The sequence below is a fragment of the Ancalomicrobiaceae bacterium S20 genome (assembly GCA_040269895.1).
GTDB classification, from domain to species: domain Bacteria; phylum Pseudomonadota; class Alphaproteobacteria; order Rhizobiales; family Ancalomicrobiaceae; genus Methyloraptor; species Methyloraptor flagellatus.
Genome location: CP158568.1, coordinates 1 through 57,325 on the forward strand (window position 1 = coordinate 1; position 57,325 = coordinate 57,325).

General features: G+C 68.7%; 47 protein-coding genes and 6 pseudogenes. 10 read left to right on the forward strand and 43 right to left on the reverse strand.

What is annotated here, in order from left to right; genetic code table 11:
- The first annotated feature begins 90 nt into the window (after positions 1-90).
- Together istA and istB are read left to right on the forward strand one after the other, a co-directional pair.
- On the forward strand, positions 91-1,590 hold the full coding sequence (gene istA, locus ABS361_00005) for an IS21 family transposase (GenBank protein ID XBY44740.1): 1,500 nt from the start codon (positions 91-93) through the stop codon (positions 1,588-1,590).
- A complete protein-coding gene (gene istB, locus ABS361_00010; GenBank protein ID XBY44741.1) occupies positions 1,590-2,318 on the forward strand; it encodes an IS21-like element helper ATPase IstB in 729 nt (242 codons plus the stop codon). The genes istA and istB overlap by 1 nt, the downstream gene beginning before the upstream one ends.
- 175 nt (positions 2,319-2,493) lie before the next feature.
- Here the strand turns inward: istB and ABS361_00015 are convergent.
- The 10 genes and pseudogenes from ABS361_00015 to ABS361_00060 all read right to left on the reverse strand — a co-directional run bounded on the left by ABS361_00015 (position 2,494) and on the right by ABS361_00060 (position 10,049).
- Positions 2,494-2,760, reverse strand: a pseudogene (locus ABS361_00015) (plasmid pRiA4b ORF-3 family protein).
- Positions 2,757-4,424, reverse strand: coding sequence for an IS66 family transposase (locus ABS361_00020; protein XBY44742.1), 1,668 nt, complete (start codon positions 4,422-4,424; stop codon positions 2,757-2,759). Before ABS361_00020 ends, ABS361_00015 begins: the two are co-directional and overlap by 4 nt.
- A gap of 58 nt (positions 4,425-4,482) precedes the next feature.
- Positions 4,483-4,833 (reverse strand): IS66 family insertion sequence element accessory protein TnpB, encoded by a 351-nt coding sequence (tnpB, locus tag ABS361_00025; protein ID XBY44743.1) that lies wholly within the window; start codon positions 4,831-4,833, stop codon positions 4,483-4,485.
- Complete coding sequence (locus tag ABS361_00030; protein ID XBY44744.1) at positions 4,830-5,261, reverse strand: transposase; 432 nt, start codon at positions 5,259-5,261, stop codon at positions 4,830-4,832. Before ABS361_00030 ends, tnpB begins: the two co-directional genes overlap by 4 nt.
- Before the next feature lie 365 nt (positions 5,262-5,626).
- Entirely contained in the window at positions 5,627-6,430 is an 804-nt protein-coding gene (locus ABS361_00035; GenBank protein ID XBY44745.1) for an IclR family transcriptional regulator, read from the reverse strand.
- Positions 6,431-6,576: 146 nt separating this feature from the next.
- Positions 6,577-6,966, reverse strand: a complete 390-nt coding sequence (locus ABS361_00040) for a RidA family protein (protein XBY44746.1) — start codon at positions 6,964-6,966, stop codon at positions 6,577-6,579.
- A gap of 12 nt (positions 6,967-6,978) precedes the next feature.
- Positions 6,979-7,746, reverse strand: a complete 768-nt coding sequence (locus tag ABS361_00045) for an amino acid ABC transporter ATP-binding protein (protein XBY44747.1) — start codon at positions 7,744-7,746, stop codon at positions 6,979-6,981.
- A gap of 13 nt (positions 7,747-7,759) precedes the next feature.
- Positions 7,760-8,425 (reverse strand): amino acid ABC transporter permease, encoded by a 666-nt coding sequence (locus ABS361_00050; GenBank protein ID XBY44748.1) that lies wholly within the window; start codon positions 8,423-8,425, stop codon positions 7,760-7,762.
- A gap of 5 nt (positions 8,426-8,430) precedes the next feature.
- Entirely contained in the window at positions 8,431-9,093 is a 663-nt protein-coding gene (locus tag ABS361_00055) for an amino acid ABC transporter permease (GenBank protein ID XBY44749.1), read from the reverse strand.
- Positions 9,094-9,200: 107 nt separating this feature from the next.
- Positions 9,201-10,049 carry a transporter substrate-binding domain-containing protein gene (locus ABS361_00060; protein ID XBY46993.1) on the reverse strand — a complete coding sequence of 283 codons (849 nt, stop codon included), beginning with the start codon at positions 10,047-10,049 and terminating at the stop codon, positions 9,201-9,203.
- Between the two features lie 184 nt (positions 10,050-10,233).
- Here ABS361_00060 and ABS361_00065 point away from each other — a divergent pair, with 184 nt between their 5' ends.
- Entirely contained in the window at positions 10,234-11,310 is a 1,077-nt protein-coding gene (locus ABS361_00065; GenBank protein XBY44750.1) for a D-TA family PLP-dependent enzyme, read from the forward strand.
- A gap of 27 nt (positions 11,311-11,337) precedes the next feature.
- On the opposite strand, the gene ABS361_00070 is transcribed toward ABS361_00065, so the two are convergent.
- The 17 genes and pseudogenes from ABS361_00070 to ABS361_00150 form a co-directional block, all read right to left on the reverse strand.
- Positions 11,338-12,348 carry a zinc-binding alcohol dehydrogenase family protein gene (locus tag ABS361_00070; GenBank protein XBY44751.1) on the reverse strand — a complete coding sequence of 337 codons (1,011 nt, stop codon included), beginning with the start codon at positions 12,346-12,348 and terminating at the stop codon, positions 11,338-11,340.
- Between the two features lie 79 nt (positions 12,349-12,427).
- A pseudogene (locus ABS361_00075) lies at positions 12,428-14,343 on the reverse strand (VWA domain-containing protein).
- A 59-nt stretch (positions 14,344-14,402) separates the two neighbouring features.
- Positions 14,403-15,209, reverse strand: coding sequence for a CbbQ/NirQ/NorQ/GpvN family protein (locus ABS361_00080; GenBank protein ID XBY44752.1), 807 nt, complete (start codon positions 15,207-15,209; stop codon positions 14,403-14,405).
- Between the two features lie 132 nt (positions 15,210-15,341).
- The gene (locus tag ABS361_00085; protein ID XBY46994.1) at positions 15,342-16,685 is read right to left on the reverse strand and encodes a cbb3-type cytochrome c oxidase subunit I; all 1,344 of its coding nucleotides are present in this window, start codon (positions 16,683-16,685) and stop codon (positions 15,342-15,344) included.
- A 104-nt stretch (positions 16,686-16,789) separates the two neighbouring features.
- Positions 16,790-17,242 carry a cytochrome c gene (locus ABS361_00090; GenBank protein XBY44753.1) on the reverse strand — a complete coding sequence of 151 codons (453 nt, stop codon included), beginning with the start codon at positions 17,240-17,242 and terminating at the stop codon, positions 16,790-16,792.
- A gap of 145 nt (positions 17,243-17,387) precedes the next feature.
- The gene (locus ABS361_00095) at positions 17,388-17,693 is read right to left on the reverse strand and encodes a hypothetical protein (GenBank protein ID XBY44754.1); all 306 of its coding nucleotides are present in this window, start codon (positions 17,691-17,693) and stop codon (positions 17,388-17,390) included.
- 1 nt (position 17,694) lies between these two features.
- Entirely contained in the window at positions 17,695-18,312 is a 618-nt protein-coding gene (locus ABS361_00100) for a cytochrome c oxidase subunit 3 family protein (GenBank protein XBY46995.1), read from the reverse strand.
- Positions 18,313-18,735: 423 nt separating this feature from the next.
- Positions 18,736-20,712 (reverse strand): annotated as a pseudogene (locus tag ABS361_00105) (EAL domain-containing protein).
- A complete protein-coding gene (locus ABS361_00110; protein XBY44755.1) occupies positions 20,636-21,127 on the reverse strand; it encodes a molybdopterin-dependent oxidoreductase in 492 nt (163 codons plus the stop codon). Before ABS361_00110 ends, ABS361_00105 begins: the two are co-directional and overlap by 77 nt.
- A gap of 129 nt (positions 21,128-21,256) precedes the next feature.
- Positions 21,257-21,934, reverse strand: a complete 678-nt coding sequence (locus tag ABS361_00115; GenBank protein XBY46996.1) for a GMC family oxidoreductase — start codon at positions 21,932-21,934, stop codon at positions 21,257-21,259.
- A 1-nt stretch (position 21,935) separates the two neighbouring features.
- On the reverse strand, positions 21,936-22,961 hold the full coding sequence (locus ABS361_00120; GenBank protein ID XBY44756.1) for a GMC family oxidoreductase N-terminal domain-containing protein: 1,026 nt from the start codon (positions 22,959-22,961) through the stop codon (positions 21,936-21,938).
- On the reverse strand, positions 22,958-23,749 hold the full coding sequence (locus ABS361_00125; protein ID XBY44757.1) for an ABC transporter permease: 792 nt from the start codon (positions 23,747-23,749) through the stop codon (positions 22,958-22,960). The genes ABS361_00120 and ABS361_00125 overlap by 4 nt, the downstream gene beginning before the upstream one ends.
- A gap of 2 nt (positions 23,750-23,751) precedes the next feature.
- Positions 23,752-24,624, reverse strand: coding sequence for an ABC transporter permease (locus tag ABS361_00130; GenBank protein XBY44758.1), 873 nt, complete (start codon positions 24,622-24,624; stop codon positions 23,752-23,754).
- Between the two features lie 166 nt (positions 24,625-24,790).
- Positions 24,791-25,843: an ABC transporter substrate-binding protein gene (locus tag ABS361_00135; protein XBY44759.1), complete on the reverse strand. Its 1,053-nt coding sequence runs from the start codon at positions 25,841-25,843 to the stop codon at positions 24,791-24,793.
- Between the two features lie 78 nt (positions 25,844-25,921).
- The gene (locus tag ABS361_00140; GenBank protein ID XBY44760.1) at positions 25,922-27,271 is read right to left on the reverse strand and encodes an FAD-binding oxidoreductase; all 1,350 of its coding nucleotides are present in this window, start codon (positions 27,269-27,271) and stop codon (positions 25,922-25,924) included.
- Positions 27,272-27,288: 17 nt separating this feature from the next.
- Positions 27,289-28,011 carry an HAD-IA family hydrolase gene (locus ABS361_00145; protein XBY44761.1) on the reverse strand — a complete coding sequence of 241 codons (723 nt, stop codon included), beginning with the start codon at positions 28,009-28,011 and terminating at the stop codon, positions 27,289-27,291.
- A 95-nt stretch (positions 28,012-28,106) separates the two neighbouring features.
- Positions 28,107-29,198 (reverse strand): ABC transporter ATP-binding protein, encoded by a 1,092-nt coding sequence (locus ABS361_00150; GenBank protein XBY44762.1) that lies wholly within the window; start codon positions 29,196-29,198, stop codon positions 28,107-28,109.
- Between the two features lie 216 nt (positions 29,199-29,414).
- On the opposite strand from ABS361_00150, the gene ABS361_00155 reads away from it, so the two are divergent.
- Positions 29,415-30,356 carry a LysR family transcriptional regulator gene (locus tag ABS361_00155; GenBank protein XBY44763.1) on the forward strand — a complete coding sequence of 314 codons (942 nt, stop codon included), beginning with the start codon at positions 29,415-29,417 and terminating at the stop codon, positions 30,354-30,356.
- 19 nt (positions 30,357-30,375) lie between these two features.
- Here ABS361_00155 and ABS361_00160 read toward each other — a convergent pair.
- From ABS361_00160 to ABS361_00175, 4 genes and pseudogenes are all read right to left on the reverse strand, one after another.
- A pseudogene (locus ABS361_00160) lies at positions 30,376-31,076 on the reverse strand (ABC transporter ATP-binding protein).
- Positions 31,077-31,172: 96 nt separating this feature from the next.
- Positions 31,173-31,913: pseudogene (locus ABS361_00165) on the reverse strand (ABC transporter ATP-binding protein).
- A complete protein-coding gene (locus ABS361_00170) occupies positions 31,910-33,784 on the reverse strand; it encodes an ABC transporter permease (protein ID XBY44764.1) in 1,875 nt (624 codons plus the stop codon). Before ABS361_00170 ends, ABS361_00165 begins: the two are co-directional and overlap by 4 nt.
- Before the next feature lie 63 nt (positions 33,785-33,847).
- Positions 33,848-35,098: an ABC transporter substrate-binding protein gene (locus ABS361_00175; protein XBY44765.1), complete on the reverse strand. Its 1,251-nt coding sequence runs from the start codon at positions 35,096-35,098 to the stop codon at positions 33,848-33,850.
- A 375-nt stretch (positions 35,099-35,473) separates the two neighbouring features.
- On the opposite strand from ABS361_00175, the gene ABS361_00180 reads away from it, so the two are divergent.
- Positions 35,474-36,955, forward strand: a complete 1,482-nt coding sequence (locus ABS361_00180) for a GGDEF domain-containing protein (GenBank protein XBY44766.1) — start codon at positions 35,474-35,476, stop codon at positions 36,953-36,955.
- A 43-nt stretch (positions 36,956-36,998) separates the two neighbouring features.
- Here the strand turns inward: ABS361_00180 and rocF are convergent, their stop codons facing one another.
- Positions 36,999-37,925, reverse strand: a complete 927-nt coding sequence (gene rocF / locus ABS361_00185) for an arginase (GenBank protein ID XBY44767.1) — start codon at positions 37,923-37,925, stop codon at positions 36,999-37,001.
- Positions 37,926-38,142: 217 nt separating this feature from the next.
- Here rocF and ABS361_00190 point away from each other — a divergent pair, with 217 nt between their 5' ends.
- Positions 38,143-39,210: a DUF2336 domain-containing protein gene (locus tag ABS361_00190; GenBank protein XBY44768.1), complete on the forward strand. Its 1,068-nt coding sequence runs from the start codon at positions 38,143-38,145 to the stop codon at positions 39,208-39,210.
- Positions 39,211-39,219: 9 nt separating this feature from the next.
- Here the strand turns inward: ABS361_00190 and ABS361_00195 are convergent, their stop codons facing one another.
- From ABS361_00195 to ABS361_00225, 7 genes and pseudogenes are all read right to left on the reverse strand, one after another.
- Positions 39,220-40,578: a TolC family protein gene (locus tag ABS361_00195; GenBank protein XBY44769.1), complete on the reverse strand. Its 1,359-nt coding sequence runs from the start codon at positions 40,576-40,578 to the stop codon at positions 39,220-39,222.
- 356 nt (positions 40,579-40,934) lie between these two features.
- On the reverse strand, positions 40,935-42,290 hold the full coding sequence (locus tag ABS361_00200) for an HlyD family type I secretion periplasmic adaptor subunit (GenBank protein ID XBY44770.1): 1,356 nt from the start codon (positions 42,288-42,290) through the stop codon (positions 40,935-40,937).
- 30 nt (positions 42,291-42,320) lie between these two features.
- Positions 42,321-44,537, reverse strand: coding sequence for an ATP-binding cassette domain-containing protein (locus tag ABS361_00205; protein XBY44771.1), 2,217 nt, complete (start codon positions 44,535-44,537; stop codon positions 42,321-42,323).
- Positions 44,534-46,366 (reverse strand): ABC transporter transmembrane domain-containing protein, encoded by a 1,833-nt coding sequence (locus ABS361_00210; protein ID XBY44772.1) that lies wholly within the window; start codon positions 46,364-46,366, stop codon positions 44,534-44,536. The genes ABS361_00205 and ABS361_00210 overlap by 4 nt, the downstream gene beginning before the upstream one ends.
- A gap of 216 nt (positions 46,367-46,582) precedes the next feature.
- Positions 46,583-47,206 carry a hypothetical protein gene (locus tag ABS361_00215; GenBank protein XBY44773.1) on the reverse strand — a complete coding sequence of 208 codons (624 nt, stop codon included), beginning with the start codon at positions 47,204-47,206 and terminating at the stop codon, positions 46,583-46,585.
- Positions 47,207-47,739: 533 nt separating this feature from the next.
- Positions 47,740-48,369, reverse strand: a pseudogene (locus ABS361_00220) (DUF882 domain-containing protein).
- Between the two features lie 425 nt (positions 48,370-48,794).
- The gene (locus tag ABS361_00225; GenBank protein XBY44774.1) at positions 48,795-49,397 is read right to left on the reverse strand and encodes a TetR/AcrR family transcriptional regulator; all 603 of its coding nucleotides are present in this window, start codon (positions 49,395-49,397) and stop codon (positions 48,795-48,797) included.
- Between the two features lie 117 nt (positions 49,398-49,514).
- Between ABS361_00225 and ABS361_00230 the strand changes: the two genes are divergently transcribed.
- Positions 49,515-49,835, forward strand: coding sequence for an MFS transporter (locus ABS361_00230; protein XBY44775.1), 321 nt, complete (start codon positions 49,515-49,517; stop codon positions 49,833-49,835).
- Complete coding sequence (locus ABS361_00235; GenBank protein ID XBY44776.1) at positions 49,814-50,656, forward strand: MFS transporter; 843 nt, start codon at positions 49,814-49,816, stop codon at positions 50,654-50,656. The genes ABS361_00230 and ABS361_00235 overlap by 22 nt, the downstream gene beginning before the upstream one ends.
- A 77-nt stretch (positions 50,657-50,733) precedes the next feature.
- On the opposite strand, the gene ABS361_00240 is transcribed toward ABS361_00235, so the two are convergent.
- Positions 50,734-52,650 carry a propionyl-CoA synthetase gene (locus tag ABS361_00240; GenBank protein ID XBY44777.1) on the reverse strand — a complete coding sequence of 639 codons (1,917 nt, stop codon included), beginning with the start codon at positions 52,648-52,650 and terminating at the stop codon, positions 50,734-50,736.
- 226 nt (positions 52,651-52,876) lie between these two features.
- Here ABS361_00240 and ABS361_00245 point away from each other — a divergent pair, with 226 nt between their 5' ends.
- Positions 52,877-53,632 (forward strand): sulfite exporter TauE/SafE family protein, encoded by a 756-nt coding sequence (locus tag ABS361_00245; protein ID XBY44778.1) that lies wholly within the window; start codon positions 52,877-52,879, stop codon positions 53,630-53,632.
- Positions 53,633-53,652: 20 nt separating this feature from the next.
- Here the strand turns inward: ABS361_00245 and ABS361_00250 are convergent, their stop codons facing one another.
- Both ABS361_00250 and ABS361_00255 read right to left on the reverse strand, forming a co-directional pair.
- Positions 53,653-54,549 carry a hypothetical protein gene (locus ABS361_00250; protein XBY44779.1) on the reverse strand — a complete coding sequence of 299 codons (897 nt, stop codon included), beginning with the start codon at positions 54,547-54,549 and terminating at the stop codon, positions 53,653-53,655.
- A gap of 47 nt (positions 54,550-54,596) precedes the next feature.
- Positions 54,597-54,911 (reverse strand): hypothetical protein, encoded by a 315-nt coding sequence (locus tag ABS361_00255; protein ID XBY44780.1) that lies wholly within the window; start codon positions 54,909-54,911, stop codon positions 54,597-54,599.
- Positions 54,912-55,075: 164 nt separating this feature from the next.
- Between ABS361_00255 and ABS361_00260 the strand changes: the two genes are divergently transcribed.
- Entirely contained in the window at positions 55,076-56,728 is a 1,653-nt protein-coding gene (locus ABS361_00260; protein ID XBY44781.1) for an acyl-CoA synthetase, read from the forward strand.
- A 224-nt stretch (positions 56,729-56,952) separates the two neighbouring features.
- Here ABS361_00260 and ABS361_00265 read toward each other — a convergent pair whose 3' ends face one another.
- A complete protein-coding gene (locus ABS361_00265; GenBank protein XBY44782.1) occupies positions 56,953-57,129 on the reverse strand; it encodes a DUF465 domain-containing protein in 177 nt (58 codons plus the stop codon).
- Positions 57,130-57,325 lie beyond the last annotated feature (196 nt).

Below are 57,325 nucleotides of genomic sequence, written 5' to 3' on the forward strand. Positions count from 1 at the left end.
CCCTACGAGGGGTGATCGGCGTCCAATTTTGACCCCTTACCGCCACCGCGAGCAGACTGCCGTTCCTTTCGTGGAGGGCGGCGGTCGGGGATGAAGTCAGTGGATACGATTGCGCGGATACGCCGCGAGTTCTTCGTTCGAGGTCGTTCGATCAAGGAGATCGCCCGCGAACTGCATGTTGCCCGGAACACGGTCCGGAAGGTGCTGCGTTCCGGTGAAACGATCTTCTCCTACAGTCGCGGGAACCAGCCGCTACCGAAGCTCGGACCGTGGAAGACCGAGTTGGACGGGCTGCTCGCGGCGAACGCGGCAGCATCTGCGCGTGAGCGGCTGACGCTGGTTCGACTGTTCGAGGAGTTGCGCGGCCGGGGTTACGAAGGCGGCTACGACGCCGTTCGTCGCTACGCGCGGGCCTGGGCGTTGGAGACGTCGGCGGCGAAGGTCGACGCCTACGTGCCGCTCTCCTTCGCGCCGGGCGAGGCGTACCAGTTCGACTGGAGCCACGAGGTCGTCCTGATGAACGGCCTGCCGATGACGGTGAAGGTGGCGCACGTCCGGCTCTGCCACAGCCGAATGATGTTCGTCCGTGCCTATCCGCGCGAGAGCCAGGAGATGGTGTTCGATGCCCACGACCGGGCCTTCGCCTTCTTCCGGGGCACCTGCACGCGCGGCATCTACGACAACATGAAGACCGCGGTGGAGACGATCTTCGTCGGCAAGGAGCGGGCCTACAATCGGCGCTTCCTGCAGATGGCGGGGCATTACCTCGTCGAGCCGGTCGCCTGCACGCCGGCTTCGGGCTGGGAGAAGGGGCAGGTCGAGAACCAGGTCGGGCTGGTCCGCGAGCGGTTCTTCACCCCGCGCCTGCGGGTTCGGTCCTTCGACGAGTTGAACACCCTGCTGCTCGACCGGTGCATCGCCTACGCCAAGGCGCATCGGAACCCGGAGTTCCCCGACCGGACGATATGGGAAGCGTTCGAAGCCGAGCGGGCGTCGCTGGTGCCGTATCGCGGCCCCTTCGACGGGTTCCACGCGGTGACGGCGTCGGTATCGAAGACCTGCCTCGTGCGGTTCGACAACAACAAATACTCCGTATCGGCGAGCGCGGTCGGCCGGCCGGTGGAGATCCGGGCCTATGCCGATCGGATCGTCGTTCGTCAGGACGGCCGAGTGGTCGCCGAGCATCCTCGCTCCTTCGGTCGCGGCGAGACGATCTACGATCCCTGGCACTACGTGCCGGTGCTCGCCCGCAAGCCGGGAGCCCTGCGCAACGGCGCCCCGTTCAAGGACTGGGTTCTGCCGGGCGCGATGGATCGGGTGCGCCGCAAGCTCGCCGGCTCCAACGACGGCGACCGGCAGATGGTGGAGATCCTCGCCGCGGTGCTCGACGACGGACTGGGTGCGGTCGAGGCGGCCTGCGCCGAGGCGCTCGGCGAAGGCGTGCACTCCGCCGACGTGGTGCTGAACATCCTGGCGCGACGGCGGCCCGCGCCGATCCCGGTCGGCATCCTGACCCCGGATGCGTTGAAGCTGCGGTTCGAGCCGATTGCCGACTGCGCGCGGTACGACGACCTGCGGAGGGCCGGCTGATGGACCGCACCAAGATCCTGAGCACGATGACCGAGCTGAAGCTGTTCGGCATGAAGGCGGCCTACGACGAGATCGTAGCGGCGGCCCTGAAGCGCAACCACGACCCACAGCGCATCGTCGCGGCGATGCTCACCGCCGAGATCGCCGAGAAGCAGGCCCGCTCCATCCGTTACCAGATGGGCGTGGCCAAGCTGCCGCTCGCCAAGGACATCGACGAGTTCGCCTTCGACGGCACGCCGATCAACGAGAACCTGGTCAGAGACCTCGCCGCCGGCGGCTTCATCGGCCAGCAGCGCAACGTCGTGCTGATCGGCGGTACCGGCACGGGCAAGACCCACCTGGCCATCGCCATCGCACGGGCCTGCATCCGAGCCGGCATGCGGGGGCGGTACTTCAACGTCGTCGACCTCGTGAACAAGCTCGAGGCCGAGACCCGTGCCGGCCGACAGGGGCGAATGGCCGACTGGCTCTGCCGCCTCGGCTTCGTCGTCCTCGACGAGTTGGGCTACCTGCCCTTCGCCCAATCCGGCGGTCAGTTGCTGTTCCACCTGATCAGCCGGCTCTACGAGCGCACCTCGATCGTGGTCACGACCAACCTCGCCTTCGGCGAATGGCCGTCGGTGTTCGGCGACGCCAAGATGACTACGGCGCTGCTCGACCGCCTCACCCATCACTGCGACATCGTCGAGACCGGCAACGACAGCTGGCGCTTCAAACACCGGGCCTGAGATCGGCGCCGTCGTCGGTATAGTGCCTCCGGTCGGGCTACGCCCTCCCTCCGTCACGACACCGACGACATGCTCACAGCGAAGCTTCGACATTCGATCGGAAGCGCCCAACTGCGCGAAACCAGGGGGTCAAAGTTCGACGCCGATCCGGGGTCAAGATTGCTCGCCGATTGACACCAGTGTCCTGGATCGCGTCGAGGAGCGTGGTCTTGCGGGCGTCGATCGGTCCGCTACCGAAGCCCCAGTCGGGATCGGGGATGCCGAATCCGATCCCGCGGATACGGAACTCGTAGAGGTGGCTGTCGGTCCAGCCGACGACGATCTGCAGGACGTGGTGCAGGCGGTCGAGCCGAAGGGCGAGCGGCACTTCGATGCGCGGCAAGACGACCGGCTTCACGTCGTCGAGGGTGATCTTCAGCCGGACGACGGCGTCGACGGTCATGTAGCAACCACCTGGCCGGGAGGTGATGGAGAGACCACTGCGTGGCGGGCCCGCTCGGCCGCCCAGTTCCACGGCAACAGCTCCGGCAGGCGCGAGACGGGGAGGCCGGGCATGCGGGCGAGGACGTCGGCGAGCCAGGCTCGCGGGTCGATGTCGTTCAGCTTGGCCGTGACGATCAGGCTGTACATGAAGGCCGCGCGCTCGCCGCCGCGCTCCGATCCGGCGAACAGCCAGGCCTTGCGCCCGAGGGCGATGCCGCGCAACGCCCGCTCGGCGGCGTTGTTGGTCAGGCAGATCCGCCCGTCATCGAGGAACCGGGTGAAGGTGCCCCAGCGGCCTTGCCTGTCGATCATGTAGTCGATCGCCTTGACCACCGGATTGTGCCGGGACATCTGCGCGCGCTCCGCGGGAAACCAGGTGTGCAGATCCGCCACGAGCGGGCGCGACAGCCGCTGCCGCGCCTCACGCCGCGCTTCAGCGACAAGACCCGCTATGTCACGCTCGACGGCGAACAGCGCGTCTATGCGTTCCACCGCCTTCAGGGCCATGGGCGAGATCGCGTGGGCTGGCTTGCCCTTGCGCACCGCGCCGGCGATGTCGGCGAGTTCGAAGAACTTGCGCCGGGCGTGGCTCCAGCAGAGCGCACCGGTCACCGGAGCGGGCTTGCGGTCCGGTCGGTAGAGGTCGTTGTAGCCGCCGTAGGCATCGGCCTGGAGGATGCCGGTCCACCCGGCGAGATGCCGGTTCGGATGGATCTTCTCCCGGTCGGTGGAGAAGTGGAACACTGCGGCGGGTGGTGCGCCGCCGGCGAAGGGCCGGTCGTCGCGGACGTAGGTGCAGAGCCGCGCCTGCCGGGTGCCGCCACGCGCCAGCAGCGGCACCGTGGTGTCGTCGCCGTGCAGCCGCTCGGCCGCCAGCACGTGCGCTCTGATCAGGTCATGGATCGGCTCCAGCGCCGCGGAGCATGCGCCGACCTGATCGGCCAGGGTCGAGAGGCTGAGGTCGACGCCCTTGCGGGCATAGCGCTCGGCCTGCCGGTTCAGCGGCTGGTGCTGTCCGAACTTCTCGAACAGGATGGTCGCCAGGAGATTGGGGCCTGCCCATCCCCGCGGTGTGGCATGATACGGCGACGGCGGCTGGCTGATCCTCTCACAGTCCCGGCAGGTGAACTTCTCCCGGACGGTCTGGATCACCTTCCACGTCCGCGGCACCTCCTCCAGCGTCTCCGTGACGTCCTCCCCCATCTTCACCAGCCGCGCCGAGCCGCAGCACAGGCAGGCCGTCGGCGGCTCGATCATCACCCGCTCGCGCGGCAGATGTTCGGGGAACGGTTTGCGGACCGGGCGACGGCGCTCGAAGGCCGTCACGGCGGTGGTGCGGGCGGAGGCGTGTGTCGCGGCGATCTCGTCCTCGGTGGCGCTCGCCTCGAGTTCCTCGAGTTGCAGCTCCATCTGCTCGATCAGCTGCGCCCGCCGCTCGGAACTGCGGCCGTACTGCTCGCGGCGCAGCCTTGCGACCTCCAGCCGGAGGTGAGCGATCATCGCCTCGGAGGTCGAGACCACTGCCCGCGCCTCGGCGAGTTCCGCCTCCGCCGTCCGGGCACGAACCTCGGAAGCGGCCAATCGGGCGCGAAGAGAAGCGATCTCGGCGGCGGCATCGGACATGTCCGAAGCTACCATGTCCGGCCAGCAAAACCCAGCAAGAACAGCCAAGTAGCGGCACTTATCCGGCCTTCGCCGGCCGCTGCGTCCAGCGCGGATTGCGCCAGTCGATGCCGTCTAGGAGATAGCCGAGCTGTGCCGCCGAGATCGCCACCGCACCCCCGCCGGCACCCGATGGCCAGACGAACTTGCCGGCCTCGAGCCGCTTCAGATAGAGCGACATCCCGACCCCGTCGTGCCACAGGATCTTGACGAGGTCGCCCCGCCGGCCGCGGAAGCAAAAGACCTCCCCGCCGTGCGGGTCACGCCCCAGCCCCTGTTGAACCCGTAGCGCCAGGCTGTTCATGCCGCAGCGCATGTCGGTGACGCCGCCTGCGATCCACACCTTCGCGCCGGCCGGGAAGGCGATCATGGCGCGTCCACAGCCATCACCAGGCGCGACAGCACGGCCGGATCGACCGTGACCGGCACTATCATCCGCCGCCCGTTGCATAACACGATCTCGACCGTCGTCTCAGCCATCGGCGGCGCCACGGCCTGCGGTGTCGGGCGTTCCTGAACCGGAAGGGGCGCCAAAACCGAAGCCGCTGCCTCGGCCGTCGTCACTGCCATGAACGTCGGCACCAGGGGACCGAGCCGACCAGCCCGATAGTCCGCCCGCCACCGCGTGAGCAGCGATCGAGAGATCCCGAGCCGCCGCGCCGTCGCCGATCCCTGCCGCCAACCGGCCAGGCTCTCCTCGACGATCCGGACCTTATCCTCGGCAGTCCACACGCGCCGGCGCCCGACGTCGGCAGCCGACAGAACCTCAAACTCCGAAATGACCTTAGCACTTGCCATAAGGCAGGCTCTTACCCGCCATCAGTCAGCCTCGCGAGACGGCCTCCGCCGGAGGCTTACGCGTCGTCGTTGCGACGAAATGACAATGCGGATTGCAAGCGATTGAAATTAAACGCGGATGCCGACCGCGTCGTTTCGCGCTGACAAACTATCTGCTTCCCGCTGACAAATCCAAATGACTATGAAGTGAAAAAACGCAATCATTTCAGTAAATACACTGACAGACTATGCGAAACGATCAGCGGTGACGACGACGAGTGATCGCTCGTTCGCGTTCACGTCTGTCGTATTGACGATCGAAAGCAGGACGCGGGACGGTTCGTCGCCGCGTCTTGCCATTGAGGCCGTTGGCCGTGCGTTTGAGTTCAGGCCGTCGGTCGTCGGCGCGCGCCGGCCTCGAATCCGACGCGCTCGGAGAGTTCGCGGGCGGCGCTCATCAGCTTGTCCAGATAGGCCGCGTGGTTGCGCAGGCCGTCTTCCTTCGGCGTCACGAGGCAGAGCGTCGCGACGTTGATGCCGTCGGCCTGGCGCACGGGCACGGCGAAACAGTGCGTGAAGGTCTCGACCGCGCTGTTGAAGGTGAAGTAGCCGTCGATCGCGGCCTGCCGTACCTCGGCGATGAAGGCCGCCTCGTCGAGCCGGCTGCCGTTCGGCAGCACGAAGTCCTCCGGCGGGATGAAGGCGCGGATCTCGGCATCGGACATGTGCGCGATGAGCAGGCGCCCGGAGGCCGTCCACGGGATCGGCACCAGTTCGCCGACATTGGACGAGATCCGGAACGGCCTCACCCCCTCGCGCATCATCGCGACCGTGTATTTGTCGCCGTCGAGCAGGCAGAGCTGCGCGGTCTCGCGCGTCTCCTCGGAGAGGTGGGTCAGCACCGCCTCGGCCTCGCGCATGAGGTCGAACTGGTCGGCGTAGGCCATGCCGAGAAAATAGAGCCGGCGGCCGAGGAACAGCCGGCCGTCGCCGCCCTGATAGTCGAGCATGCCGTGGCGCAGCAGCAGGTTGGTGAGCTCGTAGACCGACGAGCGCGGCGCGCCGATCGCGGTCGCGATCTCGTTCGGCCGCATCGGCTGGCGCCGCGTGCGCAGGAATTCGAGGATCTCGAACGCCCGATCCAGGCCTCGCGTCCGCCGTGAGGCCAACTCGGTTGCGTTGTCGGTCATTCGCTGCCCTCGTGCGACATCATTCACAACGACCAGTATAGCAGGATGTACCGGTGGTTCGATCGAAACGGATGGGTCCCATCACGTTTCGCGGAGCCGAACCACCGGCTTATCGACAGCCGCAATGCCGAGCGGCGGCGTTCGTGTCAGGCGCGGTCGGCGCGGTAGGCGACGCAGTCGACCTCGACCTTGCAATCGACCATCATGCTCGACTGCACGCAGGCGCGTGCCGGCGGGTGGGCGCCGAAATACTCGGCATAGACGCCGTTGAAGCTCCAGAAGTCGCGCGGATCGTCGAGCCAGACGCCGACGCGGACGACGTCTTCGAGGCCGTAGCCGGCCTCCTTCAGGATCGCGATCATGTTCTCGATCGCCTTGCGGCTCTCCGCGACGATGCCGCCGCCGATGATCTCGCCCTTGTCCATGGCGACCTGGCCGGAAACGTAGAGCCAGCCGGCGGCCTCGACCGCGCGGGCGAAGGGAAGCGGCTGTCCGCCGGCGCCCTTTTCACCGGCACCGTAACGCTTGATCGTCATGTTGGATCTCTTTCAGTTGAAACTGGAGGTCTTGAGGAATTCGGCCAGCCGCTCGGTGCGGGGCTGGCGGAACATGTCCCTGGGGTCGCCCTGCTCGCCGATCACCCCCTGGTTCATGAAGATGACCCGGGTCGAGACCTCGTAGGCGAAGCGCATCTCGTGGGTGACCAGGATCATGGTCATGCCGTCCTGGGCGAGGCCCTTGATCACCTGCAGCACCTCGCCGACCAGTTCGGGGTCGAGCGCGGAGGTGACCTCGTCGAACAGCATGAGCTTCGGCGTCATGGCGATCGCGCGGGCGATCGCGACGCGCTGCTGCTGGCCGCCGGAGAGCTGGCCGGGGTAATGCTCCGCGCGGGCGGAGAGGCCGACGCGGTCGAGCCAGCCGAGCGCCAACGCGCGCGCCTCGTCCGTGCCCATCTTCTTGACCTTGATCAGGCCGAGCATGACGTTGCCGAGCGCGGTCAGGTGCGGGAACAGGTTGAACTGCTGGAAGGCCATGCCGGTCAGCGCGCGCTGGCGGGCGATCTCGCGCTCGGCCTTGCGCCGGCGCTTGTCGCCGACCAGCTCGTAGCCGATCTCCTCGCCATCGAGACGGATGCTGCCGGCCTGGAAATCCTCCAGCATGTTGATGCAGCGCAAGAGCGTCGTCTTGCCCGAGCCGGACGAGCCGATGATCGACACGACCTCGCCCTCGCCGACGGTGCAGTCGACGCCCTTCAGGACCTCGACGGGGCCGAACTGCTTGCGCAGTCCCTGAATTTCCAGAAGCGTCCGCATGGGGGCACGATCCTCAGCGCGGCACGGCGACCTTGCGCTCGACGTATTTGCCGAAGCGCTCGATGCCGAAATTGATGACGAAGTAGAGGAGCCCGGCGAAGAAATAGAACTCCAGGCTCAGGAACGAGCGGGAGATCACCTCCTGCGTCCGGAGCAGCAGTTCGGCGACGCCGATCACCGAGAGAAGCGTCGAGGCCTTGACCATCTCGGCCGCCGTGTTGACCCAGGTCGGCAGGATCTGGCGCAGGGCCTGCGGCAGCAGCACCGAAACGAAGGTCTGGCCGAAGGTGAGACCGATCGCCTTGGCGGCTTCCGTCTGGCCGTGCGGGATCGCCTGCAGCGCACCGCGCACCAGCTCGCCGACATGCGACGAGCAGAACACCGACAGCGCCAGCACGCCGGCCTGGAACGGCCCGAGATTGATGCCGATCGTCGACAGCACGTAGTAGCTGGCGAGTACCAGCACGAGCACCGGCGTGCCGCGGACGAGATCGGTATAGGCGCGGGCGACCAGCCGGATCGCGCGGCCGCCATAGGCGAGCGCGAGGCCGACGACGACGCCGAGCACCGAGCCGGCGACGATCGCCATGAGCGAGATCGCGACCGTGATGCCGAGACCCTGCAGCAGCACGAAACGTGCGGTCCAGAGCTCGTCGAGGAAGGCGCTGAAATCGAACATGGCCATCACCTCGGCAGGGCGAGCCGCCGCTCGACCTTGCGCAGCAGCGCGGCGATCAGCGAGCAGGTCGCGACATAGAGGGCGGAGGCGACGATCCAGGTCTCGATGACCCGGAACGTTTCGACGTTGATCTTGCGCGCCTCGAAGGTCAGCTCCGGCACGGCGATGGCGGCGGCGAGCGAGGTGTCCTTGAAGAGCGAGATCAACGTCGAGGATAGCGACGGCAGCGCGTTGCGGATCATCAGGGGCAGGATGATCGAACGGCGGATCTGGCCATGGGTCAGGCCGATCGCGAGCCCGGCCTCGGTCAGGCCGTGCGGGATGATCGCGAGGCTCGCGCGGAACACCTCGGCGAGATAGGCGGCGGAATAGATCGCCAGCGTCGCGACGAAGCTCTCGATCTTGCCGAGCCGGACGCCCATCTGCGGCAGCGCGAAATAGGAGAACAGCACCAGGACCAGGATCGGCAGGTTGCGGATCACCGTCACGTACCAGGTCGCCGGCCAGCGCACCCAGCGCGAGGGCGAGCGCAACGCGAAGGCGATCGGCAGGCCGAGCGCCGCGCCGATCAGGATGGCGGCGATCGCCAAGCCGAGGCTCAGCGCGAGCCCGGTCAGCAGCAGGTCGAGGCTGCGCCAGACCGCGGCGAAATTGAGGGTGTAGCCCATGGATACCGGTCAGTTGGGAGTGTCGGCCGCTCGGGTCGTCGAGCGGGCGTCGGGCGCGCGGGGAGCGCCGCCCGTGGCTGGATGGCGGCCCCGCGCGTTTCGCGACCTTATTCGAACTCGACCGGGAAGCCGATCTTCGGCGGCGCCAGATCCTTGCCGAACCAGGTCTTGAACGACTTGGCGTAGAAGTCGAATTCGACGCCGGTCATGGCTTCGTGCAGCGAGGTGTTGACGAAATTCAGCCAGTCCTGATCGCCGCGCTTGACGCCGCAGGCGTAGGTCTGCGGGTTCCAGCCGTAGCCGGCGTCCTTGTAGCGGCCCGGCTTCTGCGTCATGTACCAGGCGATCGACGACTGGTCGGTGGCGACGGCGTCGGCGCGGCCGGACTCGAGCGCCTGATAGATCAGGTCGACCGATTCATACTGGTCGACGCCGGCGTCCGGCAGCGCGGCCTTGACCATCGCCTCGGCGTAGACGTTCTGCAGCACGGCGACCTTGACGGCCTTGCCGGCGCTCTTCAACGCGGCGTAGTCGCCGTACTTGCCGTTTGCCTTCAGCATCAGGCCGACACCCTCGCGGTAGTAGGGGATCGTGAAGGCGATCTGCTGGGCGCGGGCGCCCGTCACCGTCATGAACTGGCAGGTGATGTCGACCTTGTTGGTCGTGATGTTCGGGATGCGGGCGTCGGAGGCCTGGTTCACGAACTGGATCTTGTCCGGATCGTTGAACAGCGCCTTGGCGACGATGCGGCCCATGTCGATGTCGAAGCCCTGCAGCTTGTCGTCGGCGCTCTTGAAGTGCCACGGCGCATTGGTCGAGCCCGTGCCCATGATCAGGTAGCCGCGTTGCAGCACCTCATCGAGCTTGCTGGCGGTCTGCTGGGCCGACGCCGGCGCGGCGGTGAGGGCGAGAAGCGCGGAAACGGCAAGGGTGCTGCTCAGTCGTGAAAAGATCATCGTATCCCCCACTCCGGTCATGCGACGGGCGTTGATCGATAGGCTCTGCTGGATGTCCGTTATACTGGACATATGTCCATATCTCCGGATTGACACATTGAGGATGACGCCCCATACCTTGTCAAGCCGCTCAGCGAGTGGCCTTGCCTCATTTTTGCCCGCCCTCGTCTCGATCGAGCCCTGCATGACCGTGTCAGCCCCTGATATCGCCGCCCTCAGCACGCCCGCCGTCGTGGTCGACCTCGCGGTCGCCAAGCGAAACGTCGAGCGTTTTCAGGAATTTGCCGATCGCCTGGGCCTGCGGGTGCGGCCGCATATCAAGACGCACAAGCTGCCGCTGATGGCGCGTCTGCAGCTCGAGGCCGGGGCGATCGGCATCACCTGCCAGAAGGTGTCCGAGGCCGAGGCGATGCTCGACGGCTGTCCGGAGATCGGCGACGTGCTGATCACCTACAACATCCTCGGCGCCGACAAGCTCGACCATCTGGCGGCGCTCGCGCGTCGGGTCCGGCTTTCGGTGGTCGCCGACAGCGCGACCGTGATCGAGGGGCTCGCCACCCGATTCGCCAGTGAGCCGGCACCGCTCACGGTGCTGGTCGAGTGCAACACCGGCGCCGACCGCTGCGGCGTCGGCACGCCGGCGGCGGCGCGCGATCTGGCCCGTCTGATCGCGGCGCGGCCGGGGCTCGTGTTCGGCGGCCTGATGACCTATCCGCCGGCCGGCGGCGAGGCGGCGGTGCAGGCTTTCATGACGACCGCCAAGGCGCTGATCGAGGCGGAGGGCATGGCCGTGCCGACCATCAGTTCCGGCGGCACGCCGTCAATGATGGCGGCGGCGGCCGCGCCGATCGTGAGCGAATATCGGCCGGGAACCTACATCTACAACGATCGCTCGCTGGTGGCGCGCGGCGCCTGCGGCTGGGACGACTGCGCGCTCCATGTGCTGGCGACCGTCGTCTCGGTGCCGGCGCCGAACCGGGCCATCATCGATGCCGGCTCGAAGGTGCTGACGTCGGATCTGCTCGGGTTGACCGGCTACGGCCATGTGCTCGGCCGGCCGGACATCGCGATCGACCAGCTGTCGGAGGAGCATGGCCGGCTCACCTCGACCGGACCGATCGAGCTCGCGGTCGGCGACCGGCTGCACATCGTGCCGAACCACGCCTGCGTGGTCACCAACATGATGGACGCGGTCCATCTCATTGGTGAGGACGGCGCGATCACGGCCGTTCCGGTCGCCGCGCGCGGCCGGGTCGTCTGACCGCGGCCTGCACGCCGGGTAACCGCCTCAGACCTCGAGGATCGCCTTGATCACGCCGGCCTCGGGCTTCATCCAGGCCGGGAACAGCGCCGGCGCCTCGGCGAGTGCGCCGCGATGGGTGTTCAGCGCCTGCGACGGCACGCGGCCGGCCTGCATCTGGCGGATCACCTCGGCGAAGTCGTCGGGCTGCGCGTTGCGGCTGGCGAGCAGCGTCGTTTCGCGCTTGTGGAACTCGGGATCCGAGAAGGTGATCTCGGTCCGGACCACGCTCAGGAGCACATAGCGGCCACCATGGCCGACGAGGCCGAAGCCACGGTGCATCGCGCCCGCGTTGCCGGTCGCATCGATCACCACGTCGTAGAACTCACCGTCGGTCAGTCGTCCCGCTTCCGCTTCGGCGTCCGCATCGGCGCGCAGGGCGCGGTCGGCGCCGAGCGAGTCGACGGTGAAGGCGAGGCGGTCCTCGCGCAGGTCCATGACGGTGACGTCGGCGCCGCGCGCCTTGGCGAAGATGATCGCCGACATGCCGATCGGTCCGGAGCCGACCACCAGCACGCGATCGCGCGCGGCGACGTCGCCGCGCTTCACGCCATGGGCGCCGATCGCCAGGAACTCGATCATCGCGGCCTCGTCGAGCGAGGCGGTGCCGATCGGCACGGCGTTCTGCTCGGGTACGCAGAGGAATTCCGCCATGCCGCCGTCGCGGTGGACGCCGAGCACGGCGATGTTGCGGCAGGCGTTGGTGACGCCGCGCCGGCACGCCCGGCAGTGGCCGCAGGAGAGATAGGGCACGATGTAGACGTCGTCGCCGGCCTTGAGCGTTGTCGAACCGTTTGCGTCGGCAATCGTGCCGGACAACTCGTGACCCATCACGCGCGGGTATTCCAGGAACGGATGCTTGCCCTGGAAGATGTGGTAGTCGGTGCCGCAGATCCCGACGCGGCGGATCCGGACCAGCACTTCGCCCGGCGCCGGCTTCGGCACGTCGCGTTCGATGACGGTGAGGCGTCCGGGTTCGTCGCAGATGAGAGCGCGCATGGGATCCATGACGGGGTTTCGAATGGGCCTGAGCCGCATCTAGGCACCACCCCGCCGTGAATGCAATGAACTTGTCCTGTTAGCATGTTACTTGTCGGTAGATCGCCGGCAACGCCGCCGGCAGTCGGTCGAGCCGACCGACGATCGCGTAGCCGCCGCGCCCGAACAGGGTCGGGAAATAGGATCGCGCCCCGGCGTCGATCGTCACGCCGAAGACGCCGAGGCCGAGGCGGCGCGCCTCGGTGACCGCCTTGCGGGTGTCCTCGATGCCGAAGCGGCCTTCGTAGTGGTCGACGTCGTTCGGCTTGCCGTCGGTCAGCACGATCATGAGCTTGCGCAGGTTCGGCCGGGTGGCGAGTTCGGCCGCGGCGTGGCGCACCGCGGCGCCCATGCGGGTGTAGAAGCCGGGCTTCAGCGCGCCGATGCGGCGTTCGATGCGCGGCCCCATCGGCTCGTCGAAGCCCTTCACCGTCTCGACGCGGACCCAGGAACGCCGGCGTGAGGTGAAGGTCAGGATCGCGTGGTCGTCGCCGGCGGCGGCGAGGCCGTGGGCGAACACCAGCGTCGCCTCCTTGGCGACGTCGAGCACGCGGCGTTCCGCCGCCCAGGCGTCGGTCGACAGCGAGACGTCGACGAGCAGCGTCACGGCGAGATCGCGGGCGTGCGGACGGCTCGCCAGATGGATGCGATCGGTGCCGCCGTTGCCGGCGGCGAGATCGGTACGGGCGCGGACGAGGGCGTCGAGATCGAGCTCGGTGCCGTCCTGCTGGGCGCGCAGCAGCTCGTGGCGAGGCCGCAGTGCTTCGAACTGGCGGCGTACCTGACGGATGCGTCGGCGCGCGGTGTCGTCCGGCTGCCAGTCCTCGCCGGTCTCGGAGGCGGTGGCGGCGCGCACGCTGGTGTGTTTCGGAAGGTAGACGCCGCGGCGCCAGTCCCATTCCGGATAGGTGCGTTCGGCGACGAGGGCCGTGGTGTCGACCGCCTCGGGCGGCAGGTCGAGATCGAACTTCAGCCGGCTCGCCGGTTTGCCGGTGCGCTGACCGACGGTCAGTTCCTCCAGATCGTCGGCCGCCTTGTCGGCGTCCTCGTCCTCCTCCTCGTCGGACGGCCGATCGACCGAGACCATCTCGGCCATGGCGAGGATCTTCTCGAAGCGGTTCAGGATCAGCGGACCGCGATCGTCCGGGCGGGCCTCCTCGGGCTCGCGGACGGCGAAGCGCTTGCGCTTTTCCGAGGTTTCGTGGGCACCGCCGCCGCCGGCCTCGTCGGCATCGCGGCGCGCGGCTTCCTCGGCGCGTGTCCAGGTATCGCCCCAGAGCGGGCAGGGCAGGAACGGCTGGTAGCGCGGCGGTGCCGCGGCGGGCAGGGGGCCTCACCGGTGACGGCGGCCCAGAGCGCGCCCTCGGGCGGCGCGGCGGCGCCGAGCACGGCGCGCACGATCGCCTCGATCTCGCGTTCGAGCTTCGGCATGCTTCGGACCGGCCGGGCCGCGGCCATCGCCGCACCGAGCGCGGCGTGGTCGGGACGCAGACCCGGGAAAGCCTCGAGCACCGCCGCGGTGGTGGCGTGGGCCCGGGCGAGAAGCGCGAGGTCGCGGCGCAGCGGATCGGCCTCGGGGATCGTCTCGACCGGCACGACCGCGAACCAGGCCGCGAGCCAGCGATAGAGCGCGCGGTTGAGCGCGGCATCGGGGAACAGCGCGATGCGTTCGGGCAGGAACAGCGTGGCGCCGTCGCGGCCGGGCTGCTCGAGCCGCTCGGCGCCGAGGCCGACGGTTTGACGCCAGCCGAGCCGGTGGCCGGACTTGCGTGCCACCGTGCCGGACACTTGCACGCCGGCCTCGCCGCCAAGGCCGCGGAACAGGACCGCGAGCGGGCCCCGGACCTCGTCGAGCGTCACGGCGTGGCCGGGATGGTCCGGGTAGGTCGCGGTGCGGCCGACCAGCCGATGCCAGGCCTTGCCGACGGTCTCTTCGAGTTCCAGGAAGTCCAGCATGGCGATCGTGCTCCTCGACCGGACGCGACGGGGTGAAAGGGGATCCGCCGGCCTCTTGCTCAGCCGATCACAGCGCGGGCGATCTCGACGAGCGCCGCCTTCACGTCGGCGTCGTCGGTCAGCGGCTCGATCATGGTCGCGAGCACGGCCTCGCGGGTCGGCAGGCCCGCCTCGATCAGGCTGGCGCAATAGACGATCAGGCGGGTCGAGACGCCTTCCTCGAGATCCTGGCCTTTGAGCGCCCGCAGCCGGCCGGCGAGTTGCACCAGCGGGCGGACGCGGGTCTCGGAAAGACCGCTCTCGGCCGCGACCACGGCCATTTCCTGCTCGGGGGGCAGGAAGTCGAACTCGATCGCGACGAAGCGCTGTCGCGTGCTCGGCTTCATGGTCTTGATCAGGCTCTGGTAGCCGGGATTGTAGGAGACGACGAGCATGAAGCTCTGCGGCGCGGCGAGTTCCTCGCCGGTGCGTTCGAGCGGCAGGATGCGGCGGTCGTCGGTCAGCGGGTGCAGCACGACGGCGACGTCCTTGCGCGCCTCGACCACCTCGTCGAGGTAGCAGATGCCGCCTTCGCGCACCGCGCGAGTCAGCGGGCCGTCGGTCCAGACCGTGTCGCCGCCCTTCAAGAGATAGCGGCCGGTCAGGTCGGCGGCGGTCAGGTCGTCGTGGCAGGAGACGGTGTGGAGCGGCAGCCCGAGCCGCGCCGCCATGTGGGCGACGAAGCGGGTCTTGCCGCAGCCGGTCGGACCCTTCAGCAGCAGCGGCAACTGTCCAGCCCAGGCGCGCTCGAACAGGGCGACTTCGTTGCCGCCGGGGGCGTAGTAGGGGATCGCGGTCTTGGACGGCACGAAAGCGGCGACGTTCATGGCGGCAACTCGTCTTGAGACGTGGAGTGGGGCGGCCGGGGGACGAGAAAGGGCGTTGCCCCTGGCCCATCGGTCGATGAGGGCCTCTCCCGGCCGGCGACCCGAGGCGCCGGCCGGGAGAGACACGCGGGCTCATTCGGCGGGCTGAAGGGCGGCGCCGGAGGCCGAACGGCCGCGATCGGGGGCAAGCACGGACCAGGCGAACATCAGCGCCGCGACGACGACCGCGATGCCGGAGCCGAGCCGGATCCAGTAGTAGAGCGCGAGCCCGTCCTGGACGTCCATGTAGGCCTCGCCGAGCACACGCTGGTGATAGACCTGCAGGAAGCCGGCGATGGTCAGCGCGAAGGTCATGACCATCATGGCCGTGCACATGATCCAGAAGCTCGCCTTGCTGAGAGCCTGGTTCAGGCCGGAGCGGCCGAGCAGCGACGGCAGCGCGTAGGTCATCATCGCGAGGTTCAGCATCACATAGGCGCCGAAGAAGGCGAGATGGCCGTGGGCCGCGGTCACCTGGGTGCCGTGCGTGTAGTAGTTGACGCTCGACAGCGTGTGCAGGAAGCCCCAGATGCCGGCGCCGAGGAAGGCCATGACCGAGCAGCCGACCGACCAGAGCACGGCGGCGCGGTTCGGATGGTTGCGGCCGGCGTTGCGAGTCATCTTCACGGTGAACAGGACCATGGTGAAGAAGGGCGCGACCTCGAGCGTCGAGAACAGCGAGCCGATCCACTGCCAGTAACCGGGCGCGCCGATCCAGTAGTAGTGATGGCCGGTGCCGAGGATGCCGGAGAACAGCGCCAGACCGATGATCAGGTAGAGCCACTTCTCGACCACTTCGCGATCGATGCCGTTCAGCTTGATCATCAGGAAGGCGAGGATCGAGGCCATCACCAGTTCCCAGACGCCCTCGACCCACAGATGGACGACGTACCACCAGTACATCTTGTCGAGCGCGAGGTTCGCCGGATTGTAGAAGGCGAACAGGAAGAAGATTGCGATGCCCCAGAGCCCGAACAGGAGGATGTTGACGATCGTGGTCTTGCGTCCCTTCAACGCCGTCATGGTGACGTTGAACAGGAACATCAGCGCGACGATCACGATGCCGACCTTGATCGGGAACGGCTGTTCGAGGAATTCGCGGCCCTCATGGAAGCGGAACATGTAGCCGACGACGGCGATGCCGGCGGCGACGAAGAACAGCCAGAACTGGATCTTGGCGATCAGCGGGCTGAACAGCTCCGTCTCGGTCTCCTCGGGCAGGAGATAGTAGGTAGAGCCCATGAAGCCCATCAGCAGCCACACGATCAGCGCGTTGGTGTGGATCATGCGGACGAGGTTGAAGGGCAGCAGCTCGGAGAGCGTGTTGGGCAGGACGTAGATCGTCCCGGCCAGGAGGCCGAAGGCGACCTGGGCCAGGAACAGGCCGAGCGCGCCGTAGAAGTATAGCAGCGCGACCTTCTGGGTCTGATATCTGATGCCGGTTTGCATGGCGGGATCCATCGGCTCGAGTGAGCGGAGGCGAGGCCCGGTCGGCCGGTCGTCGGCGCGGGCGGGCTCGCGGGAACGGGTTCGCGCGGGCCTCAGCCGGCGGTGTTCGGCGGCCAGTTCTGGGTCTTGATCCGGCTCGCCCATTCCAGGAAGTCGGCGAGGTCGCCGACCTCCTGGTCGGTGAGGTGGAACTGCGGCATCTGCCGCCGGCCCTCGACGCCGGAGGGCTGCGAGGCCATCCAGGCCTTCAGCATCTCGCGCGCGCCGTCGCGGTCCTTGTCGCCGCCCCAGCGCACCCAGACGTTGCCGAGTTCGGGGGCGAAATAGGCGCCCTCGCCGAGCAGCGTGTGGCAGTTGATGCAGGCGTTCTTCTCCCACACGTGCTTGCCGCGGGCGACGCTGGCCGACAGCGTCGCCTTGTCGGTCGAGGTCGTCACCATGTACCAGTGGCTATGGGCCGTCAGGCCGACGAAGATCGCGAAGAAGAAGGCGGAGCCGCCGTAGAAGACGTTTCTGGCCGCCGAGGTGGTGAGGCGTTCGGTCATGGTGCTCTCCGGCACGGGAAGACGGGACGAGGCGCGGAGCCACGTTCGGTCGGCACGATAGAGAGCGGGGCGCGGGCTTCTTTGTCGGGACGCAAGCTCGCGGACGGAGTGGCGGCTGCGGCGCTTCGATGGTTTGCGGATGTCGTTACGGCCGCGCGCCGCCGGCGAGTGCGGCCGCGGCCAGGGCCGCGCCGAGGACGAGCGCGACGCCGCTCGCGATGCCGAGGCGCCAGCGGCGCGCGGCCGATCCATGGGCGTCGGAACCGAGGCCGAGGTAGTCGCGGCAGACGATCCGCGCCTTCGTGAAGGCGAAGCCGGCGATCAGGCCATCGGTGACGAGCGCATGCCGGACGAGCCCCGCGCGGTCGAGGCTCACCACGGCGACGCCGGCGAGTGTCAGGAGGGCGAGGGCCACCCAGGCGCGGCCGAGCGGGAGGGGCGCGCGCGTCATGTCAGTGCACCAGATAGAGGACCGGGAACATGACGATCCAGACGAGATCGACCATGTGCCAGAAGGCCGCGCCGGTCTCGACTGCCTCGGCCTCCGCGGAGCGAGCGACGACCGCCAGGATGATCGCGCCGAGCACGACATGCAGGGCGTGGAAGCCGGTCAGCAGGAAATAGAGCGTGAAGAACGGGCTCGTCTCGAGCCCGATGCCGGCTTCGATCTCGGCGGCATACTCGCATGCCTTCACCGCGACGAAGACGAGCCCGGTCATGACCGCGCCGAGGAGGTTCAGCCGCGCTCTGCCCGCCGCATGCTCGCTCGCGGCGGCGGTCGCCCGCGCCGCGAGCCAGCCGCCGGTGACGAGCACGAGCGTGTTGAGCGCGCCGAGCTTTGGATCGAGCGCCGCCTGTCCGGCGGCGAAGGCCTCGACGTGGAGCAGGCGGGTCACCGAGGCGACCACCAGCATGATGCCGAAGACAGCGAATTCGCTGAGAATCAGCACCCACATCATCGGGTGCCCGGGCAGGCCGTCGAACAGCGGCCAGTCGTCGGTTCGATCGGTCTCGATGCTCATTTGCCGCCGCCTTGTCGTCCGTCGCGCTTCGAATAGGCGTTCCGGCATGCGGGGACGTTGTCGGCGCGCAAAGAGCGGGGCGGCGGCGCGCGCTAGATCTGGAGCACCCGATCGATACGTGTGGAGGAACGCCCCATGACGGACGCCCAATTCGGCCTGGTGCTCACCACGCCGATCATCGTGATCTTCGCACTGCTGCTCCAGCGCGCCGGCGTGCTGCGCACCGGCAGCGCCATGACGGCGGTGGTCGCCTCGGTGGCGATCGCGGCGACGTTGTTCCTGACGCAGTGAAACGAAGGATCGACCCGGTTCAGGCCGTCTCGCCGAGCGCGGAGGCCGCTTCGGGGGTGGGGGTCGGCCTGGGGCGACGAGCCGGGGGCCGGAGAGCGGCGCCTGCGAGATCTTGCGGCGCTGCTCGGCCTCCGGGCCGAACCAGGCGGCGAGATCGGTCGCCGAGACCGGGCGGCCGTAGAGATAGCCCTGGCCGGTGCTGCAGCCGGCCGCCATCAGCAGGGTCGCCTGCTCCATCGTCTCGATGCCCTCGGCCACCACGCTGAGGCCGAGCTGGCGGCCGAGCGCGACGATGGTCTGGATGATCGCCATGCAGCGGGACCGGCGCGCGATGTCGGCGACGAAGGACCGGTCGATCTTCAGTTCGTCGAAGCCGAAGCCGTCGAGATAGGCGAGCGACGAGTAACCGGTGCCGAAGTCGTCGAGTGCGATCGCGACGCCCATGTCGCGGAGCCGCCGGATCATCTCGCGACAGCGCGCCTCGTCGCGCATCATGACCGTCTCGGTGATCTCCAGCGTCAGCCGGCTGGCCGGCAGACCGGTCCGCGCGAGGCAGTCGGCGACCACCGACGGCAGGTCCGAGCGGATCAACTGCACGGTCGACAGATTGACCGAGACGCTGATCGGCTCGGGGAAGCCGACCGCGTCGCGGCAGGCCTTCTCCAGGATCATGTGGCCGATGTCGACGATCTGGCCCGAGCTCTCGGCGATGGCGATGAACGCATTCGGCGACAGCACGCCACGCTCCGGGTGGACCCAGCGCGCGAGCGCCTCCACGCCGCGGATCCGGCCCGAGGCCATGTCGACCTGGACCTGGTAGTAGGGCTCGAACTCGCTGCGCTTCAACGCGCCGACGAGTTCGGCCTCGACCCGGCGGCGGCCGTCGATCTCGTCGGTCATGCTCGGATGGTAGACCACGATCGTGTTCTTGCCCGAGAGCTTCGCGCGATTGAGCGCGAGGTCGGCATTGCGCACCAGATGGTCGCGCGGATCGGTCTCAGAGCCGGAGAGCGACAGCCCGATCGTGGCATTGACGTTGAGGAGCTGCCCGCCGATCTCATGCGGCCGGCCGAGCTCGCGCAGGATGAGCCCGGCCATGCGCTCGGCCGCCACCTCGTCGACGTCGTTCAGCAGCACGAAGAACTCGTCGCCGCCGAAACGCGAGGCGCGGTTCTCCGGGTGGAAGGCAATGATGGCTTCCAGACGGCGGGCGACCGAGGCGAGCACCGCGTCGCCGGTCATGTGGCCGAGCGTATCGTTGATCGGCTTGAAGCCGTCGAGATCGATCGCGAGCACGGCGACGCGGTGGCCGAGGGTGCCGCTCAGATGCCGCCGGAACGTCTCGCGATTGGCGAGGCCGGTCAGTGCGTCGTGGTTGGCGAGATAGGCCTGATGCTCGGCGACCTGCCGTTGACCGGCGTAGGCGCGGTGCAGCAGCCTGTTCTGGAACGCGAACAGCGCGATCAGCACGAGACCGCAGACCAGAAGACCGATCAGCATGGCGTTCTGGGTCGTCTGGATATCTGAGAGAATGTCGCGATTGCGCTCGATCGCCTGGTTGGAAAAGATGAAGGCCTGCGCGGCGATCTTCTCGACCGGCACGCGGAGCGAGTCGAGCAGGACGAGGGCCCTTTCGGCAGCCCCCGGTTCGCCGAGATGCGCCAGGATCGCCTCGAGCCGCGGCATGGCTCGCCGCAGGTCACTGACGATCAGGTGGCGTTCCGGCACGGCGGCCACGAAGGCGCCGAACGAGCCATGGCTCCAGGTTTCGAACCGGGCCGCCAGCACCTGCTCGGCGACCAGCGCCTCGTCGCGGTCGGCGTCGGCACGGCCGGCGGCGAAGGCGAGCAGCGCGATCTCGAGGCGCTGCAGTTCCTCGACGGCGTGGTTGCCGGTCCAGGCGATGTCATGGCGGCGGGTCTGCTCGACCGCCTCGTGGCTGCGCGACAGCAGCGACGGCACCAGCATGGTGGACAGCGCGAAGACGAACACCAGCACCAGGAGCACGCCCTGCACCAGGTCCAGTCTCGACAACCTCAGTGGCCATCTGCGCCCGATCGACGTCATAGGTCTCGTCCGATCAGCGGAGCGTGATGGTCCGGACCTGCCAGACCGAACGGCTGTAATAGACCTCGGTCTTGAGGTCTGGGCGGGCATCGAACGGGTAGATGACGAACAGCGGACCCTTGTCCTTGATGTCCATGGGGTGGCCGTTGCGGCGGGTCGCCAGGATCACGTCATAGCGCGCGAAGTCGGCGAGCGGCAGTTCCATCGTGTAGCGGTTCAGCGCGACGACATCGGCCCTGTCGCCCGTGGCCTGGACCTTCTCCATCAGCTTGGCGAGCGGCACGCCCTCGAATGTCTGCACGCCGTCGTGCCAGGGCGTCGATGTCTTGATCGTCGCCAGCCCGAGCGCCTCGAGGGTCTCGCGCGTGAATTCGGCCTTGGCGCCGACCGCGCCGTCGACGGTCAGGATGACCTTGGCGTCGGTCCCCGCGGACTGCGCCGATGCGCTCGGCGCCAGGGCGGCGAGCGACAGCAGGACCAGAATGGTGGCGAACAGTCCGCGCATGGATCGGTATCTCCTATCGCGGAGCACCTAACACTACGGCATGCTGCGGAACGGCTACGGATTTCATTCAAATTTTACATGGGGCGCGATTTCGATCGCGTGCGGTTCATGTCGGCCCGCGGCCGCAGATCAGGTGCCTTGTTCGGTCTCGGCGACGAAGGCGGCGATGCGTTCGGCGATCATGATCGTCGGCATGTTGGTGTTGGCGCAGGGGATCGACGGCATGATCGAGGCGTCGGCGACGCGCAGGCCCGAAACCCCATGCACGCGGCCTGCCGGATCGGTCACGGCGGCCGGATCGTCCGCCCGGCCCATCCGGCAGGTGCCGGACGGGTGCCAGGTGCAGCCGACATTGGCGCGGACGAAATCGGTCAGGCGATCGTCGTCGGCGAGCAGGCCGTCGATCGTCGTGCCGAGCGTGACGACGCCATGGACGAGCGCGCGCCGGAGCGGTCCGGCGGCATCGAGCAGGGCCGAGAGCGCGCCGCGCTGCAGCGCGTTCCATCGGCCCGGCACCGCGATTTTCGCGACGCGCGGCGTGTAGCTCGCCGGGAACACCACGTCGCGGAAGCCGTCCATCAACGTGTCCTGCAGTACGGCCGCGCCCATGCGCAGCGCGCCCTTCAGCCGTTCTAGGTCGCGGGGATCGTCGAGCATGCGGAAGTCGACCGCCGGCTCGACGCGCGGGTCGGCGGAGGCGAGCGCGAGCTGCCCGCGCGAGTAGGATTTGTTGACCCAGAAGAAGATCGAACCGGTCCTGAGCCCGACCGAGTGCCAGCCCGAGCGCGACAGGATCGCGCCGTGCATGTCACCTTGCGGTGTGCCGGCGAGGCCGGAGGAATAGCGCCAGATCGCCTGTTCGTGGTGTTCGCCCGGATCGCGGACGCGCGCGCTCGGCGGCAGGACGGTCGCGACCGCGATGGAGGGGTGTTCCATCAGGTTGCGGCCGACGGCGGGAAGGTCGCGGACGACCGGGATCCCTGAGCTTGGCGAGATCGCCGGCCGGGCCGACGCCGGAGCGCAGGAGCAGCGCAGGCGAATGGATCGCGCCGGCGGCGAGGATCACTTCCGCGGCCGCAATCGCCTTCGGCGTGCCATCCGGACCGGCGACCTCGGCGCCGATCGCGCGCGTGCCGTCGAACAGGATCCGGTTCGCCTGGTGGCCGGTCAGGATGCGCAGGTTCGGCCGGCGGCGGACGTCGGGCGTCAGGTAGACGAGGGCGGTCGGCTGGCGTTCGCCAGCGTCGTCGACCGCGACCACGCCGCGGAACGTGCCATCCTGCCAGGGGCCGTTCTGGTCGGCGCGGATCGGGTGGCCGCGCGCGTCGAGCGTCTTCATCACCCGGTCGACGAAGGGCGACAGTCCTGCGTCGCCGACGCGGCGGACCACGATGGGGCCGTCCTTGCCGTGATAGGGGCCGTCGAGGTCGCGATCGGCCTCGATGCGGCGGAAGACGTCGAGGCAGGCGTCCCAGCCCCATCCCTCGGCGCCGAGCGCCTCCCATTCGGCGTAGTCGCTCGGCGCGCCGCGGTTCGCCATCAGCGCGTTGATCGAGGAACCGCCGCCGAGGAGGCGCGCCTGTTCGTAGCGGCGCGATGCGCGGCGGCCGTCGCGGGTCCGGCCCATCAGCGCGGCGAGCGTCGCCCAGATGTTCGAGGTGTCGAGATAGGCACGGCCGGGATAGCGCGCGCGGATGTCGGCCGGGATGTCGTCGCGAGAAATGTCGCGGCCGGCCTCGACCAGCACGACCTCTCGGCGCGGGTCTTCCGACAGCCGCGCGGCGAGCACGCAGCCGGCCGAGCCGCCGCCGAGGATCAGGACATCGGTCTTCATGCGGTTCTCCGCGAGCGGTCGCCGCGCGCGCTGACCGCGACGAGCAGCACGGTCATGAACGACACGGCGGTCAGGAGCGTACTGATCGAGGCGATGGTCGGGTCGATCTCGTCGCGCAGCGCGGTGAACATGCGTTTGGTCAGCGTCTGGTTCTGGCCGCCGGAGATGAACAGCGCGACGACGGTCTCGTCCAGCGCGGAGATGAAGGCGAACAGCAGGCCGGAGACGACGCTGGCGCGGATCTGCGGCAGCGTCACGATGAAGAAGGTGCGCCAGCGGTTCATGCCGAGGCTGCGCGAGACCATCTCCTGCACGGGATCGAACTTCTCCAGCCCGACCAGCACCGAGGTCACGACATAAGGCAGGCCGAGCATGACATTGGCGAGGATCAGCCCGGTCATCGAGGCGAGCAGGCCGACCTGAGCATAGACCAGGAAGACGCCGACGGCCGTGATCACGATCGGCACCACCAGCGGCAGGAGCAGCACGATCTTCAGGAACCGCATCAGGCCGGACTGGGCAAGGTTCAGCGCGTAGGCCGCCGCGGTGCCCATCGCTGTCGCGAGCACGGCGCTCACGACGGCGACCGTCAGGCTGACGCGGGTCGCCTGCATCCAGGCCGGGTCGCCGAGATAGGCCTCGTACCAACGCAGCGACCAGGACGGCGGCGGAAAGGCGAGAAACCGCGCGCCGGAGAAGGACATCGGCACGACGATCAGCACCGGCAGGATCAGCCAGATCAGGATCAGCGTCACGAGCGCGTAGAGCGCGGCCTTGGACAGCGACATGGTCAGCGCGCTCCCATGATGCGTTCGAACGGGATCACGCGGTTCGCCAGCCGGAAGGCCAGATAGACGCAGGCGAGCAGCACGACGCTGATCGAGGAGGCGGCGCCCCATTCGTTGTAGAGCTCGATGTTGCGCGACACCAGCATCGAGACCATGTAGGTCCGCCCGCCGCCGAGCAGTTCCGGCGTGATGTAGAAGCCGAGCGTCAGCACGAAGACGAGCACCATGCCGGCGACGACGCCGGGCATCGACAGGGGCAGGTAGACGCGCCGGAACACATGGGCCGGCGAGCCGCCGAGGCTCGCGCCGGCCATGACCAGATCGGCAGGGATCTTCTGCATGGTCGCGTAGACCGGCAGTACCATGAAGGGCAGCAGGATGTGGATCGTCGCCATGACGGTCCCGAACTCGTTGTTGATCATCACGATCGGCGCGTCGATCACATGCAGGTCGGTCAGCAGCGAATTCACCAGCCCGCGCCGTTGCAGCAGGATCAACCAGGCGTAGGCGCGCACCAGCACGCTGGTCCAGAACGGCAGGACCACCATGGCCAGGATCAGAATGCGCCGGCCAGGGGAGGCATGCGCGGCGACATAGGCGACCGGATAGCCGAGCAGCACGGTCGCGACCGTGACGACGAAGGCGATGCGGAACGTCTGCAGGAACGTCCGCCAATAGACGTCGTCGGTCAGGAAGCGGGTGTAGTGGGCGAGCGTGAAGCCGCCGTCCTGCCGGATCGACTGCCACGCGAGCCACAGCAGCGGCACGATCAGCAACAGGCCGATCACCGCGACCGCCGGCGCGAGCAGGAGCGCGACGAGGCGCTGTTCGCGGCGCCGATAGGCGAGGGCGGGATCTCTGGTCGGAGCATTCATCGCGCGTTCCGGAGCGGGTTCGGACCGAGGGGCGGTCCTGCAAGAGCCGGGCTGCTCCGGCCGTCCCGTGCCTGAGCACGAAGGCGGCCGGAGCCTCGGGGAGAGCCCGGGATCGGTTCAGGCCGGCCGGCCGCGGGGTGTGCGGCCGGCCGGCGTTCGGCGGTTGTCACTTCTGGATGAACGAGGCCCAGCGCTTCAGCGCCGCCTCGCCTGCCGGCGAGCTCCACCAGGCGCCGGAGATCAGCACCTGCTTGGCGGCGTTCTCCGGCGAACTCGGCATCTGCGCCGCACGCTCGGGCGAGATCTTGCCGGTCGCGTAGGCGGCCGGGTTGCCGGGGCCGTAGTCGATATAGGCCGGGAAGTTGGCCTGGATCTCGGGCTTGATCGCGGCGTTCACGAACTTCACCGCGGTCGGCAGGTTCGGCGCACCCTTCAGGATGCAGAGCGAGGTGTATTGCAGGAAGCCCTGGTTGAAGGTGTGGCCGACCGGCGCGCCCTCCTTGGCGATCGCCGAGACGCGACCGTTCCAGGCCATCTCCATGTCGACCTCGCCATCGGCGAGCAACTGGGCCGACTGCGCGCCGGAGGTCCACCAGACCGTGATATGCGGCTTGATCTCCTCGAGCTTCTTGAAGGCGCGGTCGACATCGAGCGGATAGAGCTTGTCGGGCGCGACGCCGTCGGCGAGCAGCGCGGCCTCGAGTGTGGCGAGCGGATGGTTGCGCAGCGCGCGCGTGCCCGGGAACTTTTTCACGTCCCAGAAATCGGCCCAGCTCTTCGGGCCGTTGTCGCCGAACTTCTTCTTGTTGAAGGCGAGCACCGACGAATAGAACTCGTAAGCCACCGAATAGGGCGACTTGTACGCGTCGGGCATGCTCGCCGCATTCGGGATCTGCGCGAAGTCGAGCTTCTCGATCAGGCCCTGTTCGCCGCCGCGGATGCAGTCCTGCGACGGGGTGTCGACCACGTCCCAGATCGGCTTGCCGGTCGCGATCTGGGTCTTGATCACCGGCCAGGCGTCCGGGGCGCTGTCCTGGTTGACCTTGATGCCGAGCAGTTCGGCGACCGGGTTCAGGATCGCCTTGGTCTGGGCCTCCTGATAGGCGCCGCCCTGCGAGACGAAGGTGATCTGTTCCGCCGCGCCCGCCACGGTCGGCAGGGCTGCGGCGAGGGCGACGATCGAAGCGGCGATCATCGACAGCGAACGGCTGACTTTCATTCCGATCCTCCTCCGGCCCGAAGGCCGCCTTGCGGTCTGGTTCGACGGGATGCGATGCGGATGCTTGGGGATGAGGCCTCAGCGCCCGATGGCGTCGAGGAACTGGTACCAGCCGGCGACCACGCGAACCGCGGGTTCGCGCAGGCCGTAGAAGGGGATGGCCTTGAGAGGCGTGTCGGTGACGAGGCCGAGCGTCGGCCGGCCGCCGGTGACGAGGTCGGCGACGTGCCGGCCGATGCCGGAGGCGAGCGCGACGCCGGAACCGTTGAAGCCCATGCAGTAGACGACGCGGTCGTCGAGCCGGCCGAGGTGGGGCAGGCTGTCGAGCGTCATAGCGACGAGCCCCGACCAGCGATGCGTAACGGGCACGTCCGCCAGTTCGGGGAACTGCTGCACCATCGCGGTCTGGAGCGCGGCGAAGGCCGCGTCCGAGTCGTCCTTGCCGAAGGCGCCGCGGCCGCCATAGAGCAGCCGGTCGCCGGCCTTGCGGAACCAGCGCATCATCCGGCGCGTCTCGGTGTAGCTGCGGCCGGTCGGCAGCAGCTTTTCACCGGCCGTGCCGGTCAGCGGCGCGGTCGCGATCATCGCCGAGCGGAACGGGATGACCGAGGTGCGGACCTTCGCGGTCGCGCCGGTGAGGTCCGAATAGGCGTCGGTCGCGATGACGACCTGGCGGGCGCGGACGGTGCCGGACGGCGTTTCGACCAGCACGCCGGAGTCCTCGCGCCGGAACCGCAGCACCGGCGTCGCCTCGTGCACGGCGACGCCGTCGCGAACGAGTCCGGCCGCGAGGCCGAGCACGAAGGCGAGCGGGTGGACGACGCCGCCATGTGTATTCAGCATGCCACCGACGAAGCCCTTCGCGCCGATCTCGGCGGCGACCTCCTCGGCCGACAGCACCGAGATCGCGTCGTCGCCGAGCGCGTTGCGCAGCCAATCGGCCTCGGTCCGCAGGGCGGCGAAGGATACCTCGTTGTGGGCGCAGCGCAGCGAGCCGGTCGGCCGGTAGTCCGCGCCCTGAATGTCGTAGGCCTCGATCAGCGTCGCGACATGCTCGATCGCCTCGACGCCGAGGTCGTGCATGTAGCGCGCGGTCTCGATCCCGTGGGCGTTGGCGATGTCGCGGAAGCCGAGGCGGAACTTGCCCGACACGACGCCGCCGTTGCGGCCGCTGCCGCCACCGCCGATCCGGCCGGCCTCGAGCACGATGGGCACGAGGCCGGCCTTGGCGAGATAGCGCGCGGTCGACAGGCCGGTGTAGCCGCCGCCGATCACCACCACATCCGCGGTCCGGTCGCCGGGGAGCGGCGCGAACGCGGGCCGCCCCGCCACCGTCGCGGCCCAGAGCGAGGCGACGGGGCGCGCGGTCGCGAAAGCGTTCGGCGCGGTGGCGGCGTTGCGGGCTGTGTCGGTCGAGGCGGCGGCCATCGGTGACGTCCTCCCGATCAGGCGGCCGAGGCGAGCGCGGCGCGTTCGGCGTCGACCGCGTCGGCCAGCTGTTTCAGGGTCGAGAAGTGATAGTCCGGCTTGGTCACGACCTTCGGGGTCGGCGTGCCGCCGAAGCCGTTTAGGCCCTGGCGACGCTCGATCCAGCACACGGTGTAACCCTCGGCCTTGCCGACGCCGATGTCGTGATACTGGCTCTGGGCGACGTGCAGGATCTCCGACTGCTTGTAGCCATGCGCCGACTGGCGACCCTTGTTGAAGGCGAAGAAGCGCGGGTCGGGCTTGGCGCAGCCGGTCTCGTCGCAGGTGACCGTATCGTGGAACGGGTTGCCGAGCGTCTCGGCATAGGCCGAGAGCACGGTGCGGTCGGTGTTGGTCATGGCGACCAGCCGATAGTTCTTGCGCAGGCGGGCGAGCGCCTCGACGGAGTCCGCGAAGGCCGGCCAGCGGAACACGGCGAGCTGGAACGCATCCGCGGTCGCCTCGTCGTCCTTGAAGCCGCATTCCTTGGCGAGGTGCAGGTAGACGTCCTTCATGGCGAAGGAGGAGCGGCCATAGAACTTGTCGCGGCCGCGCTTGTAGGGCTCGAAGATCTCGTCGTCGCTCGCCGCCGCCGCCTTCGGGCCGCCGAGGCGGCGGATGGAATCGAGCACGCCCTTTTCGAAGTCGATCAGCGTGCCGACGACGTCGAAGGTCATCACTTTGAAATCGGTCAGTTTCATCTCAGGTCGTCCTTGGGAGGAGATGGTTCGGGAAGAAGGGAGGGAGAGGAGGAGAGGACAGGGGATCCCGTTTCGGGTTCTGGTTATGGAGGCGGTCAGGGCGCGCGCGGCACCACGACCGTGTCGTCGGGGTCGAGGGCGACCACGATGCGCTGGCCGGGCGCCTTGATCAGCGATCGTCCATGGCGGTTGCTCGGCACGCGCAGCGACAGGCGCGCGCCGCCGTCGATCTCGACGAAGACGCGCACGCTCTCGCCCTGATAGAGGGTCTCGATCACCGTGCCGGCGAGCCGGTTGACGGCCGTCTCGTCTCCATCGGCGACGATGGTCGGCTTCTCGGCATGGACGGCGAGGAACAGTTCGTCGGCGACCGGCACCGGCCGCGCGGCGACCAGCCGGTTCGGCCCGAGCATGACCGTGTGACCGTCGAGCCGGCGGACCGGGATCAGCGCGGCCTCGCCGATGAAGCCGGCGACGAAGGAATCGACCGGCGCATCGTGCAGGCGCTCGGGCGTGTCGATCTGGACGATGCGGCCCTTGCGCATGATCGCGACGCGGTCGCTCATGGTCAGCGCCTCGCGCTGGTCGTGCGTCACGTAGATGATGGTGGCGGCGAGCTTGCGATGCAGGTGCTTCAGCTCGATCTGCATCGTCTCGCGCAGCTGCTTGTCGAGCGCGGAGAGCGGCTCGTCCATCAGGATCAGCCGTGGCTCGAAGATCATGGCGCGGGCGAGCGCCACGCGCTGGCGCTGGCCGCCGGAGAGCTCGTCGATGCGCCGGTCGCCGTAACCGCCGAGCTCGACCATGTCGAGCGCGGACGCCAGCCGCGCCGGCCATTCGCTCTTCGGCATGCGGCGGGCGCGCAGCGGGAACGTGACGTTCTCGGCGACGCTCATGTGCGGGAACAGCGCGTAGTTCTGGAACACGATGCCGATGTCGCGCTTGTGCGGCGGCATCCAGGTCACGTCGCGGTCGCCGATGAAGATCGCGCCCGAGGTCGGCTGCACGAAGCCGCCGAGAATGCCGAGGAAGGTCGTCTTGCCCGAGCCCGACGGACCGAGGATCGAGACGAACTCGCCCGGCGCGACGTCGAGCGAGACGTCGTCGAGCGCCCGGAACTCGCCGTAACGCTTGGTGGCCGAGCGGATCGAGACGCCAAAGCTTGCCGAATGCGGGCCTGCGGTCATGACGGGTCCGGGTTTGCCGCGGCGCATTACATCGATGCCGCATCGCAGCACGCGACGCGGCAGGCGCCCGTTCGACACGGGGCGCGATGAAACGAACCGACGACTTGATGTTTCTGGCGATTTCGCGGCCTCGTGGCCGGCTGATGACGCCTAGAAGACCAACGGCGACCGCGTCATGCAATTGAAAAAAACTCGCCGCGACATTACACTATGTAAATGCGAAGCCTGCGTCTCGCCTTGCCGTCCCTGAACGGCCTCTTCACCTTCGAGGCCGCCGCGCGCTGCGGCACCTTCGGGCGCGCGGCGACCGAACTCAATGTAACGCCCGCGGCGGTCAGCCGGATGATCGCCCGGCTCGAGGAGCATGTCGGCGCGCCGCTGTTCGAGCGGCTGCCCGGCGGCATCGTCCTGACCGAGGAGGGGCGCATCCTCTACGACGCGCTGTCGCGCAGCTTCTCCGGCATCGAGACGGCGCTGCGCGAGATCGAGGACCGCCGCACGGGGCTCGAGACCGTGACGCTGTCGGTCTCGACCGGCTTCACCACCCATTGGATCATGCCGAACCTCGCCGCCTTCAAACAGGCGTTTCCGGGCGTCGAACTCCGCTTCCAGCTGATCACCAAGGCGCTCGGCGGGCCGGTCAACGACGTCGACCTCGGCATGCGCTTCGTCGATGCCGCCGACGATCGGCACGAGGCGACCTACATCATGCCCGAGCTGCTGCTGCCGATCTGCAGCCCCGGCTACAGCGACGGCGGTTCGATCTCGGATGCGCGCGGCAAGGCCGCGACCGTGATCAATCTCAGCGAGGCGCAGCCGGACTGGTCGGATCTGTTCTTCCCCGGCGCGGGAGCGGCGAGCCCGAGTTCGCTGATCTTCTCGGACTACGCGGTGGTGGTGCAGGCCGCGCTGCTCGGCCAGGGCGTCGCGCTCGGCTGGCTCAACGTCGCGGCGCACTGGCTGCGGACCGGCGCGCTGGTGCCGGTCGGCAACCGGATCATGGTCACGGGCCGGCATTGCCAGTTCCTCAGGACGCGCGAACGGCGCGACCGGCCGATCGTGCGTGCGGTGCGCGACTGGATCATCGGCCGGCTGCGCGAGGATCTGACCGAGATCGATCGGCTCTATCCCGATCTCGGGCTCGCCGAGCGGCTCTGACGCGGCGGTCGGTGGTCGCTTAGACCGCCAGATGGGCGTCGCGGATGTCGGGTCGCGCGTCCAGTTCGGCGAAGCTGCCGGCGAAGCGCACTTTGCCGCGTTCGAGGATCACGGCGCGGTCGGCGATCGATCGGGCGAAAGGCAGGTTCTGCTCCGAGATCAGCAGGCTGACGCCGGCGCGCTTCAGGTCGAGGATGGCGCGGGCCATGTCTTCGACGATGCGCGGCGCGATGCCTTCCGAGGGTTCGTCGAGCATGAGCAGCAGCGGATTGCCCATCAGCGTGCGTGCGATGGTCAGCATCTGCTGTTCGCCGCCGCTCATGCGACCGCCGGGGCGCTTGGGCATCTCGGCGAGGTTCGGGAACAGCGCGAAGAGGCGCTCCGGCGTCCAGATCGGCGCGCCGTCGCGGGGCGGCCGGCGACCGACCTCGAGATTTTCCTCGACCGTCAGGCCGGCGAAGATGCGCCGGTCCTCCGGCACGTAGCCGAGGCCGGCCGCAGCGATCCGATGCGGTTCGGCGCGGGCGATGTCCGCTCCCCGGAAGCGGACCGTGCCCGCCTGTCGGCGACGAGGCCCATGATCGCCTTGAGCGTGGTCGACTTGCCGGCGCCGTTACGGCCGAGCAGGGCGGTGACTTCTCCGGCCGCTACCGTGAAGCTGACGTCGTCGAGGATCCGGGCACGCCCATAAGAGGCGTTCAGGTTGGCGACTTCGAGGATCGGGGCGGCGGTCGCCGCGGCTGGCGCGTCCGGCGCGATCGTGGCCGGGGACGGCGCTCGCATCGCGGGTGCCGAAGCCGTGGGCTCGGCCGCAAAACCCTCGCCGAGATAGATCGCCTGCACCTGTGGATCGGCGCGGACCGCGGCGGGGGTGCCCTCGGCGATCAGCCGGCCCCGATTCAGCACCATGATCCGGTCGGCGTGCTGGAACACGACGTCCATGTCATGCTCGGTGAACAGCACCCCGATGCGCTCCGTCCGGGCGATGTCGGCGGTCAGCCGCATCAACGCGGCACGATCCTGCGGCGCCATGCCGGCGGTCGGCTCGTCCATCAAGAGCAGCTTCGGCCGACTGGCCAGCGCCATGGCGAGTTCGAGCCGCTTCAGGTCGCCATAGGCGAGTTCGGCGGCGGGGCGTCGGGTCTCGGCCCCGAGTCCGACGCGCCCGAGCAGCGCCGCCGCTTGCCCCTCGACCCGCGCGGTGGCGTGCCCGATCAACCGGCCGAGGCGGCCGGCCTGCGACAGGAGCGCGACGGCGACGTTCTCGATCACGGTCATCGAACCGAAAGTCGCGGTGATCTGGAAGGTGCGGCCGACGCCGAGGCGTCCGATGCGGTGCGGGGCCAGACCGGTGATGTCGCGGCCGGCGAGCCGGATCGTGCCGCGATTGGGACGGATCTGGCCGTTCAGCATGTTGAAGCAGGTGCTCTTGCCGGCGCCGTTCGGGCCGATGAGAGCCACGAGCTTGCCCGCGTCGAGCCGGAACGACACGTCCATCACGGCCTCGACGCCGCCATAGGATTTCACAAGGCCATCGACTTCGAGGAGCGAACTCATGGCGCGGCCTCCGGGTCGCGGGCCGTCGTCGGCTCCTTCGCGCCGAGCCGATCGCGCAAGGCCAGCGCCGAGCCGACCAGGCCGGAGGGGAAGGCGACGACCAGGGCGATAATGACGAGGCCGAGCACGAGCTTCGAATAATCGGTGTTGCTGATCAGCCAGATCGACAGGAGCTTCAGCGCGGCGGCGCCGACGATCGGCCCGGCGATGGTGCCGACGCCGCCGGCGAGCACCATGACGAGCGCGTCGACCGAGAGCGGGATCGCCATCGTGTCGGGGAAGACGCTGCCTTTGAGGTAGGCGAACAGCGCGCCGGCGAGACCGGCGAGCGCGCCGGCGATCACGAAGGCGCGCCATTGCACCGCGCGCGCGGCGATGCCGGCCGCCTCGGCCCGGAGCCGGCTGTCGCGGGCGGCGCGGAGCGCATAGCCGAAGGGCGAGAACACGAGCGCGCGGTGCAGCGCGAGGCCGGCGACGACGAGGCCGAGCGTCGTCCAGTAGAAGGCCGCCGGGCTCGCGACCGCCGCGGCCGGCCAGACGCCGAGGATGCCGTTGTCGCCGCCGGTGACCGCGACCCATTGGAAGGCGATCGACCACAGGATCTGCGCGAAGGCGAGCGTCAGCATCGCCAGATAGACGCCCGACAGCGGCATCGCGAACCAGCCGACGATCGCGGCGCCGGCCGCGGCCAGTGCTGGACCGGCGGCGAGCGCGAGCGGCATCGGCAGAGCGAGCGCCTTGGCGGCGAGCGCCGCGCCATAGGCGCCGAGGCCGAAAGAGGCGGCATGACCGAACGAGACGAGGCCGCCGACCGAGAGAATCAGGTGCAGGCTCGCGGCATAGAGCGCGAAGATCGCGACCTCGGTCGCGACCGTCAGGCCGTAGGGGCTCAACACCGCCGGTAATGCCGTCGCGGCGAGAAGTATCGCAAGGGTGAGCGCGCGGGAGCTCCGGCCCATCGGCGCCCAGGGCCGGGAGTCGAGCGCGGGCGCGCGCGGCTCGGCATCGCGGGTGCCGAACAGGCCCGAAGGCCGAACCACCAGCACGATCGCCATGACCAGGAACACCAGCACCAGCGAGATCTTCGGCAGGATCAGAATGCCGAAGGCATTGAGCAGGCCGACGATGATCGCCGCTACGAAGGCGCCGCCGATCGAGCCGAGCCCGCCGATCACCACGACGACGAACACTTCCACAATGACCGCGAGGTCCATCGCATGGGAGACGGCGGCGCGCGGCACCTGCAGCGCGCCGCCGAGGCCGGCGAGGAAGGTGCCGAGCGCGAAGACGCCGGTGAACAGCCATTTCTGGTTCACACCGAGGGCGGCGACCATGTCGCGGTCCTCGGTCGCGGCGCGCACCAGCACGCCCCATCGCGTCCGGTGCAGGACGAGCCACAAGAGCCCGAGCACGGCCGGGCCGAGCGCGATCAGGAACAGGTCGTAGGCCGGGATGCGCTTGTCCAAGATCATTACCGCGCCGGCGAGGCCGGGCGCGCGTGGCCCGACCATGTCCTCCGGGCCCCAGATCAGCAGAACGGCATCCTCGACGACCAGCGTGGCGCCGAAGGTGGCGAGCAACTGGAACAACTCGGGCGCGCGGTAGATCCGGCGCAGGAGCAGGATTTCGAACAGCGCGCCGAGGATCGCAACAGTGGCGGCCGCCGCGACGAGCCCGCCCCAGAAGCCGAGCGCGCCGGCGAAGCGATCGGTCAGCGAAAAGGCGATGTAGGCGCCGAGCATGTAGAAGGCGCCGTGCGCGAAGTTCACGATCCGCGTCACGCCGAAGATGATCGACAGGCCCGACGCCACTAGGAACAGCGACGAGGCGCTCGCCAGACCGGTCAGGAGTTGGGCGACGATGAGCTGCATGAACCTCCGGCGCGGGGGAGAGGCGAGCCGTGTGGGGCTTCGAAGGCCCCGCACGGCGCCCGATCAGTTGGCGGGCCGCAGCTTGCGGACCTCGTCGTCGGTCGGCAGGTACTTGGCGCCGTCGCGGTAGACGGCATCGACCATGACGCCCTTGCCGTCCTTCAGCGCGGTGCGACCGACGAAGGCGCCCATGGTCGCCTGGTGGTCGAGCGCGCGGAACACGATCCGGCCGAACGGCATGTCGACCGCGACGCCCTCGGCGGCGGCGATCATCTTCTCGGTATCGGTCGAGCCGGCCTTGGCAAGGACGGCGGCGATCGATTTGATCATCGAGTAGCCGACCACCGAGCCGACGCGCGGATAGTCGTTGTACCGGGCCTGATAGGCCTTCAGGAACGCCGCGTGCTCGGGCTGCGGCACCGCGCTCCAGGGATAGCCGGTGACGATCCAGCCCTCGGGCGTCTCGGCCTTGAGCGGGTCGAGATATTCCGGCTCGCCGGTCAGGAAGCTCACGACCGCGCGGCCCTGGAAGGTGCCGCGCGTGTTGCCCTCGCGGACCAGCTTCACGAGGTCCGGGCCGAAGGTGACGTTGAGGATGGCTTCCGGCTTCACCGCGTCGATCGCCTCGACGACCGCGCCGGCGTCGATCTTGCCCTGCGGCGGCCATTGCTCGCCGACCCATTCGATATCGGGCCGCTTGGCGGAGAGCAGCTGCTTGAACACGGCGACGGCGGACTGGCCGTATTCGTAGTTCGGCGCGATGGTCGCCCAGCGCTTGGCCGGCAGCTTGGCGGCCTCCTCGGCCAGCATCGCGGCCTGCATGTAGTTCGAGGGGCGCAGGCGGAAGGTGTAGCGGTTGCCCTTCGACCAGGTGATCGCATCGGTCAGCGGCTCGGCCGCCATGAACAGGATCTTCTTCTGTGCGGCGAAGTCGCTGACCGCGAGGCCGATGTTGGAGAAGAACGTGCCGGCGATCAGCGCCACGCCGTCCTTCGATACCAATTCGTTCGCCGCGGTCACGGCGTCGGCCGGCTTGCCGCCGTCGTCGCGGGAGACGACGACGAGCGTCTTGCCGCCGATGCCGCCGGCGGCATTGATCTCCTCGACCGCGAGCTGCCAGCCCTTGCGATAGGGCTCGGTAAAGGCCGGCAAAGCCGAGTAGCTGTTGATCTCGCCGATCCTGATCTCGTCGGCTCGTGCGGCTTGTCCGGCAACGGCGCCGAGCGCGGCGGTGGCCAGGATTCCCTTGGCCAGAATCCCCTGGAGCAGGACCTTCGGCGTCAGGACCGTGCGGATCCACTTCCTCGTCAGCATCATCATCGCCCTCACGAACCGGACCGGTGTCGGACCGATGGTTTACGACAGGAGCCGGGATCGGGGTAGCACCAAAGCCTCGCCTCACACGCGGGACTGCCCGCGAAACGGTGATGACCGGGCGCGACAGGACGAGAGACCGTGTGGCGCGGGAAAATCGAAGTGCTTTCGAGATCAATCATGCGCGTTGCCAGATCGAGGGGCTTGGCTGCACCATGATCCGCAATTCCAGCAGGCCGCGGAAAGATCACGTAACGGGAGGTAATCTCCTTTTTACCTCAGACCCTTGAATGATGCGCGGGTATTCACCAAACCCAAAGGGTCGTGAGCGTAGAAGCGATTCGTGAGACGCTTTTCTGACGTGACGGAGGTCCGATGAACCGCTCGATGGCTGCCGCTTACGACCCGGGCGTGTCGGACGAGTTCGCGGCCATGTTCGATCTGGCGCCGATCTCGCTCTGGGTCGAGGACTTCAGCGGCGTCAAGCGACAGTTCGCGGCCTGGCGCACGGAGGGTGTGACCGATCTCGGCCAATTCCTGCGCGCGGACCCGTCGCGTGTTCATGCCTGCGCGAGCCTGATCCGGGTGATCGGCGTCAACCAGCGCACGCTGCAGCTGTTCGAGGCCGCCAACCGGTTCGAGCTCGTCGCCAATCTGGATCAGGTGTTTCGCGACGACATGCTGATGACGCATGTCGATGAACTGGTGCAGCTCTGGAACACCGGCACGGCGTTCAAGAGCCAGACGGTCAACTACACGCTCTCGGGCCGCCGGCTCGACATTCTGCTCAATGCGATCGTGCTGCCGGGCTACGAGGACGACTGGTCGCGTGTGCTGGTCGCCATCGACGATGTGACCGAGCGCGAGGTGGCGCGGCGCGAACTCGCCGAGAGCGACGCCTATGCGCGCAGCCTGTTCGACCTCTCGCCAGTGTCGCTGTGGGTCGAGGACTTCAGCCATGTGAAGCGGCTGATCGACGAGGTGCGCGGCTGTGGCATCGACGATTTCCGCACCTTCACCGACGTGCATCCGGAATTCGTCGATCGCTGCATGAGCGAGATCCGCATCATCGACGTCAATCGCGAAACGATCCGGATCTTCTGCGCCGCCGACCGTACCGAGCTGCTCATGCGCAAGCATGAGATCTTCCGGGACGCGATGCGCCAGCCGTTCCGGGAACAGCTCATCGACCTGTGGAACGGCAAGCTGTTCCAGCAGCGCGAGGTGGTGAACTACTCGCTCGAGGGCCACGAGCTGCATTTCCTGCTGCAGTTCTCGGTGCTGGCCGGGCACGAGCACGACTGGTCGCTGGTGCAGGTCGCGCTGACCGACATCACGGCGCGCAAGAAGGCCGAGGCCTATCTCGAATTCCTCGGCAAGCACGACGTGCTGACCAAGCTCTACAATCGTTCCTTCTACGTCGACGAGATCGCGCGGCTGCAGCGCAGCCGGCTCGAGCCGATGACCATCATCATCGCCGATCTCAACGGCCTCAAGGTCGCCAACGATCGCATGGGCCATGCGGTCGGCGACCAGATGCTGCGCCGGGCCGGCGAGATCCTCGCGGCGGCGGTCGAGGCGCCGGCGACGGCGGCGCGGATCGGCGGCGACGAGTTCGCGATCCTGATGCCGTCGGCCGATGAGCGCGGCGGGCAGGCGATGATGGAGAACATCCGCAAGCTGGTCGAGCTCAACAACCAGTTCTACGGCGGCATGCCGCTCAGCTTCGCCATGGGCGCGGCGACCGGCGCCGCGGGCGAGCCGCTGGAGCAGGTCGCCAAGCGCGCCGACGAGCTGATGTACGAAGAGAAGCGCCAGTACTACGCCCAGGGCGCCGGAGCGGCGGCGCGGCGGTGACGGCCGCGGCCGGCGGTTTCCTGCCGGCGGACCTCGTCACGTCTCAATAGCTGCGGGTCGGGCGGTCGAGGACGCGGCGCCCGAGCAGGCTCGCCACCAGATCGACCATCAGGAGCGCGGTGCGGCCGCGTTCGTCGAGAAACGGATTGAGTTCGACGAGGTCGATGCTGCGCACGAGCCCCGTGTCGCACAGCATCTCCATGACCAGATGCGCCTCGCGGAAGGTCGCGCCGCCCGGCACAGTGGTGCCGACGCCGGGCGCGATGTCCGGATCGAGGAAGTCGACGTCGAGGCTGACGTGGATGATGCCGTCCGCGGCGCGGACCTTGTCGATGAAGGCCCGCAGCAGCACCGCGACGCCGTTCTCGTCGATGGCGCGCATGTCGTGGACGGTGATCGGCGTCCGCGCCAGCGCTTCCCGTTCCGCCGGATCGACGCTGCGCAGACCGATCATGCAGACGTTTTCGGGCTTCACGGTCGCGGCGAGCGGCGGAAGAAAGCCCGCGAAACCCGGACGGCCGGTCGCGTAGGCCATCGGCACGCCGTGGAGGTTGCCACTGGTGCTGGTCTCGAGCGTGTGGAAATCCGGGTGGCTGTCGAGCCAGAGCACGAACAGCTCGCGGCCGGTTTTCGCCGCGCGCCGGGCGACGCCGGGCATGGTGCCGGCCGAGAGACTGTGGTCGCCGCCGAGGAAGATCGGCAGGCCGTCGCCCGCGGCGGCGTAGGCGGCCGCCTCGATCGTCTCGGTCCAGGCTGCGATCTCGCCGAGATGCCGGAGCGCCGGATTGGGATGCGGCTTCTCGGCGTGGGCACCGGGTGCGAGATTGCCGCGATCCTCGATGCGGTGGCCGAGGTCGGCGAGCGTCTCGCCGAGGCCGGCGGCGCGATAGGCGCTCGGGCCCATGTCGCAGCCGAGCCGGCCGGTGCCGGCCTGGACGGGAATTCCGATCAGGATGCAGGTCTCGGTCATCGGCAGGGGTCTCCGAAACGGATCGATCATGAGCCGCCGCGTGTCGCGGAGCGGGAGCGGCGTCGGCTCCGTCGCGCCTTTGCGTGACGGTTTCGTGTCGGGGATACGAAAAATTCCTGACAGCTAGAAATGCATGCTTCGCTTAAGGGCTTTTTTATCGGCCGGCGTGCTACTTCCTGCGCAACTAAGGGGCTTATGCCCTTGGGGAAATCAGGGCATGGCCGTCTCACTTTTGGACCTCGCGCGCGAGGAGTCGAGCGACAGGCGTCGCGAACTCCTGCAGGAGGTCTCGAACATCTTCGTCGACGGCGCGGAAAATCACACCGATCGCGAACTGGTGCTGTTCGGCGAGGTTCTCGGCCGGCTGCTCGACCATGTGAGCGTCGATGATCGCGCCGCATTCTCGAGCCGGGTCGCCGCGCTGGCGCAGACCTCGCGCGATCTGGCGCTGAAGCTCGCCAATGACGCGATCCAGGTCGCCGCGCCGGTGCTGCAGCATTCGCCCTCGCTGACCGACGACGACCTCGTCGACCTCGCCTCCCGGCAGGGCCAGACCCATCTGGCCGCGATCTCGCGTCGCGACGCCCTGAGCGAACACGTCACCGACGTGCTGGTCGATCGCGGCGAGGCGATCGTGCTCAACACGGTCGCGCGCAATCTCGGCGCCCGCTTCTCCGAGCAGGGCTTCGGCGCGCTGGCGGCCAAGGCGGCCGACGACGACAGTCTCGGCGAGGCCCTGTCGTTTCGCGACGACCTGCCGGTCCATATCGCGGAAAAGGTGGCCCCGGTTCTCAATCAGGTCGCGCGCAAGCGGCTCGAACTGCTGATCCAGCAGGACAGCGGCCGCGCGCAGGCGCTGATGGACGATGCCAAGCGCGCCTTCGACGTCGGCCGGGCCGACAGCAAGCGCGGCCGGTTCGAGAGCAAGATCATGGTCGCCGATGTCCGGTCGGGCAAACGACGGCTCGACGAGGCGCTCGACGACCTGATCCATCGCGGCCGGCTGATCGACATCGCCCATGTACTGGCCGATCTCGCGCAAGTGCCCGAGGCGCATGTGTCGAACGTGCTGCACAAGCTCGCCGGCACCGGCATCGCGGTGGTCTGCCGGACGCTCGACGTGTCCGAGACCGTCTACGATCGCCTGTCGCGGCTGCGCTGCGAGCGGTTGCGCGTGCCGCCCGCGCAGGCCGAACCGATGCTGCGCGAGTATCAGCAGCTCGACCGGGCCACGGCCGAGCGCACGCTGCGCTTCCACCGGGTGCGTAGCACGGTCCGCGGCTGACGTCGCCGCTCAGTTGCCTGCGACGGTGATCCGATCATCGAGCCGGCCGATCGTGGCCAGGATCACATAGGCCGTGTAGTCGCGCTCGTACTCGGCGCTGACCCGGCCGATCTCGGCATTGGTCACTTCTTCCTGTGCGTTCAGGAGGTCGAGCACCGAGCGCTGGCCGCCGAGCAGTTCCTTCGAGACGCCTTCGAGCGCGCGGCGGGCAAGGGCGGTCTGGCGGCCGAGTGCTGCGGCGCGCGCCTGCGCGGCGCGGTGGCGCGAGAAGGCGGTGCGTGCGGAGGCGACGACGCCGTCGCGGGTATCGACGGCCTCGTAGTGGCGCTGCATCGCGAGCGCGCGGGCCTCCCGCACCTTGGGCATGGTCGAGGGCGAATAGATCGGCACCCGGACCTGCAGCTTGACGGCGAAACTGTCCTGGCGATCGACCGTGGCCGAGTAGCCGTAGATCCGCTCGCGCGCGACCTGCAGGTCGACGGCGGGCAGAAACTCGCCGACCGCGGCCTTGGCGGCGAAGCGCGCCGCGACCGCATTGCTGTCGGCGGCGCCGATGCGCGGGTTCGACGAGCGGGCGAGTTCGACCAGTTCCTCCTCGCTGCGCGGCAGGGCGCGGTCCGGCACGCCGGCGCGCACGAGCGTCCCACGCGGCGCGTTGCCGGCGAGTTTGGCGTATTCCGCGCGCGAGGCGGCGAGCTCGCCCCGAGCGCGCTCCAGTTCGGCGACGGCGAGCTCGCGCCGGCTCTCGGACTGGTCGATGTCGGTCTTGGTCGCGTCGCCGCCGTCGAAACGGGCGCGGGTCGACTTGGCGATCTCGGCGTAGTGGGCGAGGCTCCTGGACCGGAGCGCGACGATCGCGGTGTCGCGGATCACCGCCAGATGCGCGGCGGCGGCGTCGAGCAGCAGCTGCTGGCGCGCATCGGCGAGCGCATAGGTGCCGGCCGTCTCGGCGGCGCGGGCACGCTTCAGGTCGTTGTAGCGCCGGAAGCCGTCGAAGATCGGCTGCGATACCGTCACCCCGATCGTCGAGGGCGTCGGTGTGTTGCCCGGTTGCGGCGCCGAGTAGCCGACGGCGCCGCGCAGCGCCCAGTCCGTGGTGAAAGAGACCGTCGGCAGGAAGGCGGCGACGGCCGCGTCGACGCCGGCCTTGGTGCCGTCGCGCCGGGCCTCCTCGGCCTTCAGCTTGGCGCTCTCCTGCAGCGCCTTCTCGAGCGTGCGGTCGACGCCCTCGGTGGTGCCGGTCTGAGCGACCTGGAACGCCTGCGCGGCGCGGCCGATCGGGCGGGGATCGGCGGAGACCGGCACTGTGCCGGTGACGAAACCGACGCCGGTCAGCACGATGCCGGCGAGCACTCTGTTCGCCAGCACGGGGCCGGGGACGAGCCGTGCATCGGATCCGGGGCGGGGTGGGGCGACCGGAGAAGACATGGATACTCTAACGCAACTGAACGCGACCGGGCAGGGCGCCGCGGTCCTTTCCAGCAGACTCCATTAGGGTTAACTCTGCGTGAAGGGTCGGCTGAGTTCGGCAATATTTACCGGATTCATCAAGGACTTCGGGTCGGCTGAAATAATGCTGGCCGTGGGCGCCGGATGTCCCTGCGTTCGTCCGAGCCAAAGGGCGCGCGAGCGCGGCGCCCGCGCGCACGATGGACGATATGCATCGACGTTGCATCACGCCGGTTGGAGGGCGTCGGGCGCGGACCGTGCGAACGGCCGCGCGCCTACCGTTCCGAGAAGGCGAGGTCGAACGAGCGGAAGATCGGCTTCAGGAAGTAGCGCAGCACCGACTTTTCGCCGGTCAGGATCTCGGCACGAACGACCATGCCCGGCAGCAGCGGATGCCGCTCTGCGCCCAGGTGGACGTCCGTCCGGTCGAAGCCGACGCGCGCCTTGTAGAAGGGCTCGCCCTTCTCGGTCTTGAACGTGGTCGGCGACACCGACAGTACCTCGCCCTGGATCGGACCAAAACTCTCCGGATCGTAGGCGGTGACCTTGAGCCGGGCCTGCAGGCCGGCGCGGACATAGCCGACGTCGTCGGGCCGGAGCTTCACCTCCGCGACGAGGCGTTCGCCGATCGGCACCAGTTCGGCCACCGTGTCGCCCGGCTTCAGCACGTCGCCGGGGCTCTTCGGCACCATGTCCTGCACGAGGGCGCGGCTCGGGGCGCGCACGAACAGGCGATCGACCCGGTCGCGGCTCTTGGCGATCTGCTGCTCGACCTCGGCGAGTTCGGCGCCGGTCTTGGCTAGGTCGCTCGACCATTGCACGCGGCGGGTCGACTCGGCATCGGCGAGCTGGCCGCGCACTTCGGCGAGGCCGCTTCGGCCGCTCTCGATCTGGCCCTGCACCTGCGCCACGCGGGCGCGGGTCTGCTCGAGCGTCACCTTGGCGTCGAGGAAGGCGTTGCGCGAGGAATAGCCTTCCTTGTGCAGCTTTTCGCGCAGGGCCAGCCGCTCGCGGTTGGCGCCGAGCTGCGCGTCGAGGCTGATCATCTCGGACTGCGCGGCCTGGATCTCGGCCGTGCGCTGGGCGATGCGTGCGGCGAAGGTCTCGCGGATCTTGGCGAGGCCCTCGCTCTCGCGCCGGAACAATTCCTCCTGTTCGCGGCGCTGGTCGTCGGCGAGGCCGAGCGCGGCGAAATCGGGCCGGGTCTCGTCGAGCTGGGCGAGCAGCCGCGCGCGGGTGGCGATGAGGCTCGTGCGCCGTGCCGAGAGCTGGCCGAGATCGGCGCGCGCGCCGGTCGGCTCGAGCCGGATCAGCGGCGCGTCGGCATCGACGATATCGCCGGGCTTGGCGAGGATTTCCGCGACGATGCCGCCTTCGTAGTGCTGGACCGGGATCACCGAGCCTTCGGGTGTGAGCTGACCCTCGGCGACCGCCAGTTCGCGCAAGGGCGCGATCGCGGCGATGATCACTAGGAGGCCGAGCCCGACGGTCAGGCTCACCATGATCGAGCGGAACACGTTCGGCCAGCGGCCGGCCTCGATATCGAGCGGCAGCGCGAGCTCTTCCGCGGACGGGCGTCCGGCGGCGAAACTGGCCTCGCGGGCTCGGCGGATGGCGGCGACGGCTGACACGCGATACTCCAATGGCTCGGACGCGGCCGATCAGGCCGTGCGCTGGTGAACATCCTGTTTCTGCTGCGGATAGAGCTTCGGCAACACGGCATCCGGTGGACCGTCGGCCGTCACGACGCCGCGGTCGAGGCGGATGATCCGGTCGCAGGCGCGCATGTGGCTCGGCCGCGAGGTGACGAGGATCACCGTCGACCGGCCGCGCAGCGCGGCGAGTTTGCGTGCCAGCGCCTCGTCGCCGGCATGATCGAGATTGGCGCCCGGATCGTCGAGCAGCAGCAGCGTCGGCCGGCGCACATAGGCGCGGGCGAGCGCGAGGCGCATCTGCACGCCCTCGCTGAAGTCGATCCGGAGACCGCCGAGGATCTTGGTCTCCAGACCCTCCGGAAAGTGCGCCTCGAGCTCGTCGAAGCCGGCATCGGCGAGCGCCTTCAGCATCTCCGCGTCGGTCGCCTCCGGGCAGGCGAGCGCGAGGTTCTGGCGCACCGTGCCGAAGAAGAACAGCGGATCCTGCGGTACGAAGCCGGTCGCGGTGCGGATCTCGCTCGGGTCGATCTGCTGGAGGTTCAGGCCGTCGAGATAGACCGTGCCGCCCGCCGGCTGGTAGAGCCCGAGCAGCATCTTGAGCAGCGTGGTCTTGCCGGCGCCGGCCGGGCCGGTGATCGCGACGATCTGGCCGGCCGGGATCTGCAGCGCCACGCCCTTCAGCGCCGGCTCGACGCGGCCAGGATAGCGATAGGCGATGCCGTCGAGCGTGACAGCGCCGCCGAAGCGGCGCCGCGACAGGGGCCGGAGCGCCGGGTCGCGCTCCGGCGCGATGCGCATGAGCGCGTTGATCTGGCGGATGGTGGAGCCGAACTGGCTGAGATTGTTCAGACCCATGAAGGCGGTCTGGATCGGCGTCAGCAATCGCCAGATCACCATCATCACCGCGATGAGACCACCGACGGACAGCTCGTTCTTCATCACGAGTACGGCGCCGGCGCCGAGGGTCGCAACGCCGGCGAGCGTCGAGAGCGAGGCGGCGACCGTCTGCAAGGCGCTGTCGAAGGCCTGGGCGCGGAACTTCTGCAGCACGGCCTCGCGGGACAGCGTGCGATAGCGCTCGGCCCAGACTGTCTCGGCTCCGAGCTGATGCACCGTGTCGGCGCGGGTCAGCGTCTCGATCAGGAAGCTCTGGCCGCGCGTGACGATCTGTCCCGTCGCGGTCAGATTGCGGCGCGTGATCGGGATCGTCGCGATGCCGAGCAGGACGTAGACGACCACGAGGCCGATCGGCGCCAGCACGAAGACCGGATCGATCCAGGCCAGCGCCGCGAAGAACACGAGCGTGAACGGCAGATCGAGCATCGTGTTGACGAGGTGACCGGTGAAGAAGGTGCGCACACCCTCGAACTGGCGGAACCGCGCGACCTGGGTCGCGACCGAGACCTGCTCGACCATGGCGATCGGCAGCGACAGCACGCGCTCGAAGGCGGCGTTGGCGAGCGCGGCATGGAACCGCGCGCCGATATAGGCGACCAGCGTCGCCTTGATGTGCCGCAGGTGCATCTCGAAGGAGATGGCCAGGATGATCGCCGCGAGGAAGAAGGCGAGCGTCTCCAGCGAGTGCGCCGTGATGACGTGATTGTAGACATTGGCGACGAAGATCGGCGTCGCGAGCGCCAGCATGTTGGTGGCGAAGGTCAGCAGCACCACGGCGCCGATCGGCTGGCGGAACCGCCACAGCGAGGCCCAGAACCAGGGCGTCCGGTCCTGCCGTTCCCCTTCGTGATCGGCGACGGCGACCAGATAGACCGTGATGCGACGGCCGCGCAGGTCGCGTGGTTCGAGGATGGTGTCGCTGCGGGTTGCGCCGCAGAAGATCTCGAGACTGCCGTCGGCTCGACGGGCGCGGACGACCGCGAGGCCGTCGTCGCGCTCGATCAGGCAGGGCATGAACTCCGGCGTGATCTTGTCGAGCGTCAGATCGATACGCTTGGTCCGGAAGCCGAGACGGCTGAGGACCGCGCGGAACGTGCCGACGTCGGCGATCGGCTCGAGATGCGGCTTCACCTCGAACAGGCGCCGGCTGTCGCCGGGCCAGTTCAGCGCCTTCAGGAGCGGCACGAGGCAGGCCTCGACGGCCGTCTCGGCGTGATCGTCGAGATGGATCTCCTCGCGGCCGAATTCGCCGGCGAGCAGATCCTGCAGGTCGCGGGCGGGGAGGTCGCGGATGGGGTGATCGTGGGGGGGAGGGGGCGTCGTCATGGCGTCGGGCCCTCCGTAGCGGCCGTGGCCGCGCGTCCAGCGGCCCCGGCGCCGGCTGTCCCGAACCCGCGCATCAGCTCGGCGAAGGACGGCGCGGCGTCCGATCGCGCGCCGGCGCGGCCGCCGAGCGGCGTGATCCGCGCGCCGCGGCAGAGCCAGGCGCGATCGGCCATCGCGAGATAGGATGGCCGGTTGGTGCACATGACGATGGTCACCGCGCCGCGCAGGCGCTCGAGCGCGGCGAGCAACTGCCGGTCGGCGTCCTGATCGAGGAAGGCCTGCGGCTCGTCGAGCAGCAGCAGACCCGGCCGCAGCGCCAGCGCGCGGGCGAAGGCGAGGCGTTTCAGGAACCCCGTGGGCAGTGTTTCCGACACGCCCTCGCCGAGGCGCATGTCGTAACCCGAGGGCAGGCGCGCGATGTCTCGATCGACGCCGACGAAGGCGGCCGCATTGCGGGCCTCGTCGGCGGTCGGTCCGTCGCCGAACAGGGTCAGGTTGTCGAGGATGGTGCCGCGGAAGAACACCGGGTTCTGCGCCACGATACCGATCGCGCCGGGGTGCCGCGTCCGGTAGAGGCCGGGCTCCTCGCCGTCGATATGGATCTCCCCGCGCGTCGGCCGACCCTCGCCGGCGATCAGATGCAAGAGGGTCGCCTTGCCGCTCTCGTCGTCGCCGGTGAAGGCGGTGATGGCGCCGGCCGGCAGTTCGATGTCGCCGGCCTCGAGGATCGTGCGGTCCTCGATCCGGTGCCCGAGGCCGAGGATCCGGACCGCCGGCGCGGCACGCGGTTCGGCCGCCGCCTCGATCGCGTGCTCCCGCTCCGGCAGCGCGAACAGCTCGCGGACATGATCGAGGCCGAGACGCATCTTCTGGACCTCGTTCCAGAGCGAGGCGGCACCGAGGATCGGCTGGATCGCGCGGCCGGAGAGCATGGTGCAGGCCGACAGCGTGCCGATGGTCATGTCGCCGGCGATGGCGAGCACCGCGCCGACCGTCACCATGGCGATCATGGTGATGTTGCCGAGCGCGGTGACCTTGGCCTCCGACAGGATCGCGAGTTCGATCGCCTCGTAGTCGATCTCGGCGGCCGAGCGCTGCAGCCGCTCGAAGCGGCGCAGCAGCATCGGTTCCATCGCGTGACCCTTGAGGGTGGTGATGCCGGTCAGCGCATCGGCGAGGAAGTCGTGGATCTTGGCGTCCTGCCGGTCGCGGCTTTCGTGGGCCGCGCGCAGCTTGCGGCCGATATGGACCGTGGCGATCGCGAAGGCGGCGACGACGGCGAGTGCGACGAGCACCAGCCAGCCGCCAATCAGCGCCAGCACGGCGAGAAACAGGAAGACGAAGGGCAGATCGAGCAGCAGGAGCCGTGAGCGGCCGCCGTAGAAGTCGCCGAGCCGCTGCACCGCCTGCAGGCGCTGCAGGTGCCGGGCCGGCGGATCGGCGGTAAAGGCCGCGCGCGGGGCGTAGAGCACACGCTCGAAGGCGGAGACCATCGACACCTGCGTGAAGCGCGCGGCGACCCAGGCGCTCATATAGGCGCGGGCGATCTTGAGCGCGCCATCGACGATCACCACCACGATCAGTGCCGACAAGAGCGCCAGCAGCGTCTCGCCCGAGCTGTGCGGGATCACGCGGTCGTAGACCTGCATGATCGACAGCGGCAGCGCGAGCCCGAGCGTGTTGATCGCGATCGAGGCGGCCATCACCGAGCGTGGCAGGCGCAGCACGCGCGCCTCCTGGAGACCGAAGGCCTCCAGCTCGTCGCGCCGGATTCCGAACTGCCCGAGCAGACGCCGCCACCGGTCCGATAAGCCGCTGAAATTCAACACGTGTGCCACACTGATCGCGTTACTCGGGCTCAGTTTTCACACGAAGAAGTTTAGCGGCGATTAACCACGACTCGGATGATGCGCCGTCACGTCAGCGAGCGGCTCGGCGACACGCGCCCGGCGTCTTTCGCCCGGCTCCGGCGCGTCGACCGGGGCTTGAAACGAACAAGCCGCCCGGGAGGGCGGCTTGCGGATCGGTTTTGACAGAGGCGGGGCTCATTCGGTCCGGCGCACCGGCACCGCGACGACTGCCGGGCCGACGAAACGGCCGGAGGCGAGGCCGTCGATCGGGCCCTTCGAGAAGCCGATCGCGAGGGTCGCCGCCGGCTTGGCGAGCAGGGCCGGCAGGCCCTCCTGGTCCGGGGCGCTGAGGGAGGCGAAGCGGGCGGTGCGCGCGCCGGCGCCGGCGTCGATCACCTTGGGATCCGGATCGTCGCCGAGGCTCGCGACCAGCACGGCGAGCGGATCGCGATAGGCCGCGCGGGCGGCCTTCGCGGCCTTGCCGGTGGCGGCCGGCAGCGCGGCGCCGAGCCGCGAGACGTCGGTGGCGGTCGCGGTCGGCGCGACCGGCGTCGTCAGCGAGGCGAGCAGCACGCTCGCCGGCTTCTGCTGCGGCAGCGGGACCGGCATCGGCGGGAGCTTCGGCCCGGCCGCGACATCGGCGGTGACCGGCTTGCCGGTGGGGATCGGCAGTTCCGAGGCATAGCCGAGTGCGTCGCTCGGCTGCGGCTGCTCGCCGGTCAGCACGGCGAAGGCCTCTGCGGCGGGATTGGCGGGACGGGCGAGACCGGCGACGCGGGTGGCCGGCTCGAAGCCCGGCTTGGCGCGCGGCGGGGCCACGTCGATGGCGACGGGCTTCGCTTCGGGAAGCGGCGCGGCAACCGGGATCGGCGCGGCGGCGGCGACCTGCTTGCCCTGCGGGCCGACGACCCAGCCGGACGGTTGGCCGTTGTTGTTCGAAACGAGCGAGCCGGCGCCGCGCGGGGCGGCGGCGGGCTGCGGCAGCGCCACGAGCGAGCCCGCGGCGGGCGGGCTGGTGACGACCGGCGGCTGCACGGCCGCGACCTGGACCGGCGCCGGCTGGGCGACCGGGGCGGGGCGACCGCCTGGGTGCGGACGCTGCGGGCGCTCGGCGCGGCCGGACCGGTGCTGACGCCGGGCGCGTCCTCGTTGCGGGTCAGGAGAACCTTGTTGGGCGCGACCGGACCCTGGCGCAGCTCTTGGCCGCGCGAGGCCGGGGTGCGGACGACTTCCTCCTCGTCCTCGCCGGGCGCGGCGCTCGACGAAGACGACGAGCCGCCGCCGAACAGGGCAGCGAGCAGACCGCCGCCGGAACGGGTCGCGCTGTCGCCGGTCGGGCTGGTGCGGCCCTTGCGGGCCTGCGATTCCGCCAACGCCACCTGATAGCCCGACAACGGGCCGCCGTCGGCGGGCAGGTGGGCGGTCTTGCCGTCCGGGAACAACCGGACGAGCTGTTCGCGCGTCATGCGCGGCCAGGCGCGGACGCTGCCGGTGTCCATGTGGACGAAATTCGAGCTCGGATAGAAGCCGACGCCGCCGATCTGCTTCTTCATGCCGACTTCGCGCAGGCGCTCGAGGTCGACGCCGGGCAGATAAAAGTCCATCGCCTTGCCGAGCATGTGCTGGCTGAACTTGGCGACGCCGCGCGAGCGGGAGCGCAGCATGTTGTTGGTGGCCGGGGAGCGGTAGCCGCAGACGATGTGGATCGGCTGCGTGGCGCCCGAGTCGCGATAGACCTCCCAGATGAGGTCGAACAACTGCGGGTCCATCTTGGTGGCTTCGTTGCGCCGCCAGTCACGCAGGAGCCGGTTCAGCTCCTGCAGGCCGTTCTGGTCGTAGACTCCGTCACGCTTGAACACGACCGTGGCGCGTTCCTGCGTGTGGGTGTTCATCAGTGTCAGCGAGCGCGTCTCCGCGCGTGCCTCGGCGGCCCCGAAAGTCGCGGCGGCGACGACACTTGCGAGAAAGAGGCGATTACGCATGGACTTGCGCCTCAAGCGACCAGAGTGGTGAGCCAACGGGTGCTCCGGATGTAGAAGGGCCGAGTGTGGCCATACAACGACACATCCCCCAGGACCGCCAATTTCGTCCATTTTGGTTAATGAAGCTTTTACCGTAACCGCCGGACCGAGGGAAGCGGCAGGCTTTATTTCGATGCGATCGCGTTCTTGTATCAGTGGGTGCATTCCCATGGGGAATTTCGCATAGTCGTGGCACGGCTCTGCCGGAGCGTCCGTTTCGGCAGCGATCTCGGAGTTCGGTCGTCTTCATTGCAGCGATCGGCCCAAGGCCGCCGCCTCGACGACCGATCTCGGGCGTCGGCTCGGAGATCCGGAAGGGTGTGCGCCGGCGAGCAGACGGAATTCGCGGCGTCGGGCGGCTTGATCCTGCGACGCGATCGCTCCGGTCAGTCCTTCAGGTCGTAGAGCCGGCGGAACCGCTCGACCGTGCGGGCGACGTGGGCCGTCCGGACGGCAGGATCCGGGGGCTCGATGGCGCCGAGCAGCAAGCCATGGCGGTAGAGGCCCTGCAACAGCGACAAGAACACGTCTGCTGCCTCCGTGGTGTCGGCCGGGGGCATGCGTCCCTCGCGAACGAGGCGATCGAGATAGTCGGCGAGAAGCCCGCGCGTGCGCAGCGGGCCCATCTCGTAGTTCAGTCGAGCAAGGTCCGGAAACTCCGTTGCCTGGGCGATCAGCAGGCGGCTGAGGCAGGCCATGTCGGTGCTGACGATGCGCTCGAGGGTCGCCTCGCCCACGGCGGTGAGGACGTCGCCGGCGGGGCCGTCGCTCTGGAAGAAGGCGCCGATCGGCCATTTCAGCCGGTCGGCCATGGCGCGGAGCAGGCCCTCCTTGCTGCCGAAACGGCTGTAGATCGTCTGCTTGGCGACGCCGGCCTCCGCCGCGATCCGGTCGACGCTCGACGCGAAGCCGTCCTTCAGGAACACGCGCTTGGCGGCTTCCAGGATCGCTTCGGTCTTGCCCGCGCTGCGGTCGGTCGGTTCGGCCATGGTGTCCTCTTGACTGAACTAGACTGGACCGTCTAGTCTAATTGCATCCTCTCCCTGACCGAAGGGCCTATCATGTCCGACGCCCATTTGCTCGCCCCGACACCGTCGGGAGCGCGAATGCCGCTTCTGGCCTTCGCGACCCTGCTCGCCTCGCTCGGCCTCGGCATGCTCGTGCCGGCGCTGCCGATGTTGACGGCGGGCGAGGGACCGGCCGCGCAGAGCTTTCTCGTTTCGCTGTTCGGCGTGGCCCGGCTCGTCTGCTCGCTCCCGGCCGGCTGGCTCGCCGATCGGCTCGGGCTCCGGCGGGTCGCGGTGGCCGGGCTCCTGCTCTTGGTCGCCGGATCGGCGCTCGGCGCGCTCGACGGCGACTTCCGCATCCTGTCCCTGGCGCTCGCGCTGCAGGGGCGGGCTCGGCGGTGTTCGCGACGGTCGCCATGACCGGCCTCGTGCTGCTTGCCGGGCCGGCGGGCCGTGCCCGGGCGATGACGCTGTTCCAGGCGGCGCTGCTGCTCGCCTTTTCGATCGGCCCGATGATCGGCGGCGTCCTCATCGGCGCGTTCGGCGTCCGTGCGCCGTTCCTTTCGCAGGCGCTGTGCGCGGCTCTGGCGCTCACGCTCGTACCGCAACTGCCGGCCCACGCCGGCGCGCCGATCCGCCGTGGCGGGCAGGGCGGGCGCGTGCTGACCCCGGGCCTAGTCGGCGGCATGGCGATGGCCTTCGCGGCCTTCTCGGTGCGGATCACGGTGCCCTGGGTGGTCGCGCCGGCCTTCGCGATCGGCGTGCTGCACCTGTCGGCGGAGCGGCTCGGCCTGATCGTCGGCGTCGGCACGCTGGTCAATCTCGCGATCCTGCCGATCAACACGCGGCTGATCGGCGCCTACGGCGCGACGGCCGCGCTCGGCGTCTCCGTCGTCACGACCGCGGCCGGGATCGTGCTCGGCCTCGTGCCGAGCGAGCCGGCGCTGTGGGGCTCGATCGCCCTGATCATGGCGGGCACGGGGGCGTTGCTGCCGTCCGCCGGCGTGCTCGTGCTCGAAGGCAGCGCGCCCGAGCAGACCGGCCGGACCATGGGTCTGTTCCGCACCTGCGGCGACATCGGCATGGCGGCCGGCCCTGTTCTCGTCGCCGCGATCGCGTCGCGTCTCGGGACGGAGCCGGCGAACGCCTATCTCGTCTCGCTCGGGCTTCTCGGCGTCTGCGCGGCCGTCCTGCTGGCCTCGCGGCTTGGCCCGTTCCGGCCGGCCGCGGTCGGCGGCTGAGCGATTGCGGCGAGAGCGAATGCGGCGAGGGCGGCCGGCGGCCGCGGCCGCCGGTCAGGCCTCACACCCGGATAGCCTCACACACCGATGCCGCGGGCACGGATCGCGGTCTCGATCTCGGCCAGCGTCGCGGGATCGTCGATCGTCGCCGGCATCTTCCATTCCTCGTGGTCGGCGATCTTCTGCATGGTGCCGCGCAGGATCTTGCCCGAGCGGGTCTTCGGCAGGCGCTCGACGGTGATCGCGAGCTTGAACGCGGCGACGGCGCCGATCTTGTCGCGGACGAGGCCGATCAGCTCCTTTTCGATCTGGGCCGGGTCCTTGGTGACGCCGGCCTTCAGCACGACGAAGCCGCAGGGGCTCTGGCCCTTCAGCGCATCGTGCACGCCGATGACCGCGCATTCGGCAACGTCCGGATGGCTCGCCAGCACCTCCTCCATGCCGCCGGTCGACAGGCGGTGGCCGGCGACATTGATGATGTCGTCGGTGCGGGCCATGATGAACAGGTAGCCGTCCTCGTCCATGATGCCGGCGTCGGCGGTCTTGTAGTAGCCGGGGAACTCGGCGAGGTAGGACGCGCGGAACCGTTCGTCGGCGTTCCAGAGCGTCGGCAGGCAGGCCGGCGGCAGCGGCAGCTTCACCACCACGTTGCCAAGTGTGCCGGGCTTCACCGGATGGCCGGCGTCGTCGATCACCTGCACATCGTAGCCGGGCATGGCGACGGTCGGCGAGCCGTATTTGATCGGCAGGATACCGAGGCCGACCGGGTTGCCGGCGATGGTCCAGCCGGTCTCGGTCTGCCACCAGTGGTCGACGACCGGGACCTTCAGCTTCTCCTCCGCCCACTTGATCGTATCCGGATCGGCGCGCTCGCCGGCCAGGAACAAGGTCCGGAGCGAGGAGAGATCGTATTGGCCGATGAAGGTACCGTTCGGATCCTCCTTCTTGATCGCGCGGAAGGCGGTCGGCGCGGTGAAGAAGGCCGCGACCTTGTTCTCGGCGATCACGCGCCAGAACGTGCCCGGGTCGGGCGTGCCGACCGGCTTGCCTTCAAAGACGATCGTGGTGTTGCCGGCGATCAGAGGCGCATAGACGATGTAGGAATGGCCGACGACCCAGCCGACGTCGGAGGCCGCCCAGAACACCTCGCCGGGATCGACGCCGTAGATCGCCTTCATCGACCAGGCGAGCGCGACCATGTGGCCGCCGTTGTCGCGGACGACGCCCTTGGGCGCGCCCGTCGTGCCGGAGGTGTAGAGGATGTAGAGCGGGTCGGTCGCCTTGACGGGCTCGCAGGGCACGTCGCGGCCGGCGGCCTTGGCGGTCACCTCGGCCCAGTCGTGGTCGTAGCCGGGGGTCAGCGCGGCTTGGACCTGGGGGCGCTGCAGGATGATGGTGCCGGCCGGCTTGTGGGTCGCGGTGGCGATCGCCTCGTCGAGCAGCGGCTTGTAGGCGATGGTGCGGTTCGGCTCGATGCCGCAGGAGGCCGAGACGATGATCTTCGGCTGCGCGTCGTCGATGCGGGTGGCGAGTTCGCGCGCCGCGAAGCCGCCGAACACCACCGAATGGATGGCGCCGAGCCGGGCGCAGGCGAGCATGGCGACGGCCGCTTCCGGCACCATCGGCATGTAGACGATGACGCGGTCGCCCTTCGCCACGCCGAGATCGGCGAGCGCGCCGGCGAGCGCCTTCACGCGGACGAGCAACTCGGCGTAGGTGATCGTCGCCTTGGCGCCCGTGACCGGGCTATCGTAGATGATCGCGGCCTGATCGCCGCGGCCGTTCGCGACATGCCGGTCGACGGCATTGTGGCAGGTGTTGCAGACGGCGTCCGGGAACCAGCGGCCATAGGGACCGGCGCCGGCATCGAAGATCGTCTTCGGCGGCTCGAACCAGTCGATCGCCTTGGCCGCCTCGGCCCAGAACGCCTGCGGATCCGCCTTCCAGGCGGCATAGGTGTCGTGATAGCGGCTCGCCGCCGACTGGCTCGACATGGTAACGGCTCCTCCCGAGCACCCGCGCGGCTCACCCGCCAGGGTCTGTCATTTTTGATTGTTGTTTCGGCCCGCCGGCCCTCGGGCGCAATCCTACGTTCGACTTAACGGAAAGTCCTGAATTCCGTCCTGCTCCGCCGGGCTCGTCTGCGTCGCCCGACTGTCCCCGACGGCGCCGGCGCGCTATGGAGGGGCCCGCCCTCTCGAGCCGCAGTCGAAGCCCCGCATGTCCAGCACTGAGATCCTGTTCTATCTCGCCGCCATCCCGGCCTCGCTGCTGGTCGGGCTGTCCAAGGGCGGCCTGCCGGTCGTCGGCATGCTCGGGGTGCCGGTGCTGGCGCTGGTCGTGCATCCGATCGTCGCGGCGGGGCTCCTGCTGCCGATCTATGTGGTCTCGGACTGGTTCGGGCTCTGGGCCTATCGGCGCGAGTTCGACCTGCGCAACATCGCGATCCTGATCCCGGGCGCGGTCGCCGGCATCGCCGCCGGTTGGGCGACCGCGGCGGTCGTTTCCGAGCCGGCGGTGACGCTGCTCGTCGGCCTCATCGGCCTGGTCTTCTGCGTCGACCGGTTCCTCAAGCGCGCCGAAGCGCTGCCGCCCCGGCCGGCGGACGTGCCGCGCGGCCTCTTCTGGGGCTTCCTGACCGGCTTCACGAGCTTCGTCTCACATTCCGGCGCGCCGCCCTACCAGATGTATGTGCTGCCGCAGCGGCTGTCGAAAATGGTCTATGCCGGTACATCGACGATCACCTTCGCGATCATCAATGCGGTCAAGCTGATCCCTTATTGGGCGCTCGGCCAGCTCAATGTCGGCAATCTGCGGGAGATGCTCGTTCTGGTGCCGGTCGCGGTCGCCGGCACGTTCCTCGGCGTGCGGCTGACCCGGATCGTTCCGGAGGCGCTGTTCTTCCGGATCGTGATGATCGCGCTGTTCCTGATTTCGCTGAAGCTCGTCTGGGACGGCGCGCGCGGGCTCGCGTGACGCCAGCCCGTCGCTCGACCTCACTTGCCGTCGTCGTTCGGGGCGGGTGGGTCGTCTGGCGTCTTGTCGTCGGCGACCGGATCCTGCGTGGCAGGCGGCGGCGGTGTGGGGGGCTGGGTGGGAGGCTGGGGGGACGGCGGGGACGGTGATACCGGTGTCGCCGTCGTTTGTGCCGCCGGGGCGATGTTGATCATCGCCGCCGAGATCGGGCGGTTGCGGGCGTCGAACGCGGTCCGGACATCGGCCAGATCCTTGATCACCGCCTGCAGGGTCTCGATGCCGGTGAATTCTGCCAGGATCAGGCCGGCGAGGATCGAACGCTCCTCGGGGGAGAGCTGGCGGCCGCTCAGATCCTGGATGCGCTTGCCAATCGTGTCCTTATCCTCGGTCGACAGGTTCTGCATCAGACCGAGGCAATGCGGCACGACCGACTCGACGATGAAGCCGAACGGCTGCGCGCCCATCAGCGGCGTCACGGCTGCGCTGCGCATGCGGGCCTGATTGCGGTCGACCTGCCGGTCGGTGACGAACAGCACGATGTCGACGATCGCGGCGGGGCCGATGCCTACCTCCTTGTCGCCGACCTTGGCCTTGAACACGGCCGAGCGCAGCAACGCGGCGCCGCCGATGCCGGCGGCGAGCACTTCGGTGAGCAGCCCCGTTGCGGTCTTGCCGTCCGTATAGGATCGAACGATGGCGAGCGCGACGATCGAGAACAGCGCGTTCGCGATCATGTAGGTGCGGCCCGGCTGCGACAGCGCCGCGTGCAGCGGCTCGTCCTTGTAGCGACTGACCAGCTCGCAGAAGCCCACGAATCCGCCGATCGCAGCGACCAGCACATAGGCCGGAAGCGCCCCCCAACCGAAGCCGGTCACGAAACCGGTCACGGCGGCCCATACAGCGACGATCGTCTCCATGGCCCGTCACTCGCGTCATTCGACGGAGCTACGATGCCGAGCTTCTGTTATTTCTTCAACTGGAAAACGCGCTTGGCCATCGGTGTAAGTGAAACTTGCACGTCGGTGCCGTCGGCGATCGGGCTGACCTGGATCAGGCCGTCCTGAGCGAAGCTGTTCAGCGTGTCCGCCAGCCACGTCGGATCGACCGTGACGGTCGATCCGTGAGTGTCCGCCTCGAGCGAACGCGCGATATGGCTCGGGGTCGCCGGCGCGATCGCGTCGATCGCCTCGACGATGCGCTTGCGCTCGGTGTCTTCGGGCAGCGCGTCGACGGTGTTGGCGACGCGCTGGGAGAGGGGAAGCGATCGGGAGTCCATCATGGCAAAGCCTCTGGGGCAAACGCCGCCCTGCTAGTTAAGATAGTCCTCGGCGAAGGCGTGGGCAATGTCGCAACCTTCCATAGGACCTTGTGCGCGCTTGCGGCGACGCCCTGTTCACGCTCTAACTTGCCCAAAAGGACCAGAGTTTTCAGGGGGACACGTTCATGGCTCACGACGCTTCGCCGGCACGCGCCAACTGGTACGAGACCGATCTCGACAAGAACCCGGCCAACTACCAGCCGCTGACGCCGCTGACCTTCCTGGAGCGGTCGGCAAAGGTCTTCCCCGACCAGACCGCGATCATTCACGGCAACGCCCGCACCAGCTACGCCGACCTCTATGCGCGGGCGCGCCGGCTCGGCTCGGCTCTCGCCAAGCGCGGCATCGCCAAGGGCGACACCGTCTCCGTCATGCTGTCGAACACGCCGCCGATGCTCGAGGCGCACTATGGCGTGCCGATGTGCGGCGCGGTGCTCAACACGCTGAACACCCGGCTCGACGCGGCGATCATCGCCTTCTCGCTCGATCACGCCGACGCCAAGGTCGTGATCACCGATCGCGAGTTCGCCAAGACGGTCAAGGAGGCGCTGGCGCTCGCCAAGGTGAAACCGTTCGTCATCGACTACGACGATCCCGAGTTCCCGCAGACCGGCGAGATGCTCGGCGAGATCGAGTACGAGGCCTTCATCGCCGGCGGCGATCCGGACTACGCCTGGATGATGCCCGAGGACGAGTGGAACGCCATCAGCCTCAACTACACCTCGGGCACGACCGGCAATCCGAAGGGCGTCGTCTATCATCATCGCGGCGCGGCGCTGCTCGCGCAGGGCAACGTCATCACCGCTTCGATGAAGAAGCACCCGGTCTATCTCTGGACCCTGCCGATGTTCCATTGCAACGGCTGGTGCTTCCCATGGTCGCTGTCGGTGGTCGCCGGCACGCATGTCTGCCTGCGCTGGGTGCGGCCGAAGGCGATCTGGGACGCGCTCGCCGATCACGGCGTCACCCATCTCTGCGGCGCGCCGATCGTCATGTCGACGATCCTCAACGCGCCGGAGGCCGACAAGCGGTCGTTCCCGCAGACGGTCGAGTTCTTCACCGCCGCGGCGCCGCCGCCGGAGGCGACGCTCGCGGCCATGGCGGCGGCGGGCTTCAACGTCACCCATCTCTACGGCCTGACCGAGACCTACGGGCCGGCGGTGGTCAACGACTGGAAGGCCGAGTGGGATGCGCTCGACGGTCCGGCGCGGGCGGCCAAGAAGGCGCGGCAGGGCGTGCGCTATGCCGCGCTCGAAGGGCTCACCGTCATGGACCCGATCACCATGGAGCCGGTGCCGGCCGACGGCGAGACGCTCGGCGAGGTCATGTTCCGCGGCAACGTGGTGATGAAGGGCTATCTGAAGAACCGCAAGGCCTCGGACGAGGCCTTCGCCGGCGGCTGGTTCCATTCGGGCGACCTCGGCGTCATGCATCCGGACGGCTACATCCAGCTCAAGGATCGCTCGAAGGACATCATCATCTCCGGCGGCGAGAACATCTCCTCGATCGAGGTCGAGGACACGCTCTACAAGCATCCGGCGATCCAGGCCGCCGCCGTGGTCGCCAAGCCGGACGAGAAATGGGGCGAGACGCCCTGCGCCTTCGTGGAGCTGAAGCCCGGCGCGGAGGATACGACACCCGAGGAGATCATCGCCTGGTGCAAGACGCACCTCGCCTCCTACAAGTGCCCGCGGCTGGTCGTGTTCACCGAGATCCCGAAGACGTCGACCGGCAAGATCCAGAAGTTCAAACTGCGCGAGCTGGCGAAGACGGTGTGAGCGGGAAGCCGCAACGGCGGTCCGGGCATCGAGCCCGACTGCCTGTCTGTGGGCTCGAAAAAGCAGAACGCCGCGGGGCTGCCGCGGCGTCGTTTCTGTGCGATCGATCGTTCGATCCATGTCTTGCGGGGCTTGATACGCCTGCCCCTGTTTCAGCCTGACCGGATCACGCGGGGCGTTTCGGCCTCTCCGACGACCCTTCGCGCGGCCAGTGGCTGCAGGGGTCAGTGGATCGTTGCGTCTCTCAGCTTGGTGATCTGTTCCTTGAGCTGGAGCTTGCGGCGCTTCATGTCGGCGATTTCGAGCGAGTCGGCACTGGGATGAGACACAGCTTCACGAATCTGGGCTTCGAGGGCCGCGTGGCGGCGTTCGAGTTCCGCAACATGCGATTCGATGGACATTGCTCAAGCCTCCCTGTTGCTTGACGACAGAAGCATGACACATCGTTCGTGTCCTGCAACGGGAAAGGTGGGGGCAGCCCCTTTGCCGGCCAAGCTCTCAGTTAACAAATTGGTGACGGCTCGCACGATCGTGCGGGGGGCGTTAGCAAAACTGTCGAGCGCTTGCGCAAGGCCCTGCCAAATCGTCCACGATGGG

Bases quoted from the DNA above. Each gene is read 5' to 3' on its own strand.
- istA (XBY44740.1), top strand. From the start codon at position 91: ATGAAGTCAGTGGATACGATTGCGCGGATACGCCGCGAGTTCTTCGTT.
- istB (XBY44741.1), top strand. From the start codon at position 1,590: ATGGACCGCACCAAGATCCTGAGCACGATGACCGAGCTGAAGCTGTTC.
- ABS361_00020 (XBY44742.1), bottom strand. From the start codon at position 4,424: ATGTCCGATGCCGCCGCCGAGATCGCTTCTCTTCGCGCCCGATTGGCC.
- tnpB (XBY44743.1), bottom strand. From the start codon at position 4,833: ATGATCGCCTTCCCGGCCGGCGCGAAGGTGTGGATCGCAGGCGGCGTC.
- ABS361_00030 (XBY44744.1), bottom strand. From the start codon at position 5,261: ATGGCAAGTGCTAAGGTCATTTCGGAGTTTGAGGTTCTGTCGGCTGCC.
- ABS361_00035 (XBY44745.1), bottom strand. From the start codon at position 6,430: ATGACCGACAACGCAACCGAGTTGGCCTCACGGCGGACGCGAGGCCTG.
- ABS361_00040 (XBY44746.1), bottom strand. From the start codon at position 6,966: ATGACGATCAAGCGTTACGGTGCCGGTGAAAAGGGCGCCGGCGGACAG.
- ABS361_00045 (XBY44747.1), bottom strand. From the start codon at position 7,746: ATGCGGACGCTTCTGGAAATTCAGGGACTGCGCAAGCAGTTCGGCCCC.
- ABS361_00050 (XBY44748.1), bottom strand. From the start codon at position 8,425: ATGTTCGATTTCAGCGCCTTCCTCGACGAGCTCTGGACCGCACGTTTC.
- ABS361_00055 (XBY44749.1), bottom strand. From the start codon at position 9,093: ATGGGCTACACCCTCAATTTCGCCGCGGTCTGGCGCAGCCTCGACCTG.
- ABS361_00060 (XBY46993.1), bottom strand. From the start codon at position 10,049: ATGATCTTTTCACGACTGAGCAGCACCCTTGCCGTTTCCGCGCTTCTC.
- ABS361_00065 (XBY44750.1), top strand. From the start codon at position 10,234: ATGACCGTGTCAGCCCCTGATATCGCCGCCCTCAGCACGCCCGCCGTC.
- ABS361_00070 (XBY44751.1), bottom strand. From the start codon at position 12,348: ATGCGCGCTCTCATCTGCGACGAACCCGGACGCCTCACCGTCATCGAA.
- ABS361_00080 (XBY44752.1), bottom strand. From the start codon at position 15,209: ATGAACGTCGCCGCTTTCGTGCCGTCCAAGACCGCGATCCCCTACTAC.
- ABS361_00090 (XBY44753.1), bottom strand. From the start codon at position 17,242: ATGACCGAACGCCTCACCACCTCGGCGGCCAGAAACGTCTTCTACGGC.
- ABS361_00095 (XBY44754.1), bottom strand. From the start codon at position 17,693: ATGACGCGCGCGCCCCTCCCGCTCGGCCGCGCCTGGGTGGCCCTCGCC.
- ABS361_00100 (XBY46995.1), bottom strand. From the start codon at position 18,312: ATGCCGGAACGCCTATTCGAAGCGCGACGGACGACAAGGCGGCGGCAA.
- ABS361_00110 (XBY44755.1), bottom strand. From the start codon at position 21,127: ATGCGCGGACTGTTCGCCACCATTCTGGTCCTGCTGTCGCTCGCCGCC.
- ABS361_00115 (XBY46996.1), bottom strand. From the start codon at position 21,934: ATGCACGGCGCGATCCTGTCGCGCTCGGGCTGGCACTCGGTCGGGCTC.
- ABS361_00120 (XBY44756.1), bottom strand. From the start codon at position 22,961: ATGAAGACCGATGTCCTGATCCTCGGCGGCGGCTCGGCCGGCTGCGTG.
- ABS361_00125 (XBY44757.1), bottom strand. From the start codon at position 23,749: ATGTCGCTGTCCAAGGCCGCGCTCTACGCGCTCGTGACGCTGATCCTG.
- ABS361_00130 (XBY44758.1), bottom strand. From the start codon at position 24,624: ATGAATGCTCCGACCAGAGATCCCGCCCTCGCCTATCGGCGCCGCGAA.
- ABS361_00135 (XBY44759.1), bottom strand. From the start codon at position 25,843: ATGAAAGTCAGCCGTTCGCTGTCGATGATCGCCGCTTCGATCGTCGCC.
- ABS361_00140 (XBY44760.1), bottom strand. From the start codon at position 27,271: ATGGCCGCCGCCTCGACCGACACAGCCCGCAACGCCGCCACCGCGCCG.
- ABS361_00145 (XBY44761.1), bottom strand. From the start codon at position 28,011: ATGAAACTGACCGATTTCAAAGTGATGACCTTCGACGTCGTCGGCACG.
- ABS361_00150 (XBY44762.1), bottom strand. From the start codon at position 29,198: ATGACCGCAGGCCCGCATTCGGCAAGCTTTGGCGTCTCGATCCGCTCG.
- ABS361_00155 (XBY44763.1), top strand. From the start codon at position 29,415: ATGCGAAGCCTGCGTCTCGCCTTGCCGTCCCTGAACGGCCTCTTCACC.
- ABS361_00170 (XBY44764.1), bottom strand. From the start codon at position 33,784: ATGCAGCTCATCGTCGCCCAACTCCTGACCGGTCTGGCGAGCGCCTCG.
- ABS361_00175 (XBY44765.1), bottom strand. From the start codon at position 35,098: ATGCTGACGAGGAAGTGGATCCGCACGGTCCTGACGCCGAAGGTCCTG.
- ABS361_00180 (XBY44766.1), top strand. From the start codon at position 35,474: ATGAACCGCTCGATGGCTGCCGCTTACGACCCGGGCGTGTCGGACGAG.
- rocF (XBY44767.1), bottom strand. From the start codon at position 37,925: ATGACCGAGACCTGCATCCTGATCGGAATTCCCGTCCAGGCCGGCACC.
- ABS361_00190 (XBY44768.1), top strand. From the start codon at position 38,143: ATGGCCGTCTCACTTTTGGACCTCGCGCGCGAGGAGTCGAGCGACAGG.
- ABS361_00205 (XBY44771.1), bottom strand. From the start codon at position 44,537: ATGACGACGCCCCCTCCCCCCCACGATCACCCCATCCGCGACCTCCCC.
- ABS361_00225 (XBY44774.1), bottom strand. From the start codon at position 49,397: ATGGCCGAACCGACCGACCGCAGCGCGGGCAAGACCGAAGCGATCCTG.
- ABS361_00230 (XBY44775.1), top strand. From the start codon at position 49,515: ATGCCGCTTCTGGCCTTCGCGACCCTGCTCGCCTCGCTCGGCCTCGGC.
- ABS361_00240 (XBY44777.1), bottom strand. From the start codon at position 52,650: ATGTCGAGCCAGTCGGCGGCGAGCCGCTATCACGACACCTATGCCGCC.
- ABS361_00245 (XBY44778.1), top strand. From the start codon at position 52,877: ATGTCCAGCACTGAGATCCTGTTCTATCTCGCCGCCATCCCGGCCTCG.
- ABS361_00250 (XBY44779.1), bottom strand. From the start codon at position 54,549: ATGGAGACGATCGTCGCTGTATGGGCCGCCGTGACCGGTTTCGTGACC.
- ABS361_00255 (XBY44780.1), bottom strand. From the start codon at position 54,911: ATGATGGACTCCCGATCGCTTCCCCTCTCCCAGCGCGTCGCCAACACC.
- ABS361_00260 (XBY44781.1), top strand. From the start codon at position 55,076: ATGGCTCACGACGCTTCGCCGGCACGCGCCAACTGGTACGAGACCGAT.
- ABS361_00265 (XBY44782.1), bottom strand. From the start codon at position 57,129: ATGTCCATCGAATCGCATGTTGCGGAACTCGAACGCCGCCACGCGGCC.